The sequence below is a fragment of the Chitinophaga pinensis genome (assembly GCF_007896845.1).
Classification (GTDB): Bacteria; Bacteroidota; Bacteroidia; order Chitinophagales; family Chitinophagaceae; genus Chitinophaga; species Chitinophaga pinensis_C.
In genome coordinates, this window is the sequence record NZ_VOHS01000003.1 from 115,343 (window position 1) to 173,013 (window position 57,671).

Annotated in this window: 45 protein-coding genes (1 of these 45 cut by a window edge); 31 read left to right on the forward strand and 14 right to left on the reverse strand. The window is 44.9% G+C overall.

The features are described from left to right. Positions 1 to 498 precede the first annotated feature (498 nt). Positions 499 to 1,161, forward strand: a complete 663-nt coding sequence (locus FEF09_RS03955) for a sterol desaturase family protein (RefSeq protein WP_146303904.1) — start codon at positions 499 to 501, stop codon at positions 1,159 to 1,161. Positions 1,162 to 1,167: 6 nt separating this feature from the next. On the opposite strand, the gene FEF09_RS03960 is transcribed toward FEF09_RS03955, so the two are convergent. The 6 genes from FEF09_RS03960 to FEF09_RS03985 form a co-directional block, all read right to left on the reverse strand. Then, entirely contained in the window at positions 1,168 to 1,494 is a 327-nt protein-coding gene (locus FEF09_RS03960) for a hypothetical protein (protein ID WP_146303905.1), read from the reverse strand. Between the two features lie 46 nt (positions 1,495 to 1,540). Next, positions 1,541 to 2,503 (reverse strand): DUF6263 family protein, encoded by a 963-nt coding sequence (locus tag FEF09_RS03965; RefSeq protein ID WP_146303906.1) that lies wholly within the window; start codon positions 2,501 to 2,503, stop codon positions 1,541 to 1,543. A 13-nt stretch (positions 2,504 to 2,516) separates the two neighbouring features. Next, positions 2,517 to 3,290, reverse strand: coding sequence for a TIGR02757 family protein (locus FEF09_RS03970; protein ID WP_146303907.1), 774 nt, complete (start codon positions 3,288 to 3,290; stop codon positions 2,517 to 2,519). Between the two features lie 396 nt (positions 3,291 to 3,686). Then, positions 3,687 to 4,826 (reverse strand): cystathionine gamma-synthase, encoded by a 1,140-nt coding sequence (locus FEF09_RS03975; RefSeq protein ID WP_146303908.1) that lies wholly within the window; start codon positions 4,824 to 4,826, stop codon positions 3,687 to 3,689. A gap of 433 nt (positions 4,827 to 5,259) precedes the next feature. Beyond that, a complete protein-coding gene (locus FEF09_RS03980) occupies positions 5,260 to 5,868 on the reverse strand; it encodes a DUF2911 domain-containing protein (RefSeq protein ID WP_261387320.1) in 609 nt (202 codons plus the stop codon). Positions 5,869 to 5,916: 48 nt separating this feature from the next. Further along, on the reverse strand, positions 5,917 to 6,498 hold the full coding sequence (locus FEF09_RS03985) for an ACP phosphodiesterase (protein ID WP_146303909.1): 582 nt from the start codon (positions 6,496 to 6,498) through the stop codon (positions 5,917 to 5,919). Between the two features lie 457 nt (positions 6,499 to 6,955). On the opposite strand from FEF09_RS03985, the gene FEF09_RS03990 reads away from it, so the two are divergent. The 3 genes from FEF09_RS03990 (at position 6,956) to FEF09_RS04000 (ending at position 9,888) form a co-directional block, all read left to right on the forward strand. Beyond that, the gene (locus tag FEF09_RS03990) at positions 6,956 to 7,474 is read left to right on the forward strand and encodes a hypothetical protein (protein WP_146303910.1); all 519 of its coding nucleotides are present in this window, start codon (positions 6,956 to 6,958) and stop codon (positions 7,472 to 7,474) included. A 124-nt stretch (positions 7,475 to 7,598) separates the two neighbouring features. Then, complete coding sequence (locus FEF09_RS03995) at positions 7,599 to 8,573, forward strand: deoxyhypusine synthase family protein (RefSeq protein ID WP_146303911.1); 975 nt, start codon at positions 7,599 to 7,601, stop codon at positions 8,571 to 8,573. Positions 8,574 to 8,706: 133 nt separating this feature from the next. After that, entirely contained in the window at positions 8,707 to 9,888 is a 1,182-nt protein-coding gene (locus FEF09_RS04000) for an aldose epimerase family protein (RefSeq protein ID WP_146303912.1), read from the forward strand. A gap of 246 nt (positions 9,889 to 10,134) precedes the next feature. Here FEF09_RS04000 and hemW read toward each other — a convergent pair whose 3' ends face one another. Continuing rightward, positions 10,135 to 11,259 carry a radical SAM family heme chaperone HemW gene (gene hemW / locus FEF09_RS04005; protein WP_146303913.1) on the reverse strand — a complete coding sequence of 375 codons (1,125 nt, stop codon included), beginning with the start codon at positions 11,257 to 11,259 and terminating at the stop codon, positions 10,135 to 10,137. Between the two features lie 261 nt (positions 11,260 to 11,520). On the opposite strand from hemW, the gene FEF09_RS04010 reads away from it, so the two are divergent. The 8 genes from FEF09_RS04010 to FEF09_RS04045 all read left to right on the forward strand — a co-directional run bounded on the left by FEF09_RS04010 (position 11,521) and on the right by FEF09_RS04045 (position 21,660). After that, a complete protein-coding gene (locus tag FEF09_RS04010; RefSeq protein WP_146303914.1) occupies positions 11,521 to 12,543 on the forward strand; it encodes a DUF4271 domain-containing protein in 1,023 nt (340 codons plus the stop codon). Positions 12,544 to 12,585: 42 nt separating this feature from the next. Beyond that, positions 12,586 to 13,377 carry a uroporphyrinogen-III synthase gene (locus FEF09_RS04015; protein ID WP_146303915.1) on the forward strand — a complete coding sequence of 264 codons (792 nt, stop codon included), beginning with the start codon at positions 12,586 to 12,588 and terminating at the stop codon, positions 13,375 to 13,377. A 138-nt stretch (positions 13,378 to 13,515) separates the two neighbouring features. Beyond that, positions 13,516 to 15,558, forward strand: a complete 2,043-nt coding sequence (locus FEF09_RS04020; RefSeq protein ID WP_146303916.1) for a thioredoxin domain-containing protein — start codon at positions 13,516 to 13,518, stop codon at positions 15,556 to 15,558. A 470-nt stretch (positions 15,559 to 16,028) separates the two neighbouring features. Next, entirely contained in the window at positions 16,029 to 17,327 is a 1,299-nt protein-coding gene (locus FEF09_RS04025; RefSeq protein ID WP_261387321.1) for an SUMF1/EgtB/PvdO family nonheme iron enzyme, read from the forward strand. 231 nt (positions 17,328 to 17,558) lie between these two features. Further along, positions 17,559 to 18,311: a gliding motility protein GldL gene (gene gldL, locus FEF09_RS04030; RefSeq protein WP_089809999.1), complete on the forward strand. Its 753-nt coding sequence runs from the start codon at positions 17,559 to 17,561 to the stop codon at positions 18,309 to 18,311. A 59-nt stretch (positions 18,312 to 18,370) separates the two neighbouring features. Beyond that, positions 18,371 to 19,894 carry a gliding motility protein GldM gene (gldM, locus tag FEF09_RS04035; protein ID WP_146303917.1) on the forward strand — a complete coding sequence of 508 codons (1,524 nt, stop codon included), beginning with the start codon at positions 18,371 to 18,373 and terminating at the stop codon, positions 19,892 to 19,894. An 11-nt stretch (positions 19,895 to 19,905) separates the two neighbouring features. Then, the gene (gene gldN, locus FEF09_RS04040) at positions 19,906 to 20,955 is read left to right on the forward strand and encodes a gliding motility protein GldN (RefSeq protein ID WP_089809994.1); all 1,050 of its coding nucleotides are present in this window, start codon (positions 19,906 to 19,908) and stop codon (positions 20,953 to 20,955) included. Positions 20,956 to 21,084: 129 nt separating this feature from the next. Continuing rightward, complete coding sequence (locus FEF09_RS04045) at positions 21,085 to 21,660, forward strand: DinB family protein (RefSeq protein WP_186774184.1); 576 nt, start codon at positions 21,085 to 21,087, stop codon at positions 21,658 to 21,660. A gap of 7 nt (positions 21,661 to 21,667) precedes the next feature. On the opposite strand, the gene uvrC is transcribed toward FEF09_RS04045, so the two are convergent. The 3 genes from uvrC to gpmI form a co-directional block, all read right to left on the reverse strand. Then, a complete protein-coding gene (gene uvrC, locus FEF09_RS04050) occupies positions 21,668 to 23,515 on the reverse strand; it encodes an excinuclease ABC subunit UvrC (RefSeq protein ID WP_146303919.1) in 1,848 nt (615 codons plus the stop codon). Positions 23,516 to 23,530: 15 nt separating this feature from the next. Next, complete coding sequence (locus FEF09_RS04055) at positions 23,531 to 24,103, reverse strand: hypothetical protein (RefSeq protein ID WP_146303920.1); 573 nt, start codon at positions 24,101 to 24,103, stop codon at positions 23,531 to 23,533. Positions 24,104 to 24,337: 234 nt separating this feature from the next. Beyond that, entirely contained in the window at positions 24,338 to 25,861 is a 1,524-nt protein-coding gene (gpmI, locus tag FEF09_RS04060; RefSeq protein ID WP_146303921.1) for a 2,3-bisphosphoglycerate-independent phosphoglycerate mutase, read from the reverse strand. Positions 25,862 to 26,144: 283 nt separating this feature from the next. Between gpmI and FEF09_RS04065 the strand changes: the two genes are divergently transcribed. The 4 genes from FEF09_RS04065 to FEF09_RS04080 all read left to right on the forward strand — a co-directional run bounded on the left by FEF09_RS04065 (position 26,145) and on the right by FEF09_RS04080 (position 28,775). After that, positions 26,145 to 26,564, forward strand: a complete 420-nt coding sequence (locus FEF09_RS04065) for a DUF4783 domain-containing protein (RefSeq protein WP_186774185.1) — start codon at positions 26,145 to 26,147, stop codon at positions 26,562 to 26,564. Positions 26,565 to 26,690: 126 nt separating this feature from the next. Beyond that, positions 26,691 to 27,536, forward strand: a complete 846-nt coding sequence (nadC, locus tag FEF09_RS04070) for a carboxylating nicotinate-nucleotide diphosphorylase (RefSeq protein WP_146303923.1) — start codon at positions 26,691 to 26,693, stop codon at positions 27,534 to 27,536. A gap of 11 nt (positions 27,537 to 27,547) precedes the next feature. Next, entirely contained in the window at positions 27,548 to 28,432 is an 885-nt protein-coding gene (locus tag FEF09_RS04075) for a diacylglycerol/lipid kinase family protein (protein WP_186774186.1), read from the forward strand. 10 nt (positions 28,433 to 28,442) lie between these two features. Beyond that, positions 28,443 to 28,775: a translation initiation factor gene (locus tag FEF09_RS04080; RefSeq protein WP_146303925.1), complete on the forward strand. Its 333-nt coding sequence runs from the start codon at positions 28,443 to 28,445 to the stop codon at positions 28,773 to 28,775. Between the two features lie 817 nt (positions 28,776 to 29,592). Here FEF09_RS04080 and FEF09_RS04085 read toward each other — a convergent pair. Further along, positions 29,593 to 30,537, reverse strand: a complete 945-nt coding sequence (locus FEF09_RS04085; protein WP_146303926.1) for a helix-turn-helix domain-containing protein — start codon at positions 30,535 to 30,537, stop codon at positions 29,593 to 29,595. 372 nt (positions 30,538 to 30,909) lie between these two features. Here FEF09_RS04085 and FEF09_RS04090 point away from each other — a divergent pair, with 372 nt between their 5' ends. After that, complete coding sequence (locus tag FEF09_RS04090) at positions 30,910 to 32,442, forward strand: glycosyltransferase family 39 protein (protein WP_146303927.1); 1,533 nt, start codon at positions 30,910 to 30,912, stop codon at positions 32,440 to 32,442. 1 nt (position 32,443) lies between these two features. On the opposite strand, the gene FEF09_RS04095 is transcribed toward FEF09_RS04090, so the two are convergent. Further along, a complete protein-coding gene (locus tag FEF09_RS04095) occupies positions 32,444 to 33,187 on the reverse strand; it encodes a biotin--[acetyl-CoA-carboxylase] ligase (protein ID WP_146303928.1) in 744 nt (247 codons plus the stop codon). 288 nt (positions 33,188 to 33,475) lie between these two features. Here FEF09_RS04095 and rsfS point away from each other — a divergent pair, with 288 nt between their 5' ends. The 5 genes from rsfS to FEF09_RS04120 all read left to right on the forward strand — a co-directional run bounded on the left by rsfS (position 33,476) and on the right by FEF09_RS04120 (position 37,972). After that, on the forward strand, positions 33,476 to 33,835 hold the full coding sequence (gene rsfS / locus FEF09_RS04100) for a ribosome silencing factor (RefSeq protein WP_245552072.1): 360 nt from the start codon (positions 33,476 to 33,478) through the stop codon (positions 33,833 to 33,835). 46 nt (positions 33,836 to 33,881) lie between these two features. Continuing rightward, positions 33,882 to 35,903 (forward strand): ATP-dependent zinc metalloprotease FtsH, encoded by a 2,022-nt coding sequence (gene ftsH / locus FEF09_RS04105; protein WP_146303929.1) that lies wholly within the window; start codon positions 33,882 to 33,884, stop codon positions 35,901 to 35,903. Between the two features lie 6 nt (positions 35,904 to 35,909). Continuing rightward, positions 35,910 to 36,545 carry a lactate utilization protein C gene (locus tag FEF09_RS04110; protein ID WP_146303930.1) on the forward strand — a complete coding sequence of 212 codons (636 nt, stop codon included), beginning with the start codon at positions 35,910 to 35,912 and terminating at the stop codon, positions 36,543 to 36,545. Between the two features lie 85 nt (positions 36,546 to 36,630). Next, the gene (locus FEF09_RS04115) at positions 36,631 to 37,077 is read left to right on the forward strand and encodes a hypothetical protein (protein ID WP_146303931.1); all 447 of its coding nucleotides are present in this window, start codon (positions 36,631 to 36,633) and stop codon (positions 37,075 to 37,077) included. Positions 37,078 to 37,180: 103 nt separating this feature from the next. Then, on the forward strand, positions 37,181 to 37,972 hold the full coding sequence (locus FEF09_RS04120; protein WP_146303932.1) for a UDP-2,3-diacylglucosamine diphosphatase: 792 nt from the start codon (positions 37,181 to 37,183) through the stop codon (positions 37,970 to 37,972). A 27-nt stretch (positions 37,973 to 37,999) separates the two neighbouring features. On the opposite strand, the gene recO is transcribed toward FEF09_RS04120, so the two are convergent. Both recO and FEF09_RS04130 read right to left on the reverse strand, forming a co-directional pair. Next, positions 38,000 to 38,731 carry a DNA repair protein RecO gene (recO, locus tag FEF09_RS04125; protein ID WP_146303933.1) on the reverse strand — a complete coding sequence of 244 codons (732 nt, stop codon included), beginning with the start codon at positions 38,729 to 38,731 and terminating at the stop codon, positions 38,000 to 38,002. Between the two features lie 46 nt (positions 38,732 to 38,777). Further along, on the reverse strand, positions 38,778 to 41,075 hold the full coding sequence (locus tag FEF09_RS04130; RefSeq protein ID WP_146303934.1) for a two-component regulator propeller domain-containing protein: 2,298 nt from the start codon (positions 41,073 to 41,075) through the stop codon (positions 38,778 to 38,780). Positions 41,076 to 41,144: 69 nt separating this feature from the next. On the opposite strand from FEF09_RS04130, the gene FEF09_RS04135 reads away from it, so the two are divergent. The 9 genes from FEF09_RS04135 to FEF09_RS04175 form a co-directional block, all read left to right on the forward strand. Continuing rightward, positions 41,145 to 43,565: an efflux RND transporter permease subunit gene (locus tag FEF09_RS04135; protein ID WP_146303935.1), complete on the forward strand. Its 2,421-nt coding sequence runs from the start codon at positions 41,145 to 41,147 to the stop codon at positions 43,563 to 43,565. Between the two features lie 186 nt (positions 43,566 to 43,751). Then, a complete protein-coding gene (locus tag FEF09_RS04140; RefSeq protein ID WP_146303936.1) occupies positions 43,752 to 44,441 on the forward strand; it encodes a LuxR C-terminal-related transcriptional regulator in 690 nt (229 codons plus the stop codon). 589 nt (positions 44,442 to 45,030) lie between these two features. Next, positions 45,031 to 48,246 (forward strand): SusC/RagA family TonB-linked outer membrane protein, encoded by a 3,216-nt coding sequence (locus FEF09_RS04145; protein ID WP_146303937.1) that lies wholly within the window; start codon positions 45,031 to 45,033, stop codon positions 48,244 to 48,246. A 19-nt stretch (positions 48,247 to 48,265) separates the two neighbouring features. Further along, a complete protein-coding gene (locus FEF09_RS04150; RefSeq protein WP_261387322.1) occupies positions 48,266 to 49,717 on the forward strand; it encodes a SusD/RagB family nutrient-binding outer membrane lipoprotein in 1,452 nt (483 codons plus the stop codon). A gap of 286 nt (positions 49,718 to 50,003) precedes the next feature. Beyond that, a complete protein-coding gene (locus FEF09_RS04155; RefSeq protein WP_146303938.1) occupies positions 50,004 to 51,956 on the forward strand; it encodes a SusC/RagA family TonB-linked outer membrane protein in 1,953 nt (650 codons plus the stop codon). A 6-nt stretch (positions 51,957 to 51,962) separates the two neighbouring features. Further along, positions 51,963 to 53,015: a TonB-dependent receptor gene (locus FEF09_RS04160; protein ID WP_146303939.1), complete on the forward strand. Its 1,053-nt coding sequence runs from the start codon at positions 51,963 to 51,965 to the stop codon at positions 53,013 to 53,015. Between the two features lie 18 nt (positions 53,016 to 53,033). Beyond that, the gene (locus FEF09_RS04165; protein ID WP_222596918.1) at positions 53,034 to 54,467 is read left to right on the forward strand and encodes a RagB/SusD family nutrient uptake outer membrane protein; all 1,434 of its coding nucleotides are present in this window, start codon (positions 53,034 to 53,036) and stop codon (positions 54,465 to 54,467) included. 180 nt (positions 54,468 to 54,647) lie between these two features. Then, complete coding sequence (locus FEF09_RS04170) at positions 54,648 to 56,819, forward strand: DUF5977 domain-containing protein (RefSeq protein WP_146303940.1); 2,172 nt, start codon at positions 54,648 to 54,650, stop codon at positions 56,817 to 56,819. Between the two features lie 494 nt (positions 56,820 to 57,313). Continuing rightward, a protein-coding gene (locus tag FEF09_RS04175; RefSeq protein WP_146303941.1) for a SusC/RagA family TonB-linked outer membrane protein crosses the window boundary here: on the forward strand, positions 57,314 to 57,671 show its start. It continues 1,847 nt past the right edge of the window; only the first 358 of its 2,205 coding nucleotides appear in the window; the start codon lies at positions 57,314 to 57,316; its stop codon lies beyond the right edge, outside the window.

The window sequence follows — 57,671 nt, forward strand, 5'->3', positions numbered from 1 at the left end:
AGAGGCGCCAATTGTTGGCAGACGGCATCAGTATATTGAATAAGATCTTTATCTCAGCCAGTTCCTGCGTCCCGGTTCCCGGTTCTTAATTGGATAGATTGTTGCCGGACAAATCCCCGGGATAATTATAGGGGAGATTGTGGTGACTGGCGTTTATTATCAGGGACAGATTGGTCTTGTACTGATAATTAAAATGATCTTGTGTATGCTGCTGAAGGTTGATATGGATAAATATAACAAGCAGATTTATCTGAGGATTTGTGAAGGTAGCTTAAGGAAATTCGATAAATTACGGTGTCATCTCATGACAAACGGACATTAAGTCCCCCCAATTACCCCTCAGGTGTCCTGATGGACTCAAATAGATATTCACATACCCGCCAAATGGATAAGATCGGCATAATATTGGCGGGAGCATTTTTTTCCGGCATAAGTAAGACAGATTTAGAACCAACATGTCATTCGTTTAGGCACTTATTTGCATTAAATAAAGGAGTTATGAAGTTTGATAAGATTAAGAACAAGGGACAGGCGAGATTATTTGAAAGCAGGTATCTGGAGATGCTCACCAAAACACACCCCCTGGTTATCTGGGCGATGTACATCCCCATCATCGGTTACATGCTATTTTACAGTTACGACACACTCGGATTCAGTATTACCCGCGTGGTTACTATTTTTCTGGGTGCAATGTTTTTCTGGACTTTATTTGAATACCTGATGCACCGCTATTTGTTCCATTTCAGTAGCGAGAATCCGAAAGTAAGGCGATTCATCTATGTTATGCATGGCAATCATCATGAATACCCGCGTGACAAACAACGTTTATTCATGCCGCCCGTGCCGAGCCTGATTCTGGCTTCGGTGATTTTCAGCGCGCAGTATATTTTTCTCAGGGAGTACACTTTTATGTTCTTCCCCGGTTTTATGCTGGGATACCTGATATATGGCAGCATGCACTATGCAATCCATGCATGGAATCCGCCGGCGAAGTTCCTGAAGCCTTTATGGCGTAATCACCATCTGCATCACTATAAAGGTGACGAGAAAGGATTCGGTGTAAGCTCGAGTATCTGGGACTATATCTTCGGTACCAGCTTTGATCTGGAAAAAGAAAAAGAAGACAAGGAGAAAGTAAGGGAACTGATGTTCAATAAATAATCCTGTTTACCATTTCTCCTCTCCGTCATCGGGAGGAGGCTGGCTATATTTTTTACGGGAAAGGATCTTTTCCTGTTGCCTTTCTATCAGCAGTGCAGCTATCTTTCTATAGACACCGGGTGTCAGGTCAGCCTCCAGTACCTGCCGGATACTGAATTCAGACACATCTACCTTATAAAGCAGCAGCACAAATTGTTGAAAGTCAGAACTGATCAGCTGTTCAAGCTTTTCAGCCAGTGCTTCTTCCAGTTGATCGTAGGTCAGACCGGCGATCATTGGCAGACCCGCATCAGCTGATATCTGTTGGGCAGTTTCCGGAAGTAATTGCATCATACAGCACAAAAATAAAAAGGTCCGCCATTAGCGGACCTTTTCTTTATTATTTCATTTGTTTGATCTTGTAGGAGGAGTTGGTGACTATCTTCACCGGCACCTTGATATCTTTCTTGATACGTTTGGCTTTGTTGGCCTTATAGGTGTATGTACCATTCATTTCCGTATTCTGTGCACAGATGCTTGGTAAGCCTGTGTTACGGTCTATCAGATAATTGGTCATGATATCGCCGTCCACTTCTGCGGTAGCAGTGATACCATCTTCGATGGTGAAAGTCTCTACTTTGTTGGTATGTACTTTACCGGTGCCGGAGATCTTGGCCGTCTGGGCATCCCATGTCTGCAGGTTCCAGTAAAGATCTATATCCCCGACTAGTCCTGTGCGGATAGGTACGGTTTCTTCCCAGCGGGTACCTGTTTTGATACTACGTACCGGATAGATCACCAGTAATTGTTCCAGCCAGGTACGGAAAGCGGCTGTTCCAAACTGGTCTTTCATCAGTTTCTTATATGCTTCTCTTTCATCTTCCTTCAGACTGGAGAAGGTAGCGCTGGCTTTATCCAGCAGTTCATCCAGACCGGTGATTTTATTGATAAATCCGGAGCCCGAGATATCGACAGTGAAGGGATGGTCTATGATACTTTTTAGTGCAGCCTGAAATGGTTCTTTATCGTTAGGAACACCGGCATCCACCAGAATGTTCTGATTTTTGGCGTTGAAGTTGAATTTCAGTTCTTTATACCTGAATTCGAGATAGAAGTGTCCGTCGCTCACATCTGCTACCTGAATACTGATACTGTTATTAAAATCGCGGGATACACGTTGCATAATATCATCTACGGTCGTGTATGTCTCGCTGCGGCTTTCCTGTTTCAGTTCAAACTGTTGGCCTTTCTGAAAATTGTAGGCAAGGTCTACATAATCTCTTTTTTCTTCCTGATTCTGGGCTGTTGCCGGAAGTGCCAGCACGGCGCCCATTGCCATTGACACCAAAAATCGCTTCATCATTGCGCTATATTTATTAAACATACTTTTCAATTACTCCCAGGCCGAACAATGCGAAGTCGTATTTCGCCGGGTCCAGTGGGTCCAGCTGCCTGAGTTGCTCGGTAAGGGCGATCGCCGTTTTCCAGTCAGATTTTGCGGCGGGAATCAAACCCAGTCTGGTGGCCACTCTACCTACATGGACATCCACAGGACATACTAATTGTGATGGCTGGATATGCTCCCATAATCCAAAATCCACGCCATTTTCGTCCTTTCTCACCATCCAGCGAAGGTACATATTCAATCTTTTACAGGCAGAATTTCTCGCAGGAGTGGAAATATGCTTACGTGTACGTTCCGGGTGCTCCGGCAGGAAAAACATGTGGTGGAATCCGCGCAGGGCGTTTTCGATGGTATCGTCTTCTGGTGTAATATGCCCGCTGAAAGCGAATTCAAGAGAAGTAATGTCGTTGTAATATCCCTGCAGGAACTCTACAAAATACATCAGGTCCACACCGTTGAAAGTGCGGTGGCAGAACTGAAGGAGTTTCATCCGTTCTCTGGGCTTATGGTTTTTGATGAAGTCATAAGGGGCATTGTCCATCAGCTTCAGGAGCTCCGTGCACTTATTGATGATCGTGGTTCGGTTGCCCCAGGCCAGTATGGCTGCGAATAAACCTGAAATTTCAATATCCTGAAGTTGGGTAAATCTGTGCGGTATGCTTATCGGGTCGCCTGGAATAAAGTCAGGATGGTTGTATTGTACTGTTTTTGCGTCCAGAAAGGCCTTCAGTTGGTCAAATTTCATAATGGTCTGCTCGGTTTTGTGCTGATTGTGTCGGGAGTGCATTACTCTGGCTGCCCGAAAAATAAGCAAAGATGTTCATACTATATCAATTTATATAGATAACGGATTATATATTATAGTTAATTGATAATGAGTATTTGTGAGTATTTTTTGTTGTAATTACCGGTCAACAAGGCTTCCAGACTCATTGGTTTATTATTTAAAAGCATGTTAATTATACATTTATAGGCCGCATAGTGTTGACCCGGGATGCATTTTTTGTCTTTTTCAGGCGTCTGACAGTGAATCAGTTATTGCAGAGTATGGCTGAATTTACCATAAAATAAAAATGCAGGCACAAACGCGTAGGTACTACGGCGTTCGTGCCTGCATCAGGAATATTGGTCTCCTGTTATCTTATCCGATTGCTTTGGACAGATCGGCGATCAGGTCTTCTGCATCCTCAATGCCTACACTCAGGCGGATGAGGGAGTCTACCAACCCATTTGCGATTCTTTCTTCGCGTGGGATGGAGGCATGGGTCATACTGGCCGGGTGTCCTATCAGCGACTCCACTCCTCCCAGTGATTCTGCCAGAGAAAACAGATGGGTACCACTCAATACTTTGAAGGCAGCTTCCTGACTATCATCTTTCAGGGTGAAGGAGATCATTCCTCCAAAGCCTCTCATCTGCTGTTTGGCAATATGATGGTTAGGATGGTCTTCAAATCCACACCAGTATACTTTCGCCACTTTCGGATGCTGGCGGAGGAATTGGGCGATGATCGCACCATTTTCACAATGGCGCTGCATACGTACATGCAGGGTTTTGAGTCCGCGTAATACGAGGAAGCAGTCCTGCGGACCCGGTACCGCACCACAGCTGTTTTGTATGAAATAGAGTTGTTTCGCGAGTTCTTCTTCTTTTACAACGATTGCGCCGTGTACTACATCGCTATGACCACCAAGGTATTTGGTCGCGCTGTGTACAACGATATCTGCACCCAGATCCAGTGGATTTTGCAGATACGGAGAGGCGAAAGTGTTATCTACACAAAGTAACAGCTTGTTTTCCTTTGCAATCTTTGCGCTGGCAGCAATATCGATGATATTCAGCAGCGGATTGGTCGGTGTTTCTATCCAGAGCAGTTTTGTGTTTTTGTTGACATACTGCCGGATATTTTCTGCATCCTGCATGCCAATGAAATGGAACTTAATGCCGTAGCGTTCAAATATTTTGGTGAATATGCGATACGTGCCACCATAAAGGTCGTTGGAGGCAATTACTTCATCACCGGGTTGCAGTAGTTTCATGACTGCATCAGTAGCGGCCAGACCACTACCGAAGGAAATACCGTATTTACCATTTTCAATGGCAGCCAGTGCATTCTGTAACGCATCACGGGTGGGGTTTTGCGTACGGGCGTATTCATATCCTTTATGATCTCCCGGTGCGTTCTGCACATACGTGGATGTCTGAAAAATCGGGGTCATGATTGCCCCGGTTGAAGGATCAGGGGTAACGCCTGCGTGTATAAGTTTAGTTCCCAGCTTCATTCCTGAAATATTTTAGTATTTAGACGATTCTATTCGACAGTTCCAAAGGTACTAATTCCGGCATTCCGGCGCCGGTTCGCCCCTTTATTTATACAAGGTCTTAGCTATCAAATCAGATACAAAAAAATACAAATAAGTACTTCTACGCAGATGCAGGCTGAAGTATAAATACGGGCCATGGTGGCCGTTTTTGTCCTTTATCGCTTTTAAAAATCACTTTACGGATGAAATCGCCACTTTCACGAACAAAATTTGTTCACTCAGCCGAAACCGTAGTTTCCGCGCAGTTATTCGAACTACATTTGAAAAGGTTTTTCATAGGATATGGTTAAAATTCGTGGGCGGTAGTCTTACCGCCTATTTTATTACTAAAAACAAAGAGAGCGGAAGTGCATACTCCCGCTCTCTTTACTTTTATATGAACTGCTTTTTGTTATTTCTTTTTACCGGTAGCAGGTGCTTTGTCTGACCATTTGATAGGCAGGCTTACGCTGGTAGTATCCCAGGCTACTACGAGGTTAGCGCCATAGTCTGCTTTTTCGAATACAATGCTGAATGGTTCAACTGGTGTGCTCAGTTTTACAACAGGTACATCTGCTCTTGCCACGTCTTTCTTTTCATCATATTTGAAAGCGCCCCAGATATCAGTTTCACGGTTCACGATCATGGTCCATTTCTGTTCACCTAATATCGCGTACATGGTATAACGGCCTTTAGGGATATTCTTACCACCAATATTCACCGGACGATAGAATTCTATTTCAGTGGCCTCGTTGGCGCCCAGACGATAGATTTCGCCGTAAGCTTCCAGTTCACCAAAGATCTTTCTGCCTTTCTTTTGCGGACGGCTATAAATAACACGCGCTACAAGTGCGCCGGGTTCGCCTTTCACCTTCACCACATAGGGATACATTACTGGATAGTATGCCATGTCCATAGGGCTCGCATCAAGAGGCGGCATCTTTTTGTCCTGGGCATTGGTGGTCAGGCTGGTGAGACCTGCTATAACGATAAGCAGCATTAAGCGGAGTAAACTTTTCATTGTTGGCTATCAATTCAGTTTGTTACAAAATATGTGCAAACCTACGATTTAATGCGGGTATGTTTTAACGAATGCAACCAATTCAGGAAAGAATGTTTTGTAATGAACAGCCAGTTCACCGTAATGCTGTTTAAGTACTTCAAATGGTGCATCAGCCGTGACTTCGAGGAATTTAGCCCGGTGTACAATACCGCTGAAGCTCTTATAAATACCGTCCATAAGCCGGTAACCATACAACCAGTTATGTTGCTTCATGTGATGGAAAACCTGCTGAAATACAGGCGGTAGTATTTCATGTTGCTGTGCAACAGTACGGTATATCTGTTGGGTGAAAGCAGATAAAGATTGTTCTGTAAAAATGCTGGTATCTGTGGCAAGGAAATGATCATAAACGATATCAATAAAGACGGCACTGTATCGTCCGCAGGATGCCTGAAAGTATTCTCTGGCTGCCAGTGTCACCGGATGTGTATCAGTAAAGGTGTCAATTGCACGATGCAGCTGTATGCCTTGCTGAATACCGGGATCGTATTCCTGCCAGTGTTTGCCTTTCACATAATCAGCTATCATATTGCCCACTATCAGGGACTGATCATTGAAAGAAAGATATGCGTGGGCCAGGTAGTTCATATACTGAAGATAAAATAAACTTTGCACCTGCCATCGTTTGCATACAGGGAAACAGTTGTTATGACACAATATTATTAGCTTGTTAACAGAATGGTTACGACAGATGAAATGTACTGTTAGCAATGGATTGCAGAAGATTTAAGAGATCCTGTAAAGGGCTTATTTATGATGAAATAACACGGCATATAAGGACATTCAACCGTATATATTAACCGCTCATCGTTACACTGTCCAGTTTAACAAAAGCTTAACGTGGCTGCTTGCAACAATCGTCGTTTCAGTGCAACATCTGTATGGCAAAGGAAGTATATGAAAAGACATGGTAAGTTGAATATGATTCTGTTATAGATGCGAATTACCAATTAATCTAGCGTCTCCATTTAACACAAAGCATTTGACCACGCCCCATTCTTGCATGTACCTTTACATCACAAAACCAAACCAAAAAGTTTCCGCCATGAAACCGATCAAATCAATTAACCTCAGTGCACCTGCGGGTGCTACACGGCTGTCTTTCGGCCGTATCAGGAGCATGCTCCTTTTATTTGTTGCCGCTCTTCTTTTCAGTACACAGCTCAGCTTTGCAGCCACCAAGGAAATGGAGGCAAGCAGTAAGTTGAAAAATGCACTCAGCAAAGAATTTTCCGGCGCTTCAGATGTGAAATGGTATAGCGAAGACAACAAAACGTTTATGGCCAAATTCACATTGAAAGAACGTAATGTGACTGCTTACTTCGACAAGGAAGGTACGCTGCTGGCTACCCGTCGCTACATTGCAGAAGAACATCTGCCAATGGCTGTGACCAACAAACTGGCAAAACGTTACCCGAATGAAAAAGTACGCTGGGTAGTAGAATTCGAAAGCGATGGTAACACCGTTTACTATGTAACACTGGAAGGCGACAAAACCTGGAAAGTGATTAAATCAAGCGCGGGTGGCGACATGAGTGTACACCAGCACCTGAAAAAAGTGTAGACATCAGTTCATCAGTTGAAAGTCCATAGTCAAGGTAGTCCATAGTAGCGACAGCTATTATGGGCTATTTTTTTTAATTCATTACCTTTGCGGTTCTTAGGGATTTTAAACTATTTAAACGGACATGAATAAAGGGCCTATTTCTCAATTTATCCAGCACCACTACCGCCACTTTAACGCGGCTGCACTGGTGGATGCTGCCAAGGGATATGAAACACATTTACTGGAAGGCGGTAAAATGCTGGTATCTCTTGCAGGTGCTATGAGTACTGCCGAGTTGGGCATCTCCTTCGCGGAAATGATCCGCCAGGGTAAAGTAGATATCATCTCCTGTACAGGCGCTAACCTGGAGGAAGATATCATGAACCTGGTAGCTCATACACACTACAAAAGGGTTCCTAACTACCGTGACCTGAGCCCCCAGGAAGAATGGGACCTGCTGCAGGATGGTTTTAACAGAGTAACTGATACCTGTATTCCGGAGGAAGAAGCTTTCCGCCGTATACAGGAACATATCCACAAAATCTGGAAAGACGCTGACGATAAAGGCGAACGTTACTTCCCGCATGAGTATATGTACAAACTCCTGCTGAGCGGCGTAATGAAAGAGCACTACGAGATCGATCCAAAGAATAGCTGGATGCTCGCTGCTGCTGAACGTAATATTCCGATCGTTGTACCGGGATGGGAAGATAGCACCATGGGTAACATCTTCGCTTCTTACATCATCAAAGGTGAACTGAAAGCATCTACCATGAAGAGTGGTATCGAGTACATGGTATGGCTGGCAGACTGGTACCGTAACAATTCTTCTGGTAAAGGCGTAGGCTTCTTCCAGATCGGTGGCGGTATCGCGGGTGACTTCCCGATCTGCGTGGTGCCAATGATGTATCAGGATCTGGAATGGCATGATGTACCTTTCTGGGGTTATTTCTGCCAGATCTCTGACTCCACTACCTCTTATGGTTCTTACTCCGGTGCTGTACCTAACGAGAAGATCACATGGGGTAAACTGGATATCAACACACCAAAATTCATCGTTGAATCTGACGCTACTATCGTAGCTCCACTCATATTTGCTTATCTGCTCGGCTGGTAAGTGCTGATGCCGCAAGGCAAATGCAAAGACAAACGCTGATCACCACATTTTTGTGGTGCTCGGCGTTTTGTCTTTTATAAGGGTATTACTTTTAATGCGAAAAGCGTATATTGTACCCTTATAACTTCCAAAAATGAAAAACATATTTCCACTATTAACAGTGGCGGCCGCAGTTAGTTTCAGCGCCTGCCAGTCTGGTACAAAAACCGATAATAATTCAGCAGATAGTATGAGTACCAAACAAGACAGTCTTTCTCAGGGCCAGATATCAGACGCCAGATTTGATACCACCATCGATGGCAAACAGGTGAAACTATATCACCTGAAAGGAAAAGGAAACATACAGGTAGCCATTACCAACTATGGCGCGAAGATCGTAAGCCTCCTCGCCCCTGATAAACAGGGACAGCTGGCAGACGTAGAACTGGGTTACGATAACGCAGCTCAGTACGTAAGCACCAAGGAAAGATATTATGGCGGTATCGTTGGTCGTTATGGTAACCGTATCGCCAAAGGTAAGTTCAAAGTGGATGGTAAAGAGTATACCCTCGCTACCAACAACGGTGTCAATCACCTGCACGGTGGTAAAGTGGGTTTCAATGATGTGGTATGGGATGCCGAACAGCCAAATGATTATACCCTGAAACTGCATTATGTATCAAAAGATGGTGAAGAAGGATACCCGGGCAATCTGGATATCACACTGACTTACGAACTGACAGACAGCAACGAAGTAAAGATCGATTATAAAGCCACTACCGATAAAGCAACTGTGGTAAACCTGACCAACCACTCTTTCTTTAACCTGCATGGTGCTGGTAATGGCGATATCAATGATCATATCATGTATATCAATGCCGATAAGTTTACACCGGTTGACAGTACCCTGATCCCGACAGGTAAACTGCAGGCTGTAAAAGGTACTCCGATGGACTTTACCACACCAACCAAAATCGGTGAAAGAGTGGATGCTGATTTCGAACAGCTGAAATTCGGTAAAGGATATGATCACAACTATGTACTGAACAAAAAAGGAAAAGAATTGTCATTGGCAGCTACTGTAGAAGAGCCAACAAGTGGCCGTACTCTCGAAGTATGGACAACTGAACCTGGCGTACAGTTCTACGGTGGTAACTTTTTGGATGGTACCGACAAGGGTAAAGAAGGTAAGAGCTATGTACACCGCGGTGCGTTCTGCCTGGAAACACAGCACTTCCCTGATTCACCGAATCAGCCTGCATTCCCATCAGTAGTACTGAAACCGGGAGAGACTTATACTTCTACCTGTGTGTATAAGTTTGGGGTGAAATCTTAGTGGATTACATCTGCTCCTGACCGGAGTTTTTAGAGATATAAGCATAAGGGTGTCTGCTGTATGGCAGACACCCTTTGCTTTTTGCCCTTACAGGGTCGGGTTACTTTGTCCATTTGTTCAGGTGCTGCCATTACACCCTTACTACAGGCTCATTGTGCCGTTAATCGCTCGTTCATGGACGAAGCAATAGCAATGTAATCAGCTTGTAGTAACGTTATTCAACGAATCTATATCGGGGAAACAGACTCAGAAAAAGAGGTCTGAAGCAATACCGTCAGCAAAAAGACGGCCTTCCGGTGTCAGGATCAGGGTGTCATTGCGGAGTATCATCCAGCCTTTGTCGATGAAAGTGCGGGACATTTTCAGCAGGATATCCCGTTTGTCAGTGCCAAAACGCTCAGCTACTACCGGAAGAATACAGCCCTGCGAGGTGCGTAAGGTAGTCATAATGTACTCATTGAGCATCATGACAGGTGTCAGCTCTTCCAGTTCAAAAGGAACCTTGTCTTCCTGCAGACTTTTGATATACAATGCATTGTTAGCAATGTTCCACTGGCGGGAGTCGCCATTGAAAGAATGGGCGGAGGGGCCTAATCCCAGATAGGGTTGTCCCTGCCAGTAACTGCTGTTGTGCCGGGAATGCCAGCCGGGAAGGGCGAAGTTGGATATCTCGTAATGCTCATAGCCGGCTTTGGCCGTCCATTGCATCAATTGCTCGAAATGACGTGCGGCTTTATCTGAGTCAACCGCAGCTACTTTCTTTTTCCGGATAAACTGGTCCAATGCAGTGCCGGGTTCAACCGTCAGGGCATAGCAGGAAAGATGTTGTACACCCAGATCGATGGCCTGTTGCACATTGGCGGCCCATCCTTCGTCGGTAAGCGTTGGTCCGCCATATATCAGGTCAATAGTCAAATTGTCAAAACCGGCTGCTTTTGCATGGTGGATGCATTGTAAGGCCTGTTGACTGTCATGTGCGCGGTTCATCCAGCGCAGATCCGGTTCATGAAAGGACTGTATACCAATACTCAGGCGATTGATACCTGCTGCGCGGAGGGCGTCCAGTTTTTCCGGGGAAAGATCATCCGGATTGGCTTCCAGAGTAATCTCTGCATCAGGATTGACGGGAAAGGTGTCGCGCAGTTTATTGAGCAGCAGCTGTATGTCTGCCTGCGGAAGCATGCTTGGCGTACCACCACCGAAATAAATACTGCTGACCGGTGCTCCGGAAAGATAATTGTGCTGTAAATCTATTTCCCTTAAAAGTTGCTGCACCAGTGCTGGTTGCTGCGACAATGAAGTAGAAAAATGGAAGTTACAATAGTAACAAGCCTGCTTACAAAACGGAATATGTAGATAAATACCTGCCATCTGAAAAAAAGAGTATGCCGGTACAGACCGGTAAGCCCTGAAAATAAATTGAGTATAGCTTAAATAAGTATATGGTAACTATAGTATATCATCTAGTGACCATGGACTATTTTTATATCTTTGCAAACGACAAAATTACTGCATTAAAAAATATTCACGGTGCGACGCTGGTTATTGTTTCTGTTCATTCTACCCTGTTTACGTTTGGCGGCTCAGACGGATAGTTCCGCGAAGCCGGCTCCTGCTGTGCAAAACGCTCCTGTGAAGGTACAAGCTACCACCCGGGATACCACAGTAAAGCCTGTGAAGAAGAAGGCACCGGTGATTAAAAAAGACAGTGCGGGTGTAAGTGCGCCTGCAAGTGTATTAAAACCTGCTACACCGGCTGCTCCGGTAAGTACTACTACTGCACCTGCGGTTACTGCAAAACCTGCAGTACCGGCTGCAGCTGTTGTCACTGCTGACAGTGCGGCAAAGGCAGCAGCTGATAGTACGCAGCAGCTGGCGGCTGTACCTTTACCGAAGGAAACGACGTATGATCTGTATCTGAAAAAACTGGCAGCGACCAATATTTTCCTGAAAAGTGATAAACCTACCCGGCTGGATGTCAACAAAATACGCGTTTATGAAGATCTGGACTGGCTGGTATATGTGATGGCGGGCGTTGTGTTATTGCTGGGTATTATCAGATTGAGCTACCTGAAATATTTCTCCGATCTGTTTAGGGCATTTATGAATCCGACGCTCAGCCAGAGACAGCTGAAAGATCAGTTATCACAGTCTCCGTTCCCTAACTTTTTGTTGAACGGCTTTTTTGTGATCAGTCTGGCTTTATATCTGTACCTGCTGATGTACCGTCAGCAGTATATACCTGCTAATACCGCATGGATGGCAATTCCGGGATTGATATTGCTGGTGGCTGTGATATACAGCGTGAAATATGTGATGTTACGTTTCTGCGGATGGTTGTTTGGGAGTTCAGAACTGGCGGATGCCTACATTTTCATCTTGTATCTTATCAACAAAATACTGGGTATTTTACTGGTGCCTTTCCTTGTAATACTGGCATTCTGTAAGCCTGAATGGTCAAAACCCTTCATGTATATGTCTGTAGCATTTATTGTTTTACTCGTTGCATATCGCTATATCCGGTCCTATTCAGTGGTAAAACAATACTTATCTTTCAGCAGATTGCATTTTTTTCTTTACCTTTGCGCATTCGAAGTAGCGCCGGTTCTAATAATAACTAAGGTGTTGCTGGTCGCGTTAACTGGTGGTCTCTGATTATTAAAACTGCCTATTGTTAACACAAGAGCAAAAAAACGTATGATTAAAGGCGGGCCAAAAAAAGATTTGCAAGCAAAGCACATTCAGACAATTCTAATTTCCCAACCTAAGCCTGAAACAGAAAAATCACCTTACTTTGAACTAGCTAAAAAATTCAATGTTAAATTGGATTTTTATCCGTTTATAAGGGTGGAGGGACTGTCCGCAAAAGAGTTCAGGAAGCAGAAAATAGACATCCCGAACTTTACGGCTGTAATTTTTACCAGCCGCAATGCAGTGGATCACTTTTTCAGGATCTGTGAGGAAATGAAAATTAAGGTCTCCCAGGACTGTAAGTATTTCTGTATCACGGAGGCGATTGCTTTGTATCTGCAGAAATTCATCCTGTACCGGAAACGTAAAGTATTTTATGGTGCTGACGGCTCAACGAAGAGTTTGCTGGAAGTGATGAACAAGCACAGGGACAATGAGAAATTCCTGTTCCCAAGTTCGGATAGTCAGCGTAAGGATATCGAAGAGTGGTTAAAAACCAACAAATGTGAATACGCTACGGCTACCTTGTACAAGACTGTCTCCAATGATGTGAAGGAAATACTGACGGCAACCGAATATGACATGATTGTTTTCTTCAGTCCTTATGGTGTAAAATCGCTGTTTGAGAATGTTCCGAAGTTTGAGCAGAACGGTACCCGTATCGGTGCTTTCGGACCTACTACCTCAGCAGCTGTTGAAGAGGCCGGTTTACGTCTGGATGTAAAGGCTCCTGCTCCTCAGGCTCCTTCCATGGTGGCCGCGCTGGAACAGTATCTGGCAACGATAAACAAAAAATAACACGAAAATCACGGTAAAATATTACACAGAAAGGGACGGCGAAAGCTGTCCCTTCTTATATTTGGGGTAGTGATGAATTACCGTTAAGATTAGAGATAGACCAAAATTGCGTAGGTGATAACAGAATAACCATTCACTGTGAACAGATTAGCGAAAGAAACCAGTCCTTACCTGCTGCAGCACGCACACAACCCTGTAGATTGGTATCCCTGGGGGGAAGAGGCGCTGCAAAGGGCAAAAGCCGAAGACAAACCTATATTAGTCAGCATTGGATACGCCGCCTGCCACTGGTGTCATGTTATGGAGCGGGAGAGCTTCGAGCATGAAGAGACTGCGCGTATCATGAACGAGCATTTTATTAACATAAAGATAGACCGGGAAGAACGTCCTGATCTGGATCACATTTACATGGATGCGGTACAGACGATGACGGGTTCCGGCGGATGGCCGCTGAACGTTTTCCTGACACCTGATAAACTGCCTTTTTACGGTGGGACCTACTACCCTCCTGTGAAGGCATTTAACAGACCTTCATGGACGGATGTGTTGCTTGCATTATCACAGGCATTCAAAGAGCGCCGGGAGGATCTGGAAACACAGGCGCAGAACATGCGTGATCATCTGGTACAGGCTTCCGGTTTTAGCGGAAAGATGGCCGGACAGGAGCTGATCCCGGTGGAAGAGCTATTTACGAAAGCGCAGTGTGAGACGATTTTCAATAATATGATGCAGCAGGGGGATAAAGTATGGGGTGGCTTTGGCAGTGCGCCGAAATTTCCCGGAACTTTTATCATTCAATACCTGTTAAGATATCACCATAGCTTCAACGAGCCGAAGGCGCTGGAACAGGCGCTGCTGTCGCTGGATAAAATGATTCAGGGTGGTATTTACGATCAGCTGGGCGGAGGGTTTGCCAGATACAGCACAGATGCAAAATGGCTGGCTCCTCACTTTGAGAAGATGCTGTATGACAATGCGTTGCTGGTGGATGTGATGAGCGAAGCATATCAGTTGACAGGCAATGAGTTGTATGCGAAGACGATTGCTGATACCCTGAGTTTTATTGAAAGGGAGATGACTGGTACCGGTAGTGGTTTTTACAGTGCGCTGGATGCAGATTCAGAGGGTGTGGAAGGAAAGTTCTATACCTGGAGTAAAGAAGAAATTGAACAGATTCTTGGTGCAGATGCCGCTTTGTTTTGTGCATTTTATGATGTGACGGAAGAGGGCAACTGGGAAGAGACCAATATATTATGGATTACGAAGCCTGCTGCGGTATTTGCTGCGGAGCAGGGAATCACAGTGGAGGCACTGGAACGTAGTCTGGCAGTCAGCCGGGAAAAGCTGATGGCGGTGAGGGCAAAAAGGATCCGTCCGGGGCTGGATGACAAGATCATTCTGGGCTGGAACGCGCTGATGATACATGCGTGTTGTAAGGCATATGCAGCGTCTGGCGTTGAGCGGTACCGGGAGATGGGGGTGAATGCGATGAATTTTTGCCTTGAGCACTTACAAAACACTGATAAACAGTCTTTTTTTCATACATTTAAGGCCGGCGTAGCAAAATATCCGGCGTTTCTGGATGACTACGCGTGGATGGTACGCGCTTTAATCGCTTTGCAGGAAGTGACCGGCGATTCGGAGTGGTTGGGGAAGGCGAAAGAGCTGACGGAGTATGTAGTGAATAATTTTTCGGACGAAGGGGGCATTTATTTTTACTATACGGAAGCCGGACAGACGGATGTTATCGTACGTAAGAAGGAAGTATATGATGGCGCCACACCTAGTGGCAATGCTGTAATGGCGGCTAACCTGCTTTATCTATCAGTTGTTTATGACAGGAAGGACTGGTCTGATCGTGGCATTACGATGCTGGCGGGGCAGTCACAGACGGCGGTCAGGTATTCCACTTCATTTGGGGTATGGGCTGGTGTGTTATTACAACAGGTAATAGGGGTACGGGAGATCGCGGTTGTGGGGGCCGAATATAAATCCAGGATGCAGGATACTAACAGGCATTATATTCCGTTTAAAGTAATGTTAGGAGCAGCAACCGATCAACCCGGTCTGCCGCTGCTGGAACAGCGAGAACGGCCAGGGCAAACACTTATATACGTCTGTGAGCATTATCATTGTATTAAGCCAGTTAATTATATAGAGGAAATAATTAATTTAAAATAATATTTATGTATCTTGCATGACCATATCTGTGTAAAAAGCACACGGAAAAATGATTTTGAGAAGATATAATAAAATGTTAAAAAGTACGTTTATTTTAATTGTCACACGTCCCTTATCGGGCATGAAAAAGTTGGGTAAAAACTAACTACGGATTAAAATTAATCGTTACATTTGTTATCTTGCTTAATAGTGTGGGATAGACTATCAGAAGGGTAAGTGCTGACTTTGAAGAGATAATGTGTTTCCAACGGGAATGAATTCAAAAAATTGAAACCAACAAGTATAACAACCGCGAAATTTCTGAAGTTGCCCTTAACAACTTTAGGGTCATTAAGTGTGAGGGGCTCGTTGGTAAACGGTCCGACCGGAGAGATCGGCGAGACTAAAGGCCATGTTTCAGAACTTAGCGACATCCTCAGTAGCATTATGGCCAATGTGCACTGCGTCGCCTACGAAATAAATGATTTTCAATGAAAGCTACCCTTATGAAGCTTAATTTTTCAAGTGGTCTGTTAGCAGCAGTATTGCTGGTTAGTCTGCTCGCCAGCTGTGGTGGTAGTAAGACCCCCAAAAACGCGCAAGGACAGCTAATCGGCGTAAGTCCTAGACCTAAGTATTTCCCGCCCGTACCTTATGGAATGGTGTATGTACCGTCTGGTACTTTTCACATGGGACCGAGCGATGAAGATTTGAACTACGCGTACACCGCCCGTAACAAGTCTATTTCAATCTCCGGTTTCTACATGGATGCTACGGAGATCACAAATAACGAGTACAGGCAGTTTGTACAGTGGGTGACAGACTCCATTGCCCACGTGATGTTAGGATATGTGAAGAATGATGGTGGTGAAGACTATATCGACTGGAAGAAAAAAGTAAACTACCGGGACAAATCCACCATGGATCAGCTGGAAGGTATGACATATGCACCAGAAGACCGTTTGTATGGTCGTAAGGAGTTTGACGTACGTAAGCTGGTTTACCATGCTGAGACTTTCAACTGGGAGCAGGCAAAGAAGCGTGAGAACGCGAATGTATCCCGTTCGAAGTTCATTGTAAAGAAGGATGTTGCGATTTATCCTGACACATTGTGCTGGATCCGTGACTTCTCTTATGCTTACAACGAGCCGATGACGAGGATGTACTTCTGGCACCCGGCATTCGACAACTATCCGGTTGTGGGTGTGACCTGGCACCAGGCAAACGCCTTCGCTGAATGGCGTAGTAAGTTCTGGGAAGACTACCGTATATCTAAGAAATTATTTACAGAAGATAAATTCCAGTTGCCTTCAGAAGCGCAATGGGAGTACGCTGCACGTGGTGGTAGAGAGCAAACGCCTTACCCATGGGGTGGTTACTACATTCGTAACAAGAAAGGTTGCTTGCTGGCTAACTTTAAACCAGGTCGTGGTAACTATCCTGAGGACGGTGGTTTCTACACTGTAAGAGCGGATGCTTACTGGCCAAACGACTACGGTTTATATAACATGTCAGGTAACGTAGCTGAGTGGACACAGGATATTTACTATGAGAACGCATACTCCTTCACGTCTGATATGAACCCTTATCTGCGTATGGACGTACCGGACAATGCAGTTCCAAAAATGAAACGTAAGGCAGTAAGAGGCGGTTCCTGGAAAGATATCGGATATTTCCTCCAGACAGGTACACGTTCTTACGAGTATCAGGATAGTGCTAAATCCTACATTGGATTCAGATGTACGATTGCCTTCCTGAGCCGTTCTAAAAACGATTTTGGTCACAGGTAACAATTATAGTAACAGCATTACGGATAGATGAGAATGAGAACAGGCAGTATCGAAGAGACAGGAATAAACCTGTATGCCTTTGGGACGGGCATGTGTGAGAACATCAAACTAAAACAAGTTGATATGAGAAACCGTATGAAGTACATTGGGAAACCGCAAATCATCGTTGAGCAACAACTATTCCATAACAACAATTTAACCTTTAACACTTTAACCAGTAAATTTTGACCTATGGCTATGAATCCTACTACATCGAAATGGCTTAATTTCTTTGTTTGTGTCGCGGCATCTGTAGTAATTATCGGTGCGCTTTTTAAACTTCAACACTGGCCAGGCGCTGATATCGCCCTGATCGTTGGTTTGAGCACAGAAGCGCTGATCTTCTTCGTTTATGCATTCGTACCGGATAGCGGTGGTCACGATGCGGCTCCTGCTACTGTAGCAGTTGTTGCTGGTGGTAGCCCTGCTCTGGCTGGTCTGGATAAAATGCTCGAAGAAGCTGACATCACTCCGGTAAGCTTACAGCGTCTGAGCGAGAACTTCCAGAAATTAGGTTCCACAGTAGATAAAATGCGGGATATCAGTGATGTAGTTGCCGCTACAGGCGATTACACACAAAAAACAAGAGAAGCTGCTACTGCAATTGGTAGCGTAGCGCACGCTTACACTACTGCTGCTTCAGCTGTATCTTCTTTCAACAGTGCTTCCGAGTCTACAAGAAGCTTCCACGAGCAAATGCAGGGTATGACCAAAAACCTGGCTTCCCTGAATGCTATCTATGAACTGGAACTGCAGGACACTAACAATCACCTGAAAGCTATGAACAACTTCTATAGCAATCTGCTGAATGTTTCTCAGGCAATGACCAGCAGCGTGGACGATGCTCGTAAAACTCAGGATCAGATCTCTAAACTGGCTCACAACCTGACCAGCCTGAACACCGTATACGGTAACATGCTCAGCGCTATGCAGAGTGCGAGATAAGGTATCGCTAATAGTTTTTGAATTAACAACAGACAATCATTCAAACCTGAGAACAAACTATGGCACTACCTAAAGATCCCAGGCAGAAGATGATCAATATCATGTATCTGGTCTTAACGGCCATGCTGGCATTGAACGTCTCTGCTGAGATATTGAACGCATTTAATATAGTAAACGATTCAATTATAACTTCGAACGCGTCTATCACAAGTAAGAACGCGATTACATACGACCAGTTTACAAAACAGATGAGCAACGACCCGGGAAAGGTCGGTCCTCTGAAAGAAAAAGCTGATCAGGTAAAAGCAATCTCTTCTGAGATGTTCGTTTATATCGATACACTGAAAGCAACCATCATCAGAGAAGCTGGTGGTCTGACAGAAGATGGCGAAATTAAAAGTAAAGACAACCTTGATGCTCCTACCCGTGTGATGGAGAATCAGAAGAAAGGTGCTGAACTTGAGAAAAAGCTGACTGAACTGCGTGCAAAATTGCTCTCATTTGTTGATAGCAAAGTAGCAGCAGATTTCGAAAAGAGCTTACCACTGCGTATTGAAGTTGGTAAATCTCATGGTGGTCACGGTCCTAAAAATGCAACATGGACTTCTTACCACTTCAACATGGTACCTACTGTTGCAGCTGTTACCATCCTGAGTAAATTTCAGAACGACGTAAAGAACTCTGAATCAAGTATCGTTGATTATCTGTTCAAACAGATCGGCGCTAACGAGTTCAAATTCGATAAAATCAAGCCTTTCGTATCTCTGAACTCCAAGAACCTGATGGAAGGTCAGGAACTGGTTGCTCAGGTAGCGGTAGGTGCTTATAGCAGCACAGTAAATCCTGAGATCGTTGTAAACGGTTCTGCCGTTACAGCAACTGATGGTCTGGGTAGCTATAAAATGAACGTAAGTGGTCTGGGTGAAAAAACTTTATCCGGTACAGTAACACTGAAGAGACCAAATGGTGAAACTGAAACATTCCCTTTCAATGAGCCATACACTGTAGGTGCTTCTACCACTTCAATCTCTGCTGACAAGATGAACGTACTGTACATCGGTCTGCAAAACCCGATCTCTATCTCTGCTGCTGGTGTTCCTGCTGAGCAGGTAGCTGCAAGCATCAACAACGGTACTATAACTAAAACTGGTGCAGGTAAATTCTCTGTAACAGTTACCAAACCAGGTACAGCTACCATCGGTGTTGTTGCTAACGGTAAGAGCATGGCGGGTAAAGAATTCCGTATCAAATACATTCCTGATCCAGTCCTGAAGGTTGGTATGAGCAAAGGCCCTTTCATGAAGGCTGCTGAGTTCAAAGTACAGGGCGGTCTCCGCGCTGATCTGGAAGACTTCCTGTTCGAGGGTGTTAGATACGAAGTTGTAAGCTATCGTATTGGTATCGATGCAAAAGGTAAAGACTATGCAGAAGGCGAAGCTAACTCTGCATACTTCCCTAACAGCGTGATGCCTGTTATCCGCTCCCTGAGAGCTGGCGATATCGTATACTTCGACAACATCCGCGTAAAAGGTCCGGATGGAAGAGTGAGAGATATGAGTAACGTCAATTTCAAGATTAACTAATATTATTTTCTATGCGAGCAGTCATCCTTAACAGAATCGGTTTGTGCGCTATGCTGCTGGTATTCCTGGCAGCTGAGGCAAACGCTCAGGGCGGTGGTCGCCGTCGTACGACACGTCGTACCGAGTCTACCCCATCTGAGAATACAACACCTGCTGATGGTTCTGTTGTCAATCCCGCTACCGGCAATGCAGTATCTGCACCCCCTCAGCAACCGCAAGGTGCTGAACCTGCCTCCCTTCGCCAGGATGGCGTAGGAGTGCCAGTTGTAGATACTCCACGCAAATCCCTGCGTACGGATGGCATTTCTGAAAAGAACTTTATCAAAGACCGTGTGCCTATTCCTTATGACCATATCCGCTCAGACGATGAGTTCTGGGAAAAGAAGATATGGCAGGTGATCGACACCCGTGAAAAGATGAACCTTCCTTTCCAGTACAATGTTGAGGATGAAACTGGTACCAACCAGCTGTTCATAAACATTCTGCTCAACGCGGTTAAGTCCGGCGAAGTGCAGGCTTTCAGCCCTATCGATGACAGGTTCACTACCATCATTCCTTTCTCTGAAGTTCAGAACAAACTGAGTGGTGAAGAGAAAACTGTACGTAGTATCGACCCTGTAACCGGTGAGGAGAAAATGGTCACTACCCGTGATGAATTTGACCCACGTACTGTTGTTCAGTACAAAATCAAAGAAATCTGGGTATTCGATAAAGAGGCCTCTGCACTGAAAGTTCGTATCCTGGGTATCGCTCCGATGGTATCCCGTATGAACGAAGACGGTTCCTTCCGTGCTGCTATCCCGCTGTTCTGGGTATATTATCCTGATCTGCGTCCTGTACTGGCTAAATTTGATGTTTACAACCAGAATAACGATGCGGCTACAATGAGTTGGGAAGACCTTTTCGAAATGCGTTTCTTCTCCAGCTTCATTATCAAGGAAAACAATACTTATAACCGCGAGATCAAAGAATACATTAAAGATGGTACCATGCGTCTCCTGGAAGGTCAGGCGATCAAGGATAAGATCTTTAACAAAGAACAAGATATGTGGCAGTACTAATCTGCTCGCAGGATAAAAAAACTGAAAAAGGGTTTGCCATATGGCAGACCCTTTTTCTTTTACATGACTTATCTCATTTCTCCCCTGCCCGCCCCTGCCTACCTTTGTTTTGTAACAATCACCACGCTTATGTCCCTGATATTTGAAACCCCCACCCTGCTTGACCAGCTACGTCGTCAGGCAGAAGAACTGCAGCAGACTGCCCGTCATCAATTTTTAAACGCCTCCGCTGAGACTTTGCTACGGCAACCGGCGCCGGGAAAATGGAGTGTCGCCCAATGTCTGGATCACCTGAATGCATATGCCCGTTTTTATATACCGGCAATAGAAAATGCCATACAGGGGAAACTGTCCGGCAGCCTTCCTCCTGCCCCTTCACCTACCTTTAAAAGTGGTTGGCTGGGTAACTACTTTACGAATATGATGTTGCCAAAGGCAGATGGCCGGCCCGGTATGAAGATGCAGGCGCCGAAAGCATACCGTCCGCTGACTGATCTGGATGCCGGGAAGGTTGTCAATGAATTTATTGAATGGCAGGAAAAGATGAAGACGCTGCTGGACCGCGCGAAACTGGTGAACCTGCAGCAAATAAAAATAGGCACCACATTGGGTAGCTGGCTTAAATTCTCATTGGGAGATACGTTCCGCTTCGTGATTGCGCACGAACAACGGCATATGGCACAGGCGTTACGGGCAAAGGCATAATGTAACGCTAGCTATTGCTGTCAGCGCCGGTAACAGGGCCTGTTTCTCCTGTAGCAGGATGGAAATGTGCGTATACGAGACGGGCCTTGGCTGCTCCTATTTCTTTTACAAGATCATCCTCAGATAATAATTTGATTTTAGCGACTGAACGGAAGGTTTTCAGTAGCTGGGTAGCTGTATTCTCACCAATTCCCTTAATAGCCTCTAATTCGTTCTTAAAAGTGCCTTTACTGCGTTTCTGGCGATGGAAGGTGATACCGAAACGGTGTACTTCATCACGGACCCGGCGGATCAGCTTCAGACTTTCGCTGTCGTAGGGTAGTTTAATACTGTCTTTATCTCCCGGAAAAAAGATCTCTTCTTCGTTCTTCGCCAGCCCTACCACTGTCATACTTCCGATAAGATCCAGTTCCCGGATGCTTTCCATAGCAGAGCCCAGCTGTCCTTTACCTCCATCTATAATCACCAGTTGCGGCAAGGGCTGTTGTTCAGCCAGTAAGCGGCTATAACGGCGGTATACCACTTCTTTCATGGAGGCAAAGTCGTTAATACCCTGTACCGTTTTGATATTGAAGTGGCGATAGTCTTTTTTGGAAGCAATGCCATCCTTGAAAACTACACAGGCCGAAACCGGATAGGCTCCCTGAAAGTTCGAGTTATCGAAACACTCAATGTGTAAAGGTAACTCCTGTAGTTCGAGGTCAGCCTGCAACTGGTACAGCACTTTCTTTTTCTCCAGATCGCTTTTTCCTTCCAGATGCAGGATCTTTTTCCTGTAGAGTTCCTCCTTAAAGTAGTTGACGTTCTTTTCGGAGAGCTCCAGTAGTTTCTTCTTGTCACCACCTTTAGGTACAGAGATGGTAACATGTTCTTCCGGATACTCTATTTCCAGCGGAACAATGATTTCGCGGGCAAGACTCTGGAATGCATCACGGAGGTAGCCGACCGCATAGGTCAGTACTTCTGTATCGTCTTCCTCGAGTTTCTTTTCCAGTGTAACGGTTTTGGTATCGGCAATGGTGCCGTTCAGTACACGGAGGTAGTTGACATATGCGTAATTACCTTCACTGATAATAGAGAAGACATCGACGTTACCAACACGGGTGCCTACGATGGTGGACTTACTCTGATAAGCCTGTAAACTTTCTATTTTCTTCCTGACGATCTCCGCTTTTTCAAATTCCATGTTCATGGCGTGTTCCTGCATCTGTGTGCGGAACAGTTGTAAAACGGGCGACAGGTTGCCGCGCAGGATGTTTTTGACCTGTTGCAGCCCTTCTCTGTAATCTTCTTCTGTCTGTAATCCTTCGCAGGGGCCCTTGCAGTTGCCCAGATGATATTCCAGACAGACTTTATACTTTCCTTTGGCGACATTCTGCGGAGAAAGGTTCAGGTTGCAGGTACGCAAAGGAATGTTATATCTGATCACTTCCAGCAGTTCGCGTACGCGGCCTACGGAGGTGAAGGGCCCGAGGTATTCAGAACCGTCTTTGATGATATTACGGGTCAGGAATACGCGGGGAAATGATTCATGTTTGATGACGATGTACGGGTAGGTTTTATCGTCTTTCAGGTTGATATTGAATTTAGGCTGGAACTGTTTGATCAGTGAGTTTTCCAGCAGGAAAGCATCCTGTTCAGAGCCAACTATAGTAAATTCAATATGGTGGATGTTTTCTACAAGTTTACGGGTCTTGTAGTTATCATGATTTTTTACGAAATAAGAGCTGACCCTTTTGCGCAGGCTTTTAGCTTTTCCTACATAAAGCAGTTCGCCTGCTTCACTGTAATACTTGTAAATACCTGGCTGAAGGGGTATAGTATGTGATATCTGTTGAAACTCCGCTGCTGTCATGTTCTAAGAAATCAGTTAGGGGTGTGCGAAAAAGACTTTCACATCCAGTTCCCTTGCGGGCAGAAAAGCGATCTTCTGCCAGGTCACGACGCGGATATGTTTGTTATGCTGGTACACCAGGTTTTGCTGGTATTCATATACCAGGTTTTTCACATGCTTATTCATCTGCACGTTGGTAATATGCTGCTGGTTGTCAATATCCATGATCACTTCCTGAGGTACGGTGGCAGCATTTCTTGCCTTGTACATGAGGGAATGGGTACCGGAGAACTGGTCGGCCAGCAGGATGGTATCATATGCGCCTCTGAGGGAGGGTTTATTCAGGTCTATGTCGAGGAAAGGGGCCAGCAGGTGTTGCAGCTGGGCGGAATCAGGGGTGGCAATGGTGATGCTGTCCCTTTGTCCATTCATGACGATTGTCTTTTGGAATGTAGGTCTATCCGTAGAGATAGTATTCAGTTCTTCCTGAAAATACCCTTTAAGATCCCTGTAAGCCAGTGCCTTGCCTTGTTGCCCTCCGTTACTGTTACTGCAGGAGGCGCAGAGAGTAGCAACGGCCATCAGTATCCATGAAAAACGATGATCCATTCTGCAAATTTAGGGAAGATGCTTTAATGCGCCGCGCATCTGTCTGAAAGCAAACCATATAAAAAAGTTAATGCGCCGTAAAGACGGCGCATCTAATGCATGAGCAAATCTGTCGAGAGCACTAAAAAACGTAAAACGTATTATCTACGCGAATAGTTACAGCATTGAAATAATATAAAAAAAAAGCTGTCACGCCTTGTGGCGGACAGCTTTTCTATCAATGAGATATACTACTTAGATCAGAATGTTGCCGGTCATTTCTTTCGGGATGGAGAGACCCATCAGCGTCAGAATGGTTGGAGCAACGTCACCCAGTTTACCCGGTTTTACCGCACCCTTGAATTCATTGCTGACAATGAAATAAGGTACAAGGTTAGTGGTATGTGCAGTATTCGGCGTACCATCGTTGTTGATCATGAAATCAGCATTACCGTGGTCAGCCGTAAGGAATACGGTATAATCGCTTTTCAGCGCTGCAGTTATTACCTTCTCTACGCAGGTATCTACTGTTTCTACTGCTTTGATAGCAGCTTCCCATATACCGGTGTGTCCAACCATGTCAGCGTTGGCAAAGTTCAGACAGATGAAATCAGCTGATTTGCTTTCAATTTCAGGTACGATGGTGTTGGTAACTTCGTAAGCGCTCATTTCAGGTTGCAGGTCGTAAGTGGCTACTTTTGGAGAAGCAACGATCAGACGGCGTTCACCCTGAAATTCTTTCTCACGTCCACCGGAGAAGAAGAAGGATACGTGCGGATATTTTTCTGTTTCAGCGATACGGATCTGGCTGCGGTTGTTTGCTTCCAGTACTTCGCCGATGGTGTTCTGCAGGTTATCATTTTCGAATATAACATGTACACCCTTATAGGTTTTGTCATATTCGGTCATAGTAGTGTAGTGCAGTGCCAGCGGGTTCATTCCGAATTCAGGGAAAGCCTGTTGGGTCAATGCCTGTGTGATTTCGCGGCAACGGTCAGTACGGAAGTTAAAGCAGAGTACTGCATCCCCTTCTGTGATTGTAGCGATCGGATTCAGCTGTGCATCAGTGGTAACGATAGGCTTGATAAATTCATCTGTTATACCTTCTGCATAGGAAGTTTTGATAGCGTTTACAACGTCCTGGGTAGGTGTACCGGTACCGTGTACCATTGCATCATATGCAAGTTTCACACGTTCCCAGCGTTTATCACGGTCCATTGCGTAGTAACGGCCGGTGATGCTGGCGACTTCCCCTACAGTTGTTTTGAGGTGAGCTACCAGATCTTCCATATAATTGAGACCACCTTTAGGATCAGTGTCACGGCCATCGGTGAAGGCGTGAATGAACACTTTGGTCAGTCCTTTATCTTTTGCAATCTGTGTCAGTGCTTTCAGGTGGTTGATATGGGAGTGTACACCACCGTCACTTACGAGACCGATGAGGTGAAGCGCCTTATCGTTATCTTTTGCATAGCTGAGCGTGTCCTGCAATACCTTGTTACCGGCAAGTTCACCTGTGCGGATGGCTACGTTGATGCGCTGCAGTTCCTGATACACGATACGTCCGGCACCGAGGTTCAGGTGTCCTACTTCGGAGTTACCCATTTGTCCTTCCGGCAGACCAACATCTTCACCGCAGGTAATCAGTGTACTGTGCGGGTATTTTGCATACAGACTGCTCACAAATGGCGTTTTTGAATGCGCTATAGCATCAGCGGCAGGAACCTGTCCCTGTCCCCATCCGTCCATGATAATGAGAATGGCTCTTTTCTTTTCCATATTTCCGGTTGTAATTTTCTTGTTCTGTAAAGGAGGCTAAAGTTATGAAGCATCCGCGAAACCGCGTCAAACTTATTGAAATGCCTTCAAAATTCATACAGGGGTAACAGAACTTTGTCTTACTTAGGTTTTATTCTAAAAATATATATTAATATATTCGCATTAATTAGTCACTGTACAATACAACGATGATTGTATTTTAAAAGGCATCCTGCAAATTGGCATAGTTTTAGCCCATTTTACTATAATGATGAAAACTTTACTACTTAATAAAATACTGACGATGAAAAAGTTATTGTATGGGCTTGGAGTTGTGTTGTTTGGCGTCATTATCACTGCATTTACACTGTCAGCCGCTAACTTGAAAGCTCCTGCAGGAGGCCCATTCGAAGATGTGGTGACTGCGATCAAACAAGGCGATGCAAGCGCACTATCCCGCTACCTTGACAACACTGTAGAAATCAGCATGGCTGGAAAATCAAACTCTTACAGCAAAGCACAGGCAGAAATTATCCTGAAAGATTTCTTTTCAAAAAATCAGGTGAAGACCTTTGAGCTGATCCATCAGGTGGAGAGCAAGGGTGGTTCCAGAGTTGGTATTGCCAACGTAGGTACCTCCGGAGGCGCTTATCGTACTTCCTTCTTTTTACAGATGAAGGGCGGTTCTATGGTGCTGAACGAGCTTCGCTTCGAGAATAAATAATAAATAAAGAATTGTTAAGATTGATATTGAAAAGTCCGGCTCCGTCCGGACTTTTTTATATTCGGGGGATTCTGAGCCAGCCTCCTTTCTGAAATTGGCTTACTTTCGTTCTTTCAAACCGATAGTATGTTACAGGAACCAGCATTAACTGAGCTTATTCGCAACGCACTGGCAGAAGATATAGGAGATGGTGACCATTCCACTTTGGCATGTATTCCAGCTGACGCCAGAGGTGGCGCCAGATTGAAAATAAAAGAAGATGGTGTACTGGCAGGGATGGAAGTGGCGGAAGCTGTTTTCCGGATTCTGGACAGCAATTCCATTTTTCGGCCATTTAAGAAAGATGGCGATGTCATGAAATCGGGAGAGCTTGCATTTGAAGTGGAAGCATCTATCCATACTTTATTGATGGGAGAACGCCTGGTACTGAACTGTATGCAGAGAATGAGTGGCATTGCTACGCTTACCCGCAGTTTCGTGGACGTTTTAAAAGGATATCATACCCGCTTGCTGGATACCCGTAAAACCACTCCTAATTTCCGCCTGCTTGAAAAAGAAGCTGTACGTATCGGTGGTGGTGTTAATCACCGCATGGGTCTCTATGATATGGTCATGCTGAAAGATAATCACATCGATTTTGCCGGAGGCATCACCGCTGCCGTTACCAAAACAGTGGCATACCTGCAACAACGACAATTGCCGTTGCAAATAGAAGTAGAAACGCGTAACCTGGAGGATGTGAAAGAAGTGCTGGCTGTCGGACAGATACACCGTATCATGCTGGACAACTTCTCTCCTGCCCTGCTCAGTGAAGCATTGGCACTTATAGATGGACGGTACGAAACAGAAGCATCTGGTGGTATCAATCTCGATACGCTGGAAGCATATGCCAAAACAGGGGTTGATTACGTATCAGCCGGAGCCGTGATCCATCACGCAGTCAGTCTTGATCTTAGTTTAAAAGCAATATAATATCCCTAACGTTGAGAAAGATTCTATTCATCATCAACCGTAAAGCCGGCACAGACAGAGAAAAACGCCTTGAGGGTATCATCAGAAAATATCTGACCCCAAAAGCATTTTCAGTAGAAGTGACTCACCTCGAATATCTGGGTCATGGTACAGATCTGGCGAAAGCAGCGGTAGCAAATGGAACTGATACAGTAGTGGCAGTAGGTGGAGATGGCTCCATCAACGAAATTGCGCAGGGATTGGTAGGAACTACAACTGCACTGGCAATTATTCCGCTGGGAAGCGGGAATGGTCTCGCCAGAGCACTGAAAATACCATTGAAAGTTTCACGCGCACTGGAAGTGATCGCTGACGGAAAAAGAAAGGCAATTGATGTTGGTTATGCCAACGAACACCTGTTCCTCAGCAACGCCGGTGTCGGATTTGATGCACTTGTCGCAGATCAGTTCAGACATAAAACCAAACGCGGTCTCTGGGGATACGCAAAACTCGTATTCCAGAGCTTCAGCAGTTATAAAGGGCCGTCCTACGAAATAAATGTGGATGGTAAAACGATGCAGGAACGTGCGTTTCTGCTCACCGTCGCCAATGGTAACCAGTTTGGTTATGAGTTCAAACTCGCTCCTGACGCAAATGTATTTGACGGGAAACTGGACCTTTGTGTGGTGCCACCGATCAAGTTAGTAGGTCTTATTCCTGTCGGATTTTATTCGCTGATGGGGAATATCGATAAGACACGCTATATGCAACACTTTACCGGAGAGACGATCGTTGTTAAAAGTAATGACCTTGTGCATCTGCAGGTAGATGGTGATGCCGTACCGCTGAAAGAAAATGGTAAAGTCGCATTCCGTATACATCCTGGTGCGTTGCAGGTAATCGTTAACCGTTCTTAAACTTATTGTTATGTCGAAGAAAAAAAACAATACAGGTGGTATTGTGTATTCCACCAATCCTGATTTCAGACAAGATAGCGATGAACCGGAAGCGGTGGAGACGCTGCCGCCGGCTCAGCAACAGTTGCGGGTGAAATTGGATACGAAGCAGAGGGCGGGGAAAGTAGTGACGCTGGTGGATGGATTCGTTGGCGCTGAGGAAGATCTGGAGAAGCTGGGGAAGGAGTTGAAGACGAAGTGCGGTACGGGTGGTAGTGCGAAAGATGGTCAGATACTGATACAGGGGGATTATAAGGAGAAGGTGGTGAAGTGGTTGCAGGATTGGGGGTATAAGGCGAAGTAGGATTTGAAAAATTTTTGATACGGTCCGGATGGTTTTAGTACTGTCCGGGCTTTTTTTTGGTTTTTTTTGGCAGCCAACAAATAATTGTGGGATGTTGAAAGTGTGCCGGGCTGCTGACGGCAAAGGCAGTATGGGCTGGCAGGCTGTAGTTCTTTGAAGTTCCTTGCTATGGGGCTTTGTTTTGGAGATTTGGGCAGTGGGGGTGGATGAAACCCCTGTTGCATAGGCCGGGCATACTTCAAACAACTAAGGCCAGCCAGCTCCATCTGCCATTGCCTGTACCTTGCGGCGGCCAATTATAATATTGAATGCTGTTGGTAACTGGTGGAGAACGGAACGACCTGATTGGTGAGATCGGGGCGTTGGTAAAAAGTTGTTGTTACTGTTCTGTGAGTTTTCTTGTTATTTATGCTGTGTATTTTCTCTGTACTGTGCATATGTACTTCGCACTTCTCTCTTCTCCTTTTTTTACTATTTGTCTTACCTTTTATTTTGGCTTAGATTTTCTCCTCTTGTCCTTGTGTTCATTGTACTTTAATTTGTCTTCTCTCCTCTCCTTTCCTACTATTCGTCTTACTTCTACTTTGGGCTTAGATCTTCTCCTCTTTGCTATTGTCTTCTTTGAACTTTAATTTGTCTTCTCTCTTTTCCTTTTCTTACTATTCGTCTTAGTTCTTCTTTTGGCTTCGATCTTCCCTATTTGCTCATTGTCTTTCTTTATCCTCCTCTGTCGTTTTCCTTTATTTTAAGGCAAGGTGTTCGCTTTTGCTGAGTCCTGCTGTTCAATTCCTGATTTGCAGCAGTTTTTGCTTCAGGTTTATAGCATCCTGAATGTATGCGGCGTATGTCCTGTCTGGCTTTTGAAGAAATGGGAGAAGTTTGCCGGCTCCTCGAATCCCAGAGAGTGAGCGATGGCGGAAATAGGCCAATCGGTGTGCATCAGCAACAGGCGGGCTTCCAGAAGGATACGCTGGCGGATGTGCTCACTGGTAGTACGTCCTGTGACCCGTTTGACGGTAGCATTCAGGTGGTTGGGATGTACGTTTAGAGTAAGGGCGAAGTCACTGGCAGTTTTAAGATGAATCTGCTCCTGTTCGGATGTGATCGGGAACTGTCTTTCAAGAGTATCGGTGAAGCGTTCTGCCAATAATTGGGCAGTGGTCAGAGAGCGCTGTGGTATTATTTGCGGGGTCGCAACCCTTTTGGCTTCCAGCAGTAAGAGCTGCAGGTAGATAAGGATGGCTTCCTGACGGTAAGGATTGCAGTCTTTGCTTTCTTTCAGGAGATGACCAAACAATTGTAGCATGTAGTCCGTCTGTTGTTCCGTCAGGTTGATCACCGGATTGGCGCCTACCTGAAAAAGCGGATGGTGTAATAGCTCATCGCGGGAATGACGCTGCATTTCAAACAGATTCTCCGTGAACCGGCAATAGTAACCATCCTGCTCACCTTTCGGTTCCCAGAGTTTTGGTTCAAGCGGATTGATGAAGACAATTGCAGGCGCCTTGATTACGTAAGTACGTTGACCCAAAGTCATGATACCACCACCTTGCGTCATCAGTGTGATTTTGTAATAATCTCTTCTGCTGGCAGAGATATATTCCCGGCAGGGATTGGTGGAACGGGAGTGAATGGAGAAATTACTCTTGGCCGGCACCTTTGGCAAGTTCTCCTGATCAACGCTTACCTGTGAAAAGTCTTCGCTCAGCGTCAGCTTTTTGCGAGGAACAGTTCTGCTATTCTTACTGTTTATGGAGGACATATAGTAAAGTTACTCAAAAGCGGATTGCTAATCATATGCTAATCAAATCGTGTCCATTAAAGCAAGGACGTGCGGGACAATAACAGTTTGGGTGGTCGTTCCGTTGTTTGAAAGGATCTTTGTTTGTATCAATGTTGCAAATTTAGTTTTGATAAATTAACAAATATTTCACAACTTGAGGTCAACCTTTATCAACCAAAATCTTGTTTTCATCAACTGGTCTTTTTGATGAACTGCCTATTTAACCAACTATCTGCTGCAGTAATACAAGATTCTTTATATCGGGCTACATGTTATCAATTCCATACCTATGGCTGTAGTAATGATGACATGTAGCCCTTTCTTTTTCACTTTTTTTCATTGATATATCGAATGTCCGGACGGCCTTATCTGTTACTGATCTTCTTTCTCCTTTTCAAACTGACATTTAACTATTGGGCTATTTATGCTGGTTACGACCTGCATAGGGATGAATACCTGCATCTGGATCAGGCAAACCACCTCGCTGCAGGCTATCTGTCTGTACCGCCGTTTACGGCCTTTATTTCACTGCTTATTAAAGGACTGGGTGGTGGTATGCATTGGGTGCGTTTCTTCCCTGCTCTGTTTGGTGCATTGACAATGTTGATAGTATGGAAAACGGTGGAATTGCTGAAGGGGGGATGGTACGCACAACTAATCGCCGGACTCTTATTCCTGTGCTCTGCTTTGTCGCGGATAAATACCCTGTTTCAGCCCAATAGTGCAGATATCCTGTTCTGGACATTAATGCTTTATCTGTTGATGCGATACGTGAAAGAGGGGAACTCAAGGCTGCTCTTATGGCTTGGACTGACTACAGGTATCGCCTTCCTGAATAAATACAATGTATTATTTCTGGTTGCTGGTCTGCTGCCCGCTTTACTGATCTCTTCACAACGAAAAATATTCCTCGATAAATACCTGTATGGTGGTCTGCTGATCGCTTTTCTGCTGGCATTACCTAATGTGATCTGGCAGATACAGAACGGTATGCCGGTAATACATCATATGCATGAACTGGCTGAGACGCAGTTGGTAAATGTGGAGCGGATGGGGTTTGTGAAAGACCAACTGGGTATTTTTCTGATAGGCACCCTGATCTGGCTTGCCGGCTTGCTTGCATTGATCTGGTATCCCTCTTTCTATCCCTACCGTTTTATTGGCTGGACTTTTCTGCTGGTAATGGCCTTGTTCATCTATCTGAAGGCAAAAGGGTATTACGCATATGGTATTTATCCCGTGTTACTGGCTTTTGGGGGCGTATATTGGGAGCGGCTTTTGTCAAAAGGAGGATTAAGATACCTGCGGCCGGTATGGGTTGTGCTGATCATATTTCCCATGGCATGGCTATTCCGGCTGATATTTCCTGTACTGTCTCCTCAGCAATTGCATGCAGCTATGACACCGCTCAAACGTGAAATCTTCTGCAGATGGGAGGATGGCAAATTGCATGAACTGCCACAGGATTTTGCTGATATGCGGGGTTGGCGCGATTTGTCAGACCTTGCAGTGAAGGCTTATCAACAGGTGCCTGACAGCGAGCGCAAAAATACCCTGATCCTCTGTGATAACTATGGTCAGGCAGGCGCTATTAACTACTATGCGGGGAAGACACTTAGTCCGGCGATCACTTTTAGTGCTGACTATCTATTCTGGTTTCCCAAAATGGACAGCCTGCATTATCTGATCGTGGTAGGAGACGAACCCATGAAATATGTCCGGAAATACACGTCCGGGTACACTAAAACCGGACAGATCAATTACGTTCTGGCAAGAGAATACGGTACCGGGGTATATCTCGCAGAGGGAATTTTATCTGATTTTTCCGCAAAATTGCAGAAGTGGCAGTTGGAAGAACAGGCTCGTTTAAGGGCGTGGAAATAAGCTATTTTACGATAACAAACTCTACTTCGCCAAAGCCCAGCTCCAGGATCTCTCCGTCCTTTTCCAGACATAATTTTCCATCAGGAAGCACGTCGCGGATAATACCTTCAAATAACTCTCCGTTCATGCGGTAGGTGCCGGCTTTATTGAACCGGAACAGCTTGCTCTTGTACTCTTCCAGCAGGGTGTTGTAATGAGCAGGATGAAGTAGTTGCATTCTTTCTTCGAGACAGGCGCAGAGGGTGCGTGTCAGTTCAATCGGATCCCAGTCTTTTCCGGTGATCTGCTTGAGGGATACGGGATTGGTGAGATGTGGCGGAAAGGTAGTCTGATTGAGATTAACCCCTATCCCCATGATGGCATATTGCCATGTAGTGCCACGTAAGACATTTTCGATCAGGATGCCACCTGCCTTTCTGTCACGCCAATAAAGATCATTGCTCCACTTAATTGCCGTCTCATCACCAGCATATTTACTAAACCAGTCATGTGCGCTAAGAGATATTACAACACTGAGCATGAACTGTCTGGAAAGGGGCAGCATGCCGGGTTGCAGGGCAATAGAGAGCATGAGATTTTCTCCTGGAGGGGAAGACCATTGTTTGCCACGTTGTCCTTTTCCGGCTGTTTGCTCCATGGCAAACCACGCTGTACCGGGTGTCACCTGGCCGGTATTTACCTGCTCCATGGCATAGTTATTGGTGCTGTCTACTGTGTCTAAAATATATAATGGCTGTCCGATCACTTGAAAATTCTTTTCTGATTTGTTTTGATAGCAAAGTAAATCATTTTATCTTTTTCTTAACAGTCGGTCAGACGCTGGCATTAGAGCATGGGTATTAGACAAGTGTATGATTTATAGGCGATAAAGTACTGTACATCATTGATTATTGCACATTGTAACAATATCATATTCCGGCGTTTATTTGCTCCTTCTTTAGTAATTTTGACAATTAAAGATTATTTTTAACCAAAAGAGATTTTATTGGCACCCTTAACCGTTCTGAGTACGAGAAAGAAAGCGTTAACGCGCTTGAGTAGAGAAAGCGAGATTTTTTCCACCATCATCAAGGCCATCCAGGAAAAAAAGGGAGAAAATATTGTTTCTCTGGATCTGCGCCAGATTCCTGAAGCTGTGGCTGATTTCTTTGTTATATGTGAGGCTAACTCCAACACACAGGTTAGGGCGATAGCCGATTACGTGGAAGACCAGGTGTCGAAACACATCGGCGAAGAGCCTTATAAACATGAGGGTTTTACCGCGCAACAATGGATACTGGTAGATTATGTGAATGTTGTGGTGCATGTATTCCAACCTGAGGCCAGGCAGTTTTACAGCCTGGAGGATATGTGGAGTGATGCAGAACGAATGGAGCATAATGATACGAACTAATAACTTTTAACTATTACAGACATCCTTAAAAAAGGATCGTAAGATTATGGAAAGAGGCAACAACTTCAACAAGGGAGACAAAACGCCAAAGAAAGGACCAAAGTTCAACATATACTGGGTGTATGCTTTTATCGGGGTAGCTTTGCTGGCAATGAACTTCGCTAACTTTGGCGCTGGGCCCAAAGAGCTGAGTTTCCAGGAGTTCCAGCTCAATTACCTGAAACCGGGTGATGTAGACAAGCTGGTAGTAGTGAACAAAAAATCCGTAGAGGTCTACATTAAGAAGGACAGGCTCGCTGAGTCTAAATTCGACAAGGTGTCCAAGACCCGTCTTGGCTCTCCTAACCAAGGCCCTCATTTCCGCTTCTCAATTGGTAGTGAAGAGAGTTTTAAGGCCGACCTTGACAAGGCACAGGCCGGAGTCCCTCTGGAAGATCAGGTGAAAGTGACGTATGAGGATAGACAGAGCTGGTTTGAACCATTTGTACAATTGCTGCTCCCACTGGTGCTGCTGATTGGATTGTGGATACTGCTGATGCGTAAAATGGGTGGCCCTGCCGGTGGTAGTGGCGGTCCGGGCGGCATCTTCAACATCGGTAAATCCAAAGCGACCCTGTTTGATAAAGGTACCCGCGTAAATATCACATTCAGTGATGTGGCTGGTCTGGATGAAGCAAAAGTGGAAGTGATGGAAATCGTCGATTTCCTGAAGAATCCGAAAAAATATACCGCTCTGGGTGGTAAAATACCAAAAGGCGCCTTACTGGTAGGCCCTCCGGGTACAGGTAAGACCCTGCTGGCGAAAGCAATGGCAGGTGAAGCACAGGTACCTTTCTTCTCTATGTCAGGTTCTGATTTCGTTGAATTATTCGTAGGTGTGGGTGCAAGCCGCGTACGTGACCTGTTCAAACAGGCCCGTGAGAAAGCGCCTTGTATTATCTTCATCGATGAGATAGATGCGATCGGACGTGCCAGAGGTAAGAACGTAATGATGAGTAATGACGAGCGTGAAAACACCCTGAACCAGCTGCTGGTAGAAATGGATGGTTTCGGTACCGACAGCGGTATCATCATCCTGGCTGCTACCAACCGTCCGGATGTACTGGATAGTGCGCTGCTTCGTCCGGGACGTTTTGACCGTCAGATCTCTATCGATAAACCAGACCTGAATGGTCGTGAGCACATCTTCGACGTGCACCTGAAACCAATCAAAACTTCTCCCAACCTCGATATCAAGAAACTGGCTTCTATGACCCCTGGCTTTGCTGGTGCGGACATCGCCAATGTTTGTAACGAGGCTGCACTGATCGCTGCCCGTAAGGGTAAAACTGAAGTTGAAATGGAAGATTTCAACGATGCAGTTGACAGGGTGATCGGTGGTCTGGAAAAGAAAAACAAGATCATTTCTCCTGAAGAGAAAGAAGTGATCGCATACCACGAAGCTGGTCACGCAATCTGTGGCTGGTACCTCGAGCATGCTAATCCGCTGGTGAAAGTAACTATCGTTCCCCGTGGCGTGGCAGCATTAGGTTATGCACAATATCTGCCGAAAGAACAATACCTCTATAATACCGAGCAACTGCTGGATGATATCTGTATGACACTTGGTGGCCGTGCAGTAGAAGACATCGTTTTCGGTAAAGTATCTACCGGCGCCCAGAATGACCTGCAGGTAATTACCCGTATGGCCTATGCAATGGTAACTGTGTACGGTATGAATGATAAGGTTGGTAACGTGTCTTTCTACGATCCTAACAGCGATCAGTCATTCACTAAACCTTATTCTGAAGAAACAGCCAAAATGATCGACGAAGAAGTTCGTCTCCTGATCGAAAAGGCTTATCAGCGTACCAAAACCCTGCTCACCGATAAACTGGACAACGTGAAAGCGCTGGCGCAGGAACTGCTGAAAAAAGAAGTATTGTACCAGGCAGATCTGGAAAGATTGATCGGTAAACGTCCATGGGATGTTCACCGTGAGCATATCGCTAATAAGGAAGGTATGACCACTGACGGCGTACATCCTGCCGATATCATCAATCCTTCACCTACACCTGCTAACGCGTAAGCTATTATGAAGATTTCTCCTGCCAAGGAAAATATCCTCAAGAGAGTACGAAACGCATTGAGTCAGTCGGTGCAGTTGCCCTTTCCTAATTCGGAGGGCAACAGTTCCGTTTTTGTGAAGGAACATGATGGACTGGAGATGAAATTCGCAGAAGAATTTGCCCGCTTACAGGGGAAGTTCATTTTCTGCACCAGTACAAACGAACTGTTAGACAACCTGGCAGCATTGGTCGAATCCAAAGACTGGAAAGATGTACACTGCCAGACGCCATCCCTGATGGAGCAGTTTCAGTTAAAGCAGTTTCCTTTTATTAACAAAGGAGATATGCACACTGCGGAGGCAGCGATCACAGACTGTGAGATGCTGGTAGCGCGTACAGGCACTATGGTGCTGAGCGCCGCACAGGCTTCCGGAAGGGCTTTACCGGTATATACACCGGTGCATATAGTGATCGCTTACACGCATCAGCTGGTATTCGATCTCAAAGATGCAATCGCCCGTCTGAAGGAAAAGTATCACGGTGATCTCCCCTCTTCCATCTCCTTTGCCTCCGGTCCCAGTCGTACCGCAGACATTGAGAAAACACTGGTAGTAGGAATACATGGACCACGAGAGGTATATGTCTTCCTGTTGGATGAATAGATTTGTAAACAATAAAGCATATTTGAACAGCGCGTGATCCTATCATGCGCTGTTCTTTTAAATGATCATGTTATACGGGCCCGCTATGACCAGGTTATTCCTAATTCTTTTTGCTGCCGTTCTGCTGTCGTCATGTGGACAGTCTTCCGAGCAGCGTACCGCCACAGTAGATACCATTAACACCTTTACCGTAAAAGAGCCCTGTGCAGTTATATTCAAACCGGCAGGTGATAAATTACGTTCGCTGAAATCTGCAATCGGTGAAAAAGGTTTCCCTTCCCTTGAAGCAATTAATAAAAGTACACAGGCAGAAGACAGTGCTTACCTTGCCGCTAAAGGCGTGAAAGTAGTCAGCACCAGTGCTACGCTGTTGAAATTTATCAAGCCCAACGGAGAAGTCTTCTATCTCGGTCTGAACCACCCAAAGTACTCCTGGGAGATATTCCTGTACAACGGTTACAGCGATCCTGTGAAGGCTGATCTGACAGATATAGAATCTGCTTATCTGGAATCAGGTATAAAGAAGCCCTGAGGGTTGTTTTCTTAAAGACTTATCTATTACTTCGCGGTGCAAACCGCTTCATCATCAGTGGTCTGTTGTTCCTGCAGCACAGACCGGATAAATATCATCATCTATGACGCATGGACTGTCCACAGTGGACTATTCCATTCCTCTTCCGGAAGGCAAACGTGTTTATTTCGCATCAGACTTTCACCTGGGCGCTCCTAATCCTGCTGCGAGCAGAGAAAGGGAAAAGCGTATTGTAAAATGGCTGGACGCCTGTTCGAAAGACGCTGAACATATCTTTCTGGTAGGTGATATTTTCGATTTCTGGTTTGAATATAAAGAAGTGGTCCCTAAAGGTTATACCCGCCTGTTAGGTAAACTGGCTGAATTACGTGATAAAGGCATCGGCATCACTGTATTCATCGGGAACCATGATATGTGGATGGACGGCTATTTTGAGGAAGAGCTGGAAATCCCGGTACACTATGAACCTAAAACGTATGAAATAGGCGGTAAACGGTTTTATATCGGTCATGGCGATGGCCTTGGTCCCGGTGATCATGGATATAAAATGCTGAAGAAGGTATTCCGTAACCCCATATGCCGCTGGTTATTTTCCCTGATACATCCCTCGTGGGGAATTGGGCTGGCCAATTATTTCAGCCGTAAAAGCCGTGCAGCTACTGGCGGCGAACTGGAAAAATTCCTTGGTGAAGAGAATGAGTGGCTGGCTATCTACAGTAAAGAAGTATTACAGAAAGCTCATTTTGATTACTTCATTTACGGGCACAGGCACCTGCCACTGGATCTGCAGGTAGGTCCCGATAGTCGCTACATTAATCTTGGCGACTGGTTGAATTACTTCACTTATGCCGTCTTTGACGGAAAGAACACTGAATTAATATACGATGGGAAATAGCGGCTCACGCGTTTGAAGGCAACGGCGTCAGTCAAGGATCTCATGCAGGATCGGAGGAGAATTTAATTCCTGAAAATCGGGCAGATGCAGTCTGAAGAAATCCAGATAGGCATATAACAGTTTTCTCCGGCGGTCTTTATTCATGTTGATCTCACCCAACGCTTCCCAGTTACTACACTGAAACAGACGATCTGTGATCTCACTATTGGCAGCATCAAGATAGTTGCTATGGTGTGGCGGCAGGTCCGTAAAAGAACCTTCCTGCAAGTCGAGATAGTGTGCGTATTCAGAATACCGGCCATTAAGACGGAAACCAAGATGTTCTGCCAGCCTGAGCGTGAAATAAAGCGGAATATTGGCTGCAATACCCAATGGTGCTACATCCAGCGCCTGTAATGCCTGCTCCGCAAAATAATATAAGTCAACCTGCTGTTCCGGTTCGCGCAGACTCTTTTGCAGCAACTCGATCATATAAAGTGCTACCGTGTTCTTTACAATATTAAAGTGCAGGGAAGTATAGATATATCCCAGTTTAAACTCAGAGATACGCTGGATGCTTTTCTGTTCATAATGATATACAACCAGTTCCAGAATATTACCCGGCTGAAACAGATTGCCTTTGGCTTTAGGTTTTGAGCTGCGTACACCGTTCACCATATACGACTGTACCCCAAAAAGTTCGGTGAATATATTGACAATGGCGCTGGTGTCGCCATATTTGACTGTTCTTAAGACTATCCCGCGGGTTTTGTGTAACATAAAACTAGGCAGCAGCTGCTGATATCAAATGTACGACGAGCGGTCGTTAATTAATGAATACAATCCTGGTGACTACGTGCTCCCCTCCTGTTTCTCCCATAGCAAATACCAGATAAACGCCTGACTGTGGCCGATGGCCGGTATAATCCAGTCCGTTCCAGATGGCCTGTCCACCAAAAGCTCTTGTCTGATAGACCATTCTGCCACTGATGTCAGTAATTTTTACCCGGGTATTGTCTGCCAGTCCGCGGATAGCGATAGGCCCGCTGTAGTCATGTTTTACCGGGTTAGGAAACACCAGTACGGAGTCTCTTTCCATTTTGCTGACAGGCTCAGTAGCGGTTCCGTGCCATGACATCAGGCCTTTGCCGGTGGCAAAGTAAACCTCTCCTACTTTGGGATCTATTGTAATGCGGTAGATGTGATTATCAGGCAGCGGACTATTGCCGGTATTAAAATGTTCCAGAATACGTTGACCATCATCACTCACCAGCCATGCGCCGTTGTAAGTGCCTACCCATTTCCGGTTCGCCCCATCCACGGCGATAGTCGTGACCTGTTCATCCTGAAAGAGATAACCGGCAAAGTTATCCTGCTGAATGACAGGTAATATCGCATTACAGCCCTCTGTTGCCGCCTGACCGGGGCAATTGATGATAGCGATACCGCGTGCGGTACCAATCCATATGCTGCCGTTACGGTCTTTTGCAAGACAATAGACATCGTTAGAAGGTAGATTGCCCTGTGCAGCGCCAAGCCGGTACTGACGCCACTGGTCATCGGATTTATTGTCAGGGGTGTTGTTATGACTGAATACGTATAAGCCATTGCTCAGTGGAGAAACTATATAAACAAGGCCATTGTCGTCTGTCAATAGCTGACTGATGGCATTGCCGGTCATGGCATAAGGGCTGCGGAAGGATACCCATGTATCATCTGGTTTTTTAACCAGCAGGTTATTACCAGCCCCATAAACGGCAACCCAAAGATTACCTGAAAGGTCGGTCGCCAGTCCGCTGACATTATAGCCAGTAGGGTCGTTCGTTGCAGCCGGTAGAATTCCCTGTTTAAATACCGTCATCTTATTTCCACTGATGCGGGCTAATCCGCCACCAAAGGATCCGAGGTAGAGGGCACCGGGATCTATTGCTATAGTAGCAATATCATGAAGGGAATCCGGCCATCCTGATACTGTATTCCATGTGCCATTTTCGAAACTATAATAGCCTTCGCGGTTACCAGCAGCCTTCCAGTTACTGTTGATTGTGCCGGGGGCTGCCAGCAATGTACGACCGGAGAATAACATGTCTCCTGTAATGATACCAGCTGGTGCATCAGGATTGACAGCAGTATATTCGTTGGTTTGCCTGTCATATTGCACCAGTCCGGAAAGGGAATCAGCGATCCAGAACGTATTACCGTTACCTGCAACCTGCACCGGTGCCTTCAGCAGGGTATGTTGAAAACTGCCTGCAGCTGCAGCATTATTATTCAGCGCAAGGATACGGGAACCTCCTGTCTGCGGTTGACAGAGAAGCAGCTGATTGTCATGGACGCTCATATTACTGATAATACGATCGGCGGTATACCATAGCGTCCAGATATTATTGCGCAGCAGGAACAGTTGATTATGCTGCCGGCATATCAGCTGGTTATTGAACACGATGATATCCTGTACGGAGTCTGGAGCAAGTCCCTGTGAGAGAGAGGACCAGTTGCGAAAATCAGAAGGATTGTTACTGTTAAGCGATGTGGTTTTGACTCCTTCTGAGGTGGCGGCAAAAAGGGATGTACCGATGATGGCCAGTGAATAAACCGGTTTATAGGCGCCGGTATTGCCTACTACATACGTGGCCTCGATTTCCGGCACAGAGGTATTCAGTACTACGATACCCAGCCCGGTACAGAGATACGCTTTGTTGTTACGGAAAACGACCTTGAAAATGGTTTTATCGGCGGCGACCTGTTTACGCATCAGGTCGGGAATATTATAGATGGTGTTCCCTCCGAGCAGATCGATATTGCTATTGGAATAGGCGACAAGTACAGTTTCGTCATTGGCAGCCAGAGTGGTGATGCCGATATCATGGAGGCCATTTACTTTACTGTAACGACTGAGCTCCAATCCTTCTTCCGGAGTATTGGTCACGGCTGTCAGTCCGCCGGCGGCGGCGCAATATATCTTATCTCCTTTCACAGTGACGGCGACAGCGGGACGCCAGGGAAGATGGTCGCTCCACTGGCCAATATAAGTGCCTTCACCAGGCTGCTGAGCGCTTATCTGTAGGGCATTCAGGCAGGACAGGCAAAGTATGGTACAGAGGGATATCAGAAAACGGTACATGCATCAAAAATAGTTATATGTTATTACTTTGAGTTACCTTTACGCCCTACTAAAATTACAAAGACGCGTATGTGGCAACGCTTAGCAGGATTCGTATTGAAATTTCGTTTACCACTCCTGGTCTTATTACTGTTGAGCACTGCAGTGATGACCTATTTCGCCAGCAAAGTAGAGCTTTCCTATGAAGCAAATAAATCTATCCCGCTGGATAATGCGAAATATAAGGAATATATGCAGTTCCGGGAATTGTTCGGAGAGGATGGTAATATGATGGTGATTGGTATCCAGACTGACAAATTCTTTCAGAAAGATTTCTTTCATGACTATGTAAAGCTGAATGAAGATCTGAAGAAAGTGGAGTTTGTAGAGAATGTACTGAGTGTTCCTTTTGCCATCAATCTGGTGAAAAATGACAGTACACGCAAGCTGTCAGCAGAACCGCTTTTTAAGGGAGACCTGCAGCAGCAGGCGGTATTGGATAGTCTGGGTGGGGCGTTGAACAACCTGCCTTTCTATAAAGGATTGCTGTATAATCCACAGACGCATGCTTATCTGATGATGATCAATATCCAGAAGGGTGTGATGATGACGCCACGTCGTACCGAGGTGGTAGAAAACGTGATGAAGCTGGGTACTGCTTTTGGAGAGAAACATCAGACAGAAGTACGTATGAGCGGGTTGCCTTTGATCCGTACTTTGATGGCGAATAAAGTAAAGAAAGAGCTGGATCTGTTCCTGAAGTTATCGTTTGTGCTGACGGCGGTGATCCTGTTGATCTTCTTCCGTTCAATAAGTGCGGTACTGATGTCGATGATTGTGGTAGCAATAGGCGTGATCTGGTCTGTGGCGACGATCGTATTGCTGGGTTATAAAATCACATTACTGACAGGGCTGATACCGCCATTGATTGTGGTGATCGGGATACCAAACTGTGTGTATTTTCTGAATAAATATCATACGGAGTATGCGAAGGACGGAAATAAGACAAGGGCTCTGGTACATATGATACAGCGTATGGGTATTGTGACACTGTTCACTAACCTGACAGCGGCGATTGGTTTTGGGGTGTTTTGTTTTACAAAGAGTGCATTGCTGAAAGAGTTTGGTGTAGTAGCGGGTTTGAATATCATGTTGATCTTCCTGATCTCCTTTATTTTCCTGCCTGCGGTACTGAGTTATCTGCCACCACCAAAGACAAAGCATACGAACTATATGAACAACCGCACTTTCCGTGCTTTACTGGACGGACTGACGGCGTTGGTATTCAAATATCGCGCATGGGTATATGGTGTGACGGTTGTATTAGTGATCGGGGCGGTTGTTGGTATGCTGAAGCTGAAATCGGAAGCTCACATGCTGGATGATATTCCGACAAGTGATAAGCTCTATACAGACCTGAAATTCTTTGAGCAAAACTTCAAGGGTGTGATGCCATTGGAAATAGCGGTGGATACGAAGAAGAAAAATGGTGTGGTAAATCTGAAAACACTGGAAAAGCTGGATCAGTTATCCAGATTGATCGGTGCACAGCCAGAGTTTGCAAGGCCATTATCTGTAGCAGAGGGTATCAAGTTTGCGAAACAGGCTTATTATAACGGCGACAGTTCTAACTACGCTATTCCTAACCAGTTTGATATCGGATTCCTTGCACCTTATCTGCGCATGAAAGGAGGCAATAACGCGGCAGGTAATGCAACCGCGTTTACAAAACTGGTGTCCTCATTTATGGACAGCAGCCGTCAGGTAGCCCGTATCAGTGTAAATATGGCGGATGTGGGTTCTGCGAAATTGCCTATACTGCTGGATTCTTTGCGTCCGCAGGTAGATGCGATCTTTGATACAGCTCAATACAAGGTTAGTTATACCGGTACCAGTGTGATCTTCCTCGAGGGTAGCCGCTTTATCATCAACGGTCTGACAGAAAGTATCCTGCTGGCATTTGTGCTGATCATATTCTGTATGTTGTATCTGTTCCGTTCGTGGAGAATGCTGCTGATATCATTGATTCCTAATATCATTCCATTGGCAGTAACGGCAGGTGTAATGGGCTGGCTGGATATTCCATTAAAACCATCGACAGTATTGGTGTTCAGTGTGGCGCTGGGGATAGCGATCGATGTGACAATCCGTTTCCTTGTGAACTTCAAGCAGGAATTACCACAACACAACCTCGATATTTCGGCAACCGTGAAACAGACGATTCACGAGACGGGTTTGAGTATCATTTATACTTCACTAATCCTGCTGGCAGGTTTTATGATCTTCAGTTTCTCAGAGTTTGGCGGTACGAAGGCATTGGGTTGGTTAACATCACTGACTTTATTAATGGCAATGATCACGAACCTGACTATTTTGCCGGCACTGTTATTGTGGATGGAGAAGGCATTATTGAAGAAGGCGCAGAAGAAGCAATTATGGAATGCGCTTGATGAGGAGAAGGATATGGATATGTCTGAATTAGGGTTGAAGGAAAGAGAAAAAGAGGACTAGACAAGTATAGTTCCAACATATATTAAAACGCTCAATACATGATTATCAGTATTGAGCGTTTTTGTTATACCCAAATAATCTAGTGGGCTACATTCATCCCCCCTTATTCGCCGCTCGTATAAAAGGGCATTACATACCCGGTAAAAAGTAAGAGGTTTATAATGCCATTCTAACCTCTTTTAGTTCATGAAAAACAAATACTTAAAGGGCGCTCACCTTTCTGAGCGTAAATTTAAGGAGATACTACGGCTATTCGCCGAAGATCTTACAGCCACCCAGATTGCCAACATTAGTGGGGTAAGCCGTGTCACTGTAAATAGTTATCTCAAGAAAATCCGCCAGCAGATTGCCCGTCACTGTGAGTCATTATCGCCCTCCGACAATCACAACCGTTCAGTAGCCCCCGCACGCCTCACACATGCTTCACCAGCCGAAGATGGGGATGTATCCGTCAAAACAGAAGTTGGCCGTACTGTCAAGCCGGTGGTATTTGGTATTTACCGTTCTTCGGATCGGTTACATACAGAAATATTGCCTGACGTAAGCAGATCGATGATCCATTCTGTGGTGAGGAGCAGTCGTTCTATTCTGGAGATGCAGGGAGCTGCGGAGAAGATCCGTCGCTTTAGTAATGTGGTGGATCTGGGCCAATACCGTTTGTACAACCTTGAAAATGAAGGCGCTATCAGTATTGCGGACGACGTGGACGCATTCTGGGGGCTGACCAAACACAGACTTGCCAAGTTCAAAGGATTGAACCGCAGCACTGTGTACTTACATTTAAAGGAGTGCGAGTTCCGGTACAACAACAGGAATGAAGACATTTATGAGACTTTGCTGGAATTATTAAAAAGCCAGCCTTTGAGTCTTTCCTGATTATTTCTCTTTATTAAGATATTGCTGCAGCAATGCAGCGGAACTTTTATTTAGATCTGGAACAAAACCCGGATTTAGATTTTGGTTGATGAGCGCGCAGGTGGTATTCCTATCACCTGCCTTTAAATCCTTTGCTATTACTCGTTTCAGTATAAAGTTAAGCCCAGTGGAGCCCGGTTGTGATATCTCTAACAGATTTTGATTATTACAAATAATATTTTTTCTATTATGTTAAAAAACTGTTAAAGGGGTGTTATAACATATAATTTGTTAGCCGGTTTTCACAGAAATTATTGTTAAATAATTTATATTTGAACGTTAAAATTAAGTTAAACAACAGAAGAAGGGTAAATGCTTATGAGAAAAGACCCGTAAAAGGCTTCTCACCCTCTGTATACTAAATCAAGGATTTTCCAGGACAATTAAATCGTTATGAACGATTCAAGGGGAACCGTAGATGTAAATGATTTTATCAACAAAAGTTTTATCAACGTAGGACAGCTATTTCAGAGCCAGTGGTCGGTTTCCTGAGAAGAGTTTTTTCTATTCATTGAATATTTAAACTAAACAACCAGAAACAACAAAGCTTATGAGGAAAAGTTTATTTTTCCTCCTGCCCTCTATCGTGGTAGTTGGACAGGTGGTTGCGCAGACCCGCCCCATTACAGGGAAGATCACTTCCTCTGATGACGGGAGTCCGGTGATCGGCGCTACAGTAATTGTAAAAGGTACAACGACTGGTACTGTAACAAACATGAATGGTGATTATACCATTAATGTACCAGAAGGAGCTACTGCCCTAACTGTGAAATTCGTTGGTATGAAAGACCAGGAGATCAAGATAGGTACAGGTGCAAAACACAATGTGGTGTTGTATCCCGATGTAACAAAACTGACAGAAACTGTAGTAACTGCTAACGCTATCCGTCGTGATAAAGCCTCCCTCGGTTACTCAGCTCCAACCTTAAAAAATGACGAACTGACCAAAGGTCAGAGCTCCAGCCCGCTGAATGCGCTTGCAGGTAAAGTAGCGGGTGTTAATATCTCTACCAGTGCAAACGCTCCGGGTAGTTCTTCCAGAATCGTATTAAGAGGTGGTTCTTCTATCGGTGGTAATAACCAGGCCCTGATGGTTGTGGATGGTGTGCCTATCGACAACAGCAGCATCATCGGTGGTGGCGACAGCCGTAGCACAGTTGACTTCGGTAACCGTGGTAACGACCTGAACCCGGAAGATATCGAGTCTGTAACTGTTCTGAAAGGCCCTGCAGCAGCAGCCTTGTATGGTTCCCGCGCTTCTAACGGTGCGTTGATCATCACAACTAAGAGCGGTAAAAAATCTGCAAACAAAAAGAACGAAGTAATTTTCAACAGCTCAATTACTTTGTCTAATGTGGTAAAACTGCCAGAATTCCAGAACGATTATGGTCAGGGTTATGATCAGGAGATCATAGATCCTATGGAAAACTGGAGCTGGGGTCCTAAATTCGATGGTACTGAGAAAGAGTGGGGACAGTCTATCAATGGTGTAAGACAGAAAAAAGCTTATTCTGCAGCTAAAGATAACGTTAAGAATTTCTTTAAAACTGGCCAGGCATATAGCAACAACTTATCCCTCTCTGGTGCCGGTGAAAAAACTACTTACTACTTATCTGTGAACAGCCTGAACTCAGATGGAGTTATGCCAGGTTCTTCCGATAAGTACAACAAATATAGCCTGCGTTTTAATGGTACTGCACAGTTGAATAACAAGTTCTATACAGGTATCAACTTCAACTACAGCAAGATTAACGCTAACATGATCCAGGGTGGTCAGGGTGAAGGTTCTGTATTTGATAACGTATTGCAGACTCCACGTGATATTCCTATCGACAAATTAGGCGATCTGAGTAATCCTTATAATAGTTTCAACGTTCCAGATGCGAATGGTATTCCTTCTTATGGTTATTATGGTGCTTATACTGTAAGCCCTTACTACATCCTTAAGAACTACCGCAACCTGAATGATGTTGACAGGGTAACAGGTAACTTCACTATCGGTTATAAACCAACAGAATGGTTGGATGTATTGGAAAGATTAGGTACTGATGTTTACACAGACCGTCGCCGTTACAAATATCCTAAGTTTGATCTGAAGCCACTGGATGACAATCCTGACTACTACGAAACTGGTACTAACAACCACACCAGCAATGGTAAATATGGTGAGGATAATTATACCCTGAGCGAAGTAACCCATGACCTGATGATCACTGCGAAAAAGGATTTCACTCCTGATTTCAAAGCATCCTTAATGGTAGGTAATAACGTTCGTCAGCGTATATTCAACACGATGGAAACTGAAACCAACCAATCAAGTGGTCTGGTAATTCCTGACTGGTACAACCTGGATAACAGTAATGGTCCTGTTTATACTTTCAACAGCCGTTCTACTCGTCGTCTGATTGGTCTGTATGCAGATCTGAACCTGTCTTATAAAAACATGTTGTTCCTGGGTGCTACAGCACGTAATGATTGGTCTTCCACACTGCCAAAAGGTAATAATTCCTTCTTCTACCCAAGTGTAAATGCTTCCTTCGTGTTTACAGAACTGACTAAAGAATCTGGTCTTGCAGAGATCCTGAACTTTGGTAAAGTACGTGGTAGCTGGGCAAAAGTGGGTAACGATGCTGATCCTTACCTGTTGAGAACATACTATGGTAAAACTGACCTGTCAAGTGGTTTCGGTAACACAACCTTCCCATTTGGTAACATCGCCGGTTATACTTATGGTAACAGAATCGGTAACCCGAACCTGACTCCTGAGTTCACTACTGCATTTGAAGTAGGTACAGAATTAGGTTTCCTGGAGAACAGAATCTATGTGGACTTCTCTTACTACCAGAATAAATCTAAAGATCAGATCCTGAACGTACCTATTCCAACTTCTTCCGGTTTCACCAGCCAGGTATTTAATACTGGTCTCGTTGAGAACAAAGGTATAGAGGTTAGCTTAAGAGGTACACCTATCAAAACTGCTTCAGGTTTCAGTCTGGAACTGTTTGGTACTTATACAAGAAACAAAAATGAAGTGGTAGATCTGGGTACAGTTGACCAGGTTGTGATCGGTGGTTTTGGTGGTATGAGTATCGTTGCCGCGAAAGGCAGACCATATGGTACTTTCTACGCGCAGGATATTCAGCGTGATGAGCAGGGACGTGTAATTGTAGATGCATCAAGTGGTAACCCACTGCTGACACCCAATCCGGTATACCTGGGTTCTTACAATCCTAAATACCAGGCATCATGGGGAGCAAATGCAAACTATAAAGGTTTCAGCTTCAGCATCCTGTTTGACACTAAACAAGGTAATCAGTTCTTCTCCCGTACTAAAGACATCCTCGATTTCACCGGTGCAGCTTACGAGACTGCAGTAGGTGGTCGTGACGCGTCTGTGTGGGAAAATTCAGTATATACTGACGCTACCACTGGTAAACTGGTACCAAATACAAGTGTTACTTATGACAAACAAAACTGGTTCCCAAGTGTAATTCCTTCTGGTCAGCACGTTGTAGATGCTTCTTACATCAGACTGCGTGAGGCAAGCCTGTCTTACAAACTGCCTAGACATTTACTGAACAGAACTCCATTTGGTGATCTGTCTGTAGGTATCTTCGGTAACAACCTAGCGCTGTGGACAGCTAAGGAAAATAAATACGCAGATCCGGAAGTAAACTCTGGTGGTGCAGGTAACGAGCAGGGTTTTGATTTCACCGCTCAACCTTCACTGAGAAACTACGGTTTTAATCTGAGAGTAACTTTCTAAAGTTTAAAGTGTAAAAACAATGATGAAGAAACATATATTTAAGGCGGCTGCAGGCGTATTAACTGCGTTGTCTATCACCTTAGCAGGATGTAGCAAATTCCTGGACGTCAACGATAACCCGAATCAGACCACAGAAGCTTTACCTTCTCTGATCCTGCCTTCTGCGCAGGCTGCGATTGGTATCGTGTTGGGTAACACCTACCAGGTATATGGTAGCATGTGGAGTCAGTACTGGACGCAGAACAGAAGCTCCTCACAGTACAAAAGCATAGATCAATTCCTGTTACAGGGGTCAAACTTTGACAGACCATGGCAGTTATTATATGCAGATGGTATGGAAGATCTGCAGCTGATTATCAATCAGGCGAATGCTGAGCCGGTTAAACAATATGCTGCTATCTCCATGATCCTGAAAGCATATGAACTGCAGATGCTAACTGATGCCTTTGGTGATATTCCGATGAAGGATGCATTACAAGGTGAACAACTGAACCTGAACCCTCACTATGATGCTCAGGAAGTTGTGTATGATAGCATTTTTGCACTGATCAACAGAGGTATATCTCTGATTGATGCTGGTTCTGAATATGTACCTGGTGATGAAGACATGATCTTCCAGGGCGATATGGATAAATGGGAGGCTTTTGGTAATACCCTGAAGCTGCGTGCATATCTTCGTCTGTCTGAGGTTAATCCAACTAAAGCACAGGCAGGTATTGCTACACTGGCAGGAGCTACTTTCCTGACAGAAGATGCATCAATTAAGTATTCATCAACTGGTGGTAACCAGAACCCACTGTATGCTGAAATGGTTGGTCTGGGTCGTACCCAGAACCTGGTAGCCAGCGAAACTGCTGTTAATCAGATGAAAGCAATGAACGATCCTCGTTTATTGGCTTTCTATCAGAATGCTGCTGGTACTACTACCGTAAACCCTATTCCTCAGGGTGACTTTAATACGCCTCCATCTGCGGCTTACCCACTGTCACTGCCATCACCTAACACAGGTGCTGCTCCAAGAAGCGCTGCTTCTGCACTGGCGCCGGTTAAGTTCATCTCTGCTGCTGAAAGCTATTTCCTGCAGGCTGAAGCTGCTGCACGCGGCTGGCTGGCTGGCGATGCAAGAGGTCTGTACGAAGATGGTATCACTGCAAGCTTCGCAGCTTACAATGTAACACCAGGTACTTATATCACTACTGCTGTTGCAGCATTCCCGGCTACCGGACTTGCAGCACAGCTGAAAGCGATCATCACCCAGAAATACTTCGCAATGAACGGTAACCAGGGCTTTGAAGCATGGAGCGAATGGCGTCGTACAGGTTATCCTGACTTCTTCGTTCGTTCAGTAGAGTCTTCACTGCCTGTTGGTCAATTCCCTGCACGTTTCCTCTATCCTAACACTGAGCTGACCAGGAACCCTAACTTCCCAGGTGCTAAAGTTGTTACCGATAAAGTTTGGTGGGACAAATAAGCAATAACGTATAAGTATATACCGGAAAGGGGCCCGTTGTAAAACGAGCCCCTTTTTTGTGCCCTGACAGACCCAAATACCCCGCCCGGCCAATTAGCTGTTAAACCACATAACCCGACATCTTTGTAAGAATTTTTATATCTTGTGTTGCTTTTTTGACTGTGTGACGATCAAAATAATAAAAGACACGGGGGACAAATCATCGCATTTCACCACAAGTGCGATCTCAATCTTGGTACTATATATCACAATGCCTGACTTCCTGCATTAATTAAAAATCTGTTTGATGAAAAAAGGAGTATTCCTGTATCTGTTTTCATTAATTTCTGTGCTGCCAGCATTCGCGCAGATGAGAACACTTACAGGCACTGTTACTGCCGACAGCAGCGGTACGCCTCTGCCCGGTGTTACTATCCATCTGAAGGGCTCTACCTATCGCGTCGCCACCAATCCTGATGGATCCTATTCTATGAGCGTCGGTGGAACACCCGAGCTGCAATTCTCTATGGTCGGATACCTGTCCCGGCAGGTGAAAGTCGGACCGGATATGACCCGGCTTGACATAAAACTGGAATCCGCAACCTCCAGACTATCAGAAGTAGTCGTAGTCGGATATGGAGAACAATCCCAGCAATACACCACACAAGCCGTATCAGTGGTAAAAGCTGCTGATTTTTCAAACGTACCGGCTGTTACCCCGCAGCAATTGTTGCAGGGACAAGTGGCAGGTGTCAGCATGACCAATTCTTCCGGTCTGCTGGGTAATGCTTCCCTCCTCCGTGTGAGAGGAACGGCTTCTATTACCGCTGGTACACAACCACTGTTCATTGTGGATGGGGTACCCTTAAATGATGGAACCTATAACACAGCCTACGGTGGCGGTGCCGCATTGAACCCACTGCTGGAAATAAACCCTGATGATATAGAATCGATTACTGTATTGAAAGATGCTGCAGCTGCTGCTATCTATGGATCCAGAGGTTCTAATGGTGTGATACTGATCGCTACCAAAAAGGGCGGTTACAGACAAAAGACACAGGTTAAACTGGACTATGCAACCGGTTGGGTAAGCCCTACTAATAAGGTAGATGTAATGAATGGTGATGAATACGTCAACTTCTTTAATAACTATATTACCAAAGCTATAGGTGAATCACCGATTACGGCTCCGGCGTCGTTTACCGATTGGCCTTCATTGGTTAGCAGAACTGGCCGTAACAGCAATTATGGATTGTCGGCCAGTGGCGGCAACGAAAAGACCCGTTTCTATATAGGTGGTAATTATGCCAAAGATGAAAGTTTTGTAATAGGAAACAATCTGCAGAAACTGTCTGGCAGGATTAATCTGGAACATACGGCCAATCGATACTTATCATTAGGTGTCAACTTCAATACGGCCTATACAAATATGGACCGCATAAATATTGAAAGTGGTGCTCAGGCACCTTACACAAGAGGTCTGCTCAATACGCCAGTCACTCCTGCTTACACTAATAATGGGCAATATGCTAATCCAACCACTAATACTTTAGCCAACGTTTATCTGAGCACCAATAAATATTATACCCGTCGTAATACCGGTAATGCATATGCGAAAATTAACATTACTGATTACCTCTGGTTAAAAACAGATTGGGGTATGGATTTGCTCGAGACGGAAGAACGATACCGTAGATCGTCTAAACTGTCAACCGGAACAAATCCGGCAACCCTGGGTACAGCAGGACGTGCATTATGGCAAGACTATAAATGGCTTACTACCAATAGTATTAACTTCGATAAACGTTTCGCAGATGTTCATCAGGTTAGCTTGTTAGCTGCATACAGCTATGAAACTGCCAGATATGATGATATCAAAGTAACAGGTACCGGCTTTACCAGCGACCAGTTCCTTAATGTGGGATCTGCTGCAACCAATACTGGTTCTGCTACCGGCAAAGCGTGGGGATTGGAATCTTATATTTTCCGTGCTAATTATCGTTTTAAAGATAAATATCTTATTGAAGGGTCTTTACGTCGCGATGGTTCATCCCGCTTTGATGCAGAAAAACGCTATGGTAACTTCTGGGCTTTGTCGGGAGGTTGGATCATGTCCGAGGAAAAATTCATCCGTAATCTGCGCTTCATCGACTATATGAAACTGACCGCCAGTTATGGTGTAACTGGTAACGATCGTATAGGATATTACGACTATATGGGATTGTACACCTCTGGTACCGATGCTGGTTATGCAGGATAGCCCGGTTTGAGACCTACTCAGATCAAAAACCCTGATCTGAGCTGGGAAGAAAGCCGTCAGATGGATCTGGGACTTGCCGTGAATGTTTTGGATAACAGACTCCAGTTTTCATTTGATTACTATAGCAAGCATTCAAAAAATCTGTTGTTGTATGTAGTAGTTCCTTCTACTACAGGTTTTGGTTTTGCGACCAAAAACGCGGGAGAAATGCGTAACAGAGGAATTGACCTGCAGATTACTGGTATACCAGTAAAAACGAAAGATCTGCAGTGGACCACTTCCTTAAACCTGGGATTGGTAAAGAATAAGGTATTATCTCTACCTGCTGATAACAGAGATGATGAGGGTCGAAATTATATTCTGAGTTCTAATAATAACCAGCGTGTATTACAAGGCTACACATTGAATACTTTTTATCTGTTGAGATATAAGGGTATCAATCCTGAAACTGGCGATCCTGAGTGGTATGCAAAAGATGGAAAAACTACCAGCACTCCTACTGCCAGAGATCAGGTTGTTGCAGGTAGTGCATTACCAAAATGGACAGGAGGATTCAATAATACCGTTCGCTACAAAAACTTTGATCTTGGAGTTAATTTCTATTTCTCTTATGGCAATAAAGTATTGCTGAATGAATTCAAAGAACTGGATAATGTGAATAAAAGTACAGCAACCAACCTGAGTAAAGATTTGCTGAACTACTGGCAGAAACCCGGCGATCATGCATTTGCACCAGCTGCGACCAGTGCTTCATGGAAAAATGGTAACAGCTTTGCGCAGTTATCCAACGCACAGCTTTTCAATGGTTCTTTCCTTCGTCTGAAAACACTCAGTCTGGGTTACAATGTACCGGCTAAGCTGTTGAACAGTACACATGTACTGAGTGGCGTCCATCTGTATGTGATGGGCCAGAACCTCTGGACAGTGAAGGATAAGAATTTCCGTGGTGCTGATCCTGAAGTGTCTCAATATGGCACCAATGCACAGGTGGCCGGAGAGTCTTACTACTCGCTGCCTCAACCTAAATCAATCACTGTAGGAGCAAACGTGGTATTTTAAAAAATGAAAACAGCCAACATGAACCGGAAAAATAAGATATGGATATGGCTACTGGTGGGTGTTACCTGTACCAGCATGTTTTCCTGCAGTAAGGACCTTCAGCAGGATCCTGAGCAGGCTATCCCTTCCGACGATGTATTTACGTCAGGAGCTACCTCTTTAAGCGCATTATACGGCGTATACAGCCGCTCTCAACGTCCGGAGGTATTCGGGGCTCAACCGCAGATTATAGCTGATTATATGGCAGATAATGCCAATTATTATGGATCAGTTGCAGGCCTCAGTGAAATCAATACTTTTACCGCTACACCAGCAAGCTCCATTGTAAGTGAAATGTGGCGTATACATTATGACGCGATAATGGGGGCGAATATGGTTGTGGAGAAAGTACCATTGGTGCAGGACCCGACATTTTCAGCAACAGACCGTAAGATGTATGTGGCAGAAGGAAAATTCATGAGATCCATCCTGTATTTCCAGCTGCTTAACCTCTTCTCCCAGCCTTATCAGGTAGATAAAGGTGCACGTCCCGGTATCCCGATTGTTACCGCTGCTTTTGATGGTAACATTACTTACCCTGAAAGAGGAACAGTAAATGCCGCACATGCTCAGATAGAAAAAGATCTGCTGGACGCTATCCCTGATCTCTCCGCAACTTTTAGTGATGCGGCGTTGGCCAGAGGCAGAGCTACAAAAGGAGCTGCATTTGCATTGTTGTCCAGATTATATCTCTATCGTGAGCAGTGGGATAAAGCAGCGCAATATGCAGACAGCGTTCTGGAATCACCTTACTACAAATTAGCAGGTGACTATAGCTTCTATGATGGTAATACCATGGAAGATGTATTTTCCATTCAGAATACAGATACAGATCCACCGGGTGGCGGTCTTGGTTGGGCGTATTACTATCGCCCTACAGCAAGTACGTCAGCATCAGGTGCCTGTCCGTTTACAGCGTCACTGATCACAGCATTTTCGGAAGAGGCAAACGATAAACGTTTTCTTGCAAGTGATGAAGGAAATGCCGGAAACAATGAGAAAAGACGATTTACTTTGAAGTTCCCTAACATTGGCACTTTCAAAGACAACGCTCCCCTCATCAGAGTCACCGAAATGTACCTCAACAGAGCCGAAGCACTGGTATCACAAAATGGTATTAATCAGGAATCTATCGAACTGATGAATGCATTAAGAAGACGCGCAGGACTCACAGAATGGGATATCAATACTTTCGCTACCACAGATGCGTTTATTACAGCCATCCTGAACGAAAGAAGAAAAGAACTTTGTTTTGAAGGACATCGCAGAATGGATATCCTCAGAAGAGGTCTCGCACTACGTGATAATGACCCTGAGAAGAAAGCAGGTGCAGATAAAGTAATACTGCCTGTTCCTCAACGTGAGATCGATGTTAGTCCGGCCTTAAAAGGACAACAGAATCCGGGTTACTAAACTGATTTTATATACCTGAAAGGAAAGCATTAAATGTGAATAAAAACATTTAATGCTTTTTTTATGCGATGATGTAACATGCGGAACTTGTCGTAACTTCACCGCAACAGAATACTTAAATACGTTAGCCCATAACCCTTAAGTTTCCCTAATCCTATTTTTTAGTTTTTAACCCTTTTTATGAAGAGAAGTGTGTTTAACCCGACGGTTATTTTCTCCATTTTTATTTTATTGTTGTCATGGGGCTGTAAGAGAAATCTTTCACCAGAGGCAGAGGTAAAACCAGTTCCTAAACAGATCAGTACCGGTACTAAAACCAACCCATTCTCCTTACGCAACATTATCCGGGCACAGGATACAATTGCTGCCCGGTCAGGTACATCAGCCAGAATGGCTGTGCAGGCGGTATCTTCTTACCCTACCTACGTTTATTTCAAATTGAACCCCGCAAATTTCAGTAGCGGTCAGTTTAAATATCTGGAGGGTGACACCACTTGTATGCTGCTGGACTTCCCTTTTGGTGACGGTGCAGTGTATGATAATGAAGGAATAGATGCTGCTGCTATAGAAGCATTGAAAGACGGCTTCCTTTACGGTATGGCGCCCATAGAAGATACCGTCTTGACAAAACTGCAGGCAATGTCTAATCTGGGCTTTACAAGGCTGGATACGATCGTATTGCCGCCTGATTCCAGCACCACCTTACAACAGGTAGCGTTACAACAGGCCGGATTTGATGCCAGATTGTTAGGATTCTGCCCCGGTAAAAAGCCCCGTGGTTATGTCCGTTATATGGATAACATGCTTGGACGCGAAGAGCCGGTACGCGGCATGAAAGTATGGGCGATATCATTTGGTATACCCGTATCTGCATACACCGATGCTAACGGTTTTTATCAGATCAATCGCTCTTTTGTGCTGGGAAGTATTATGGGTACGGAAGCGAGGAATTCCCGCGTGAACGTCCGCCCTATCGCTACGCAGGGCACATGGCTGGGCAACTGGTTGCGTATCCTTACGCAATTTGTAACTGGCTCTAACAACATTTATGGCTGGGTGTCCGCCTGTGATATGGGAAGTGGAAAAGATTTCGTTTTCCGAGATCATTCACAACAAAAATTCTGGGGCCAGATCCTGAACGCGTACTATTTCAGCGACATTTATTTTAAACAGGAGGGCATCAACCCTGCGCCGGATAAAATGGTTGTTTATGCGCACTGGGATAATACCGATAGTGACTTTGGAAATGCCAGTACGCCAATGCTGGGACATATCAACTTTGCCGGTGTGTTTGTTGAATCTTACCTGAATAAACTGTTCGGCGCAAATGTGAATCTCAGCACCTCCGCTCCCGGTTTATTCAATGTATTGACAAGTGCCCTCCCCGACATGACAATAAAGGTGTCAGCTACGCATACGCCTTCATATTATGAAACAAGGCTGACGCAGACCGTATTCCATGAATTGGGGCATGCCTCTTTCTCGCGACAGGTAAGTAATACATGGTACACTGAAATGATGCTGATAACGATGAATCTGACAGAAGCAACCGGAAATCCATATGGTAAAGGCGACTATGAAGTCGGCACTAACTATATCGGTATGTCAGAATCATGGGCCGAGTTTATCGGACATAATTTTGCTCTTCGCAGATATCCTTCCGGTAGTACAAGAAGGACAAATACAGAAAAAGGTAGTGGCTTCGCTTTGATGTCAGATCTGATAGAATCAGAAGAATACTTTTTCGCATATAAGTGGATGCCTTATGGCATGTACCACGACCTGATGGATGGCTTCAATCCGCTTGCTGATGAAGCTTTTGATGTAGCGTCAGGCACTACCATCAAACAGATGTACAACGCCTTCCAGCCAAATATCAACAGCTGGTGTCCATATTTTAATTTATTCACAAAGAATAATGCGATTCCCGGTGCATGGTCCGTATTTCAGCATTATGTTTCTCCATGGAATTGTGGCACCTTATACGGAAATCAGGCAATTAATCAGTCATACACGAAAAACGATTGTCAGGGACCGGGTGTAGGATCTGTCGTACAGGTACAGGTAGCAAAAGACAAATTCTTCTCTCCTGTATCAGTACCTGATGCCAATTTACAGGCACAGAAATATGCTCAGTTACTGGCCAACCAGAATGGTACCTGTCTGTGTACCAACTGTACCGGCAACAACAAAAAATGTATCAATGGTGTCTGTGAAACAGGTGTGAAAGAATACTATAAATCCGAGCCACTGAGAGATGGTACAAATGCCTGTTACTTTCAATGGAGGTTCAGCGATGGTACCACACAAACAGGTGGCATAGACAGAAAATCTACTCCCTGTATTGATTGATAAGTATTAAAAAGAGTTATGGGCAACAGCCGCATCATTTAACATGATGTGGCTGTTTTTATTGATAGCACATACTGATTACCCGGATAAAAGAAAATATGTTATCGCTATGAAAATCTACAAGATAAATTCCTCCGAATTTCATATATTGCAGTAGACGACTTATTGTGAACATCGCTTAGCCAAAATCTAAAATCCGAATTTGAATTCCTTGGAGAGACCCGACCCACCAACATTTGCCGTTTAGAAAGGAATTACTAAAACGTACTATTGAACATCAAAAACTAACAACCTGGTTTACGCTGCTGCCTGACATTGGGGGCTGGATAATTGTTGCCTGAAATGTAGCATACATTGCCTTTTTCTTGTGTTGATCCGTCGGCAGTAAGCTTTACGTGCAAACATACCTGCACGTAACGGCTGTGGCATTTTATTACCCTAAACTTTAACTATGAAGTAAATATCCGGACGTTTATTATCAATCAAAATTGCTTATGAAACACACTTTACTCCTATGGCTATTCGTGGCCATCAGCGGGATGACCGCGTATGCCCAAACACGAACGATTAAAGGCAAAGTAACTGATTCAAAAGACGGCGCTCCCGTACCTTTTGCAACCGTCAGGATCCAGGGGACCACAAAAGGAACTGCCACCGATCAGAGCGGAAATTTCAGCATCGATATTTCCGGCACACAGACACTTGTTATTTCAAGTGTTGGTTTCACTCCGCAATCTGTGAAGCCCGATAACAGTAATACGCTTAATGTATCACTGATAGCTGATAATACACTTACCGAGTACATTGCCACAGGGTATATAAATACCAATAGGGTGAAAAAGGTAAGTGCAG

Bases quoted from the DNA above. Each gene is read 5' to 3' on its own strand.
- FEF09_RS04170 (WP_146303940.1), top strand. From the start codon at position 54,648: ATGAAGAGAAGTGTGTTTAACCCGACGGTTATTTTCTCCATTTTTATT.
- FEF09_RS04025 (WP_261387321.1), top strand. From the start codon at position 16,029: ATGAAAGCTACCCTTATGAAGCTTAATTTTTCAAGTGGTCTGTTAGCA.
- FEF09_RS03960 (WP_146303905.1), bottom strand. From the start codon at position 1,494: ATGATGCAATTACTTCCGGAAACTGCCCAACAGATATCAGCTGATGCG.
- FEF09_RS04015 (WP_146303915.1), top strand. From the start codon at position 12,586: ATGATTAAAGGCGGGCCAAAAAAAGATTTGCAAGCAAAGCACATTCAG.
- FEF09_RS04065 (WP_186774185.1), top strand. From the start codon at position 26,145: ATGAAAAAGTTATTGTATGGGCTTGGAGTTGTGTTGTTTGGCGTCATT.
- FEF09_RS03990 (WP_146303910.1), top strand. From the start codon at position 6,956: ATGAAACCGATCAAATCAATTAACCTCAGTGCACCTGCGGGTGCTACA.
- nadC (WP_146303923.1), top strand. From the start codon at position 26,691: ATGTTACAGGAACCAGCATTAACTGAGCTTATTCGCAACGCACTGGCA.
- gldM (WP_146303917.1), top strand. From the start codon at position 18,371: ATGGCACTACCTAAAGATCCCAGGCAGAAGATGATCAATATCATGTAT.
- FEF09_RS04090 (WP_146303927.1), top strand. From the start codon at position 30,910: ATGTCCGGACGGCCTTATCTGTTACTGATCTTCTTTCTCCTTTTCAAA.
- FEF09_RS04135 (WP_146303935.1), top strand. From the start codon at position 41,145: ATGTGGCAACGCTTAGCAGGATTCGTATTGAAATTTCGTTTACCACTC.
- FEF09_RS04045 (WP_186774184.1), top strand. From the start codon at position 21,085: ATGTCCCTGATATTTGAAACCCCCACCCTGCTTGACCAGCTACGTCGT.
- FEF09_RS04155 (WP_146303938.1), top strand. From the start codon at position 50,004: ATGAAAAAAGGAGTATTCCTGTATCTGTTTTCATTAATTTCTGTGCTG.
- gldN (WP_089809994.1), top strand. From the start codon at position 19,906: ATGCGAGCAGTCATCCTTAACAGAATCGGTTTGTGCGCTATGCTGCTG.
- FEF09_RS04120 (WP_146303932.1), top strand. From the start codon at position 37,181: ATGACGCATGGACTGTCCACAGTGGACTATTCCATTCCTCTTCCGGAA.
- hemW (WP_146303913.1), bottom strand. From the start codon at position 11,259: ATGGCAGGTATTTATCTACATATTCCGTTTTGTAAGCAGGCTTGTTAC.
- FEF09_RS03995 (WP_146303911.1), top strand. From the start codon at position 7,599: ATGAATAAAGGGCCTATTTCTCAATTTATCCAGCACCACTACCGCCAC.
- FEF09_RS03975 (WP_146303908.1), bottom strand. From the start codon at position 4,826: ATGAAGCTGGGAACTAAACTTATACACGCAGGCGTTACCCCTGATCCT.
- gpmI (WP_146303921.1), bottom strand. From the start codon at position 25,861: ATGGAAAAGAAAAGAGCCATTCTCATTATCATGGACGGATGGGGACAG.
- FEF09_RS04115 (WP_146303931.1), top strand. From the start codon at position 36,631: ATGACCAGGTTATTCCTAATTCTTTTTGCTGCCGTTCTGCTGTCGTCA.
- FEF09_RS04130 (WP_146303934.1), bottom strand. From the start codon at position 41,075: ATGTACCGTTTTCTGATATCCCTCTGTACCATACTTTGCCTGTCCTGC.
- FEF09_RS04165 (WP_222596918.1), top strand. From the start codon at position 53,034: ATGAACCGGAAAAATAAGATATGGATATGGCTACTGGTGGGTGTTACC.
- FEF09_RS04080 (WP_146303925.1), top strand. From the start codon at position 28,443: ATGTCGAAGAAAAAAAACAATACAGGTGGTATTGTGTATTCCACCAAT.
- FEF09_RS03985 (WP_146303909.1), bottom strand. From the start codon at position 6,498: ATGAACTACCTGGCCCACGCATATCTTTCTTTCAATGATCAGTCCCTG.
- FEF09_RS04110 (WP_146303930.1), top strand. From the start codon at position 35,910: ATGAAGATTTCTCCTGCCAAGGAAAATATCCTCAAGAGAGTACGAAAC.
- FEF09_RS04150 (WP_261387322.1), top strand. From the start codon at position 48,266: ATGATGAAGAAACATATATTTAAGGCGGCTGCAGGCGTATTAACTGCG.
- FEF09_RS04000 (WP_146303912.1), top strand. From the start codon at position 8,707: ATGAAAAACATATTTCCACTATTAACAGTGGCGGCCGCAGTTAGTTTC.
- FEF09_RS03980 (WP_261387320.1), bottom strand. From the start codon at position 5,868: ATGAAAAGTTTACTCCGCTTAATGCTGCTTATCGTTATAGCAGGTCTC.
- FEF09_RS04145 (WP_146303937.1), top strand. From the start codon at position 45,031: ATGAGGAAAAGTTTATTTTTCCTCCTGCCCTCTATCGTGGTAGTTGGA.
- FEF09_RS03970 (WP_146303907.1), bottom strand. From the start codon at position 3,290: ATGAAATTTGACCAACTGAAGGCCTTTCTGGACGCAAAAACAGTACAA.
- FEF09_RS03955 (WP_146303904.1), top strand. From the start codon at position 499: ATGAAGTTTGATAAGATTAAGAACAAGGGACAGGCGAGATTATTTGAA.
- FEF09_RS03965 (WP_146303906.1), bottom strand. From the start codon at position 2,503: ATGATGAAGCGATTTTTGGTGTCAATGGCAATGGGCGCCGTGCTGGCA.
- recO (WP_146303933.1), bottom strand. From the start codon at position 38,731: ATGTTACACAAAACCCGCGGGATAGTCTTAAGAACAGTCAAATATGGC.
- FEF09_RS04140 (WP_146303936.1), top strand. From the start codon at position 43,752: ATGAAAAACAAATACTTAAAGGGCGCTCACCTTTCTGAGCGTAAATTT.
- FEF09_RS04055 (WP_146303920.1), bottom strand. From the start codon at position 24,103: ATGGATCATCGTTTTTCATGGATACTGATGGCCGTTGCTACTCTCTGC.
- uvrC (WP_146303919.1), bottom strand. From the start codon at position 23,515: ATGACAGCAGCGGAGTTTCAACAGATATCACATACTATACCCCTTCAG.
- ftsH (WP_146303929.1), top strand. From the start codon at position 33,882: ATGGAAAGAGGCAACAACTTCAACAAGGGAGACAAAACGCCAAAGAAA.
- gldL (WP_089809999.1), top strand. From the start codon at position 17,559: ATGGCTATGAATCCTACTACATCGAAATGGCTTAATTTCTTTGTTTGT.
- FEF09_RS04085 (WP_146303926.1), bottom strand. From the start codon at position 30,537: ATGTCCTCCATAAACAGTAAGAATAGCAGAACTGTTCCTCGCAAAAAG.